At 38.1% G+C, this 57,671-nt stretch carries 51 protein-coding genes (1 of these 51 running past the window's edge); 39 read left to right on the top strand and 12 right to left on the bottom strand.

Going from position 1 to position 57,671, the window contains the following annotated elements; all coding sequences use genetic code 11:
• Positions 1-305: 305 nt before the first annotated feature.
• Both E4F24_RS01990 and E4F24_RS01995 read left to right on the top strand, forming a co-directional pair.
• Positions 306-1,547, top strand: a complete 1,242-nt coding sequence (locus tag E4F24_RS01990; protein WP_140936925.1) for a site-specific integrase — start codon at positions 306-308, stop codon at positions 1,545-1,547.
• A gap of 57 nt (positions 1,548-1,604) precedes the next feature.
• Complete coding sequence (locus E4F24_RS01995; RefSeq protein ID WP_140936926.1) at positions 1,605-2,648, top strand: Fic family protein; 1,044 nt, start codon at positions 1,605-1,607, stop codon at positions 2,646-2,648.
• A gap of 249 nt (positions 2,649-2,897) precedes the next feature.
• Here the strand turns inward: E4F24_RS01995 and E4F24_RS02000 are convergent, their stop codons facing one another.
• Both E4F24_RS02000 and E4F24_RS02005 read right to left on the bottom strand, forming a co-directional pair.
• Positions 2,898-3,464, bottom strand: coding sequence for a DUF5712 family protein (locus tag E4F24_RS02000; RefSeq protein WP_140936927.1), 567 nt, complete (start codon positions 3,462-3,464; stop codon positions 2,898-2,900).
• A gap of 9 nt (positions 3,465-3,473) precedes the next feature.
• Positions 3,474-4,028, bottom strand: a complete 555-nt coding sequence (locus tag E4F24_RS02005; protein WP_140936928.1) for a BfmA/BtgA family mobilization protein — start codon at positions 4,026-4,028, stop codon at positions 3,474-3,476.
• Positions 4,029-4,080: 52 nt separating this feature from the next.
• On the opposite strand from E4F24_RS02005, the gene E4F24_RS13900 reads away from it, so the two are divergent.
• Positions 4,081-4,272: a hypothetical protein gene (locus E4F24_RS13900; protein WP_216629119.1), complete on the top strand. Its 192-nt coding sequence runs from the start codon at positions 4,081-4,083 to the stop codon at positions 4,270-4,272.
• Positions 4,273-4,336: 64 nt separating this feature from the next.
• On the opposite strand, the gene E4F24_RS02015 is transcribed toward E4F24_RS13900, so the two are convergent.
• Positions 4,337-4,612, bottom strand: coding sequence for a helix-turn-helix domain-containing protein (locus E4F24_RS02015; protein ID WP_140936930.1), 276 nt, complete (start codon positions 4,610-4,612; stop codon positions 4,337-4,339).
• On the opposite strand from E4F24_RS02015, the gene E4F24_RS02020 reads away from it, so the two are divergent.
• Positions 4,599-4,850 carry a hypothetical protein gene (locus E4F24_RS02020; RefSeq protein WP_140936931.1) on the top strand — a complete coding sequence of 84 codons (252 nt, stop codon included), beginning with the start codon at positions 4,599-4,601 and terminating at the stop codon, positions 4,848-4,850. The two genes, E4F24_RS02015 and E4F24_RS02020, sit on opposite strands and share 14 nt — an antisense overlap.
• Before the next feature lie 167 nt (positions 4,851-5,017).
• On the opposite strand, the gene E4F24_RS02025 is transcribed toward E4F24_RS02020, so the two are convergent.
• Both E4F24_RS02025 and E4F24_RS02030 read right to left on the bottom strand, forming a co-directional pair.
• Positions 5,018-5,770, bottom strand: coding sequence for a hypothetical protein (locus E4F24_RS02025; protein ID WP_140936932.1), 753 nt, complete (start codon positions 5,768-5,770; stop codon positions 5,018-5,020).
• A 23-nt stretch (positions 5,771-5,793) separates the two neighbouring features.
• Positions 5,794-6,867 (bottom strand): tyrosine-type recombinase/integrase, encoded by a 1,074-nt coding sequence (locus tag E4F24_RS02030; RefSeq protein WP_140936933.1) that lies wholly within the window; start codon positions 6,865-6,867, stop codon positions 5,794-5,796.
• 260 nt (positions 6,868-7,127) lie between these two features.
• On the opposite strand from E4F24_RS02030, the gene E4F24_RS02035 reads away from it, so the two are divergent.
• The 23 genes from E4F24_RS02035 (at position 7,128) to E4F24_RS02145 (ending at position 36,612) form a co-directional block, all read left to right on the top strand.
• Complete coding sequence (locus tag E4F24_RS02035) at positions 7,128-8,330, top strand: hypothetical protein (protein WP_140936934.1); 1,203 nt, start codon at positions 7,128-7,130, stop codon at positions 8,328-8,330.
• Positions 8,331-8,338: 8 nt separating this feature from the next.
• Positions 8,339-9,454 (top strand): hypothetical protein, encoded by a 1,116-nt coding sequence (locus E4F24_RS02040; RefSeq protein WP_140936935.1) that lies wholly within the window; start codon positions 8,339-8,341, stop codon positions 9,452-9,454.
• A gap of 349 nt (positions 9,455-9,803) precedes the next feature.
• On the top strand, positions 9,804-10,586 hold the full coding sequence (gene lnu(H) / locus E4F24_RS02045) for a lincosamide nucleotidyltransferase Lnu(H) (RefSeq protein ID WP_026726551.1): 783 nt from the start codon (positions 9,804-9,806) through the stop codon (positions 10,584-10,586).
• Positions 10,587-11,137: 551 nt separating this feature from the next.
• On the top strand, positions 11,138-11,425 hold the full coding sequence (locus E4F24_RS02050; RefSeq protein WP_140936936.1) for a helix-turn-helix domain-containing protein: 288 nt from the start codon (positions 11,138-11,140) through the stop codon (positions 11,423-11,425).
• A complete protein-coding gene (locus tag E4F24_RS02055; protein WP_140936937.1) occupies positions 11,422-14,925 on the top strand; it encodes an SNF2-related protein in 3,504 nt (1,167 codons plus the stop codon). Before E4F24_RS02050 ends, E4F24_RS02055 begins: the two co-directional genes overlap by 4 nt.
• Complete coding sequence (locus E4F24_RS02060) at positions 14,922-18,149, top strand: Eco57I restriction-modification methylase domain-containing protein (RefSeq protein ID WP_140936938.1); 3,228 nt, start codon at positions 14,922-14,924, stop codon at positions 18,147-18,149. Before E4F24_RS02055 ends, E4F24_RS02060 begins: the two co-directional genes overlap by 4 nt.
• A complete protein-coding gene (locus E4F24_RS02065; protein ID WP_140936939.1) occupies positions 18,146-19,795 on the top strand; it encodes a hypothetical protein in 1,650 nt (549 codons plus the stop codon). Before E4F24_RS02060 ends, E4F24_RS02065 begins: the two co-directional genes overlap by 4 nt.
• A 10-nt stretch (positions 19,796-19,805) precedes the next feature.
• On the top strand, positions 19,806-20,588 hold the full coding sequence (locus E4F24_RS02070) for a hypothetical protein (RefSeq protein WP_140936940.1): 783 nt from the start codon (positions 19,806-19,808) through the stop codon (positions 20,586-20,588).
• A gap of 735 nt (positions 20,589-21,323) precedes the next feature.
• Entirely contained in the window at positions 21,324-22,037 is a 714-nt protein-coding gene (locus E4F24_RS02075; protein ID WP_140936941.1) for a DUF6577 family protein, read from the top strand.
• A 22-nt stretch (positions 22,038-22,059) separates the two neighbouring features.
• On the top strand, positions 22,060-23,127 hold the full coding sequence (locus E4F24_RS02080; RefSeq protein ID WP_140936942.1) for a nucleotidyl transferase AbiEii/AbiGii toxin family protein: 1,068 nt from the start codon (positions 22,060-22,062) through the stop codon (positions 23,125-23,127).
• Between the two features lie 23 nt (positions 23,128-23,150).
• Complete coding sequence (locus E4F24_RS02085; RefSeq protein ID WP_140936943.1) at positions 23,151-27,959, top strand: RecQ family ATP-dependent DNA helicase; 4,809 nt, start codon at positions 23,151-23,153, stop codon at positions 27,957-27,959.
• Positions 27,960-28,389: 430 nt separating this feature from the next.
• Positions 28,390-28,965 (top strand): Crp/Fnr family transcriptional regulator, encoded by a 576-nt coding sequence (locus tag E4F24_RS02090; protein WP_140936944.1) that lies wholly within the window; start codon positions 28,390-28,392, stop codon positions 28,963-28,965.
• Between the two features lie 50 nt (positions 28,966-29,015).
• Positions 29,016-29,597, top strand: a complete 582-nt coding sequence (locus E4F24_RS02095) for an NAD(P)H-dependent oxidoreductase (RefSeq protein ID WP_140936945.1) — start codon at positions 29,016-29,018, stop codon at positions 29,595-29,597.
• Between the two features lie 48 nt (positions 29,598-29,645).
• The gene (locus tag E4F24_RS02100; protein WP_140936946.1) at positions 29,646-30,464 is read left to right on the top strand and encodes a KilA-N domain-containing protein; all 819 of its coding nucleotides are present in this window, start codon (positions 29,646-29,648) and stop codon (positions 30,462-30,464) included.
• A gap of 81 nt (positions 30,465-30,545) precedes the next feature.
• Positions 30,546-31,244, top strand: coding sequence for a DUF6994 family protein (locus tag E4F24_RS02105; RefSeq protein WP_140936947.1), 699 nt, complete (start codon positions 30,546-30,548; stop codon positions 31,242-31,244).
• A gap of 219 nt (positions 31,245-31,463) precedes the next feature.
• Positions 31,464-32,045 carry a Crp/Fnr family transcriptional regulator gene (locus tag E4F24_RS02110; RefSeq protein WP_140936948.1) on the top strand — a complete coding sequence of 194 codons (582 nt, stop codon included), beginning with the start codon at positions 31,464-31,466 and terminating at the stop codon, positions 32,043-32,045.
• A gap of 87 nt (positions 32,046-32,132) precedes the next feature.
• Positions 32,133-32,765: a hypothetical protein gene (locus tag E4F24_RS02115; RefSeq protein ID WP_140936949.1), complete on the top strand. Its 633-nt coding sequence runs from the start codon at positions 32,133-32,135 to the stop codon at positions 32,763-32,765.
• A gap of 5 nt (positions 32,766-32,770) precedes the next feature.
• Positions 32,771-33,196: a hypothetical protein gene (locus E4F24_RS02120; RefSeq protein WP_116876870.1), complete on the top strand. Its 426-nt coding sequence runs from the start codon at positions 32,771-32,773 to the stop codon at positions 33,194-33,196.
• 168 nt (positions 33,197-33,364) lie between these two features.
• A complete protein-coding gene (locus E4F24_RS02125) occupies positions 33,365-33,814 on the top strand; it encodes a PH domain-containing protein (RefSeq protein WP_140936950.1) in 450 nt (149 codons plus the stop codon).
• A gap of 188 nt (positions 33,815-34,002) precedes the next feature.
• The gene (locus E4F24_RS02130; protein WP_140936951.1) at positions 34,003-34,434 is read left to right on the top strand and encodes a DoxX family protein; all 432 of its coding nucleotides are present in this window, start codon (positions 34,003-34,005) and stop codon (positions 34,432-34,434) included.
• Positions 34,424-35,554, top strand: a complete 1,131-nt coding sequence (gene chrA, locus E4F24_RS02135) for a chromate efflux transporter (RefSeq protein WP_140936952.1) — start codon at positions 34,424-34,426, stop codon at positions 35,552-35,554. The genes E4F24_RS02130 and chrA overlap by 11 nt, the downstream gene beginning before the upstream one ends.
• A gap of 183 nt (positions 35,555-35,737) precedes the next feature.
• Positions 35,738-36,130 (top strand): DUF1801 domain-containing protein, encoded by a 393-nt coding sequence (locus E4F24_RS02140; protein WP_140936953.1) that lies wholly within the window; start codon positions 35,738-35,740, stop codon positions 36,128-36,130.
• A gap of 23 nt (positions 36,131-36,153) precedes the next feature.
• On the top strand, positions 36,154-36,612 hold the full coding sequence (locus E4F24_RS02145; RefSeq protein WP_140936954.1) for an SRPBCC family protein: 459 nt from the start codon (positions 36,154-36,156) through the stop codon (positions 36,610-36,612).
• 469 nt (positions 36,613-37,081) lie between these two features.
• On the opposite strand, the gene E4F24_RS02150 is transcribed toward E4F24_RS02145, so the two are convergent.
• The 3 genes from E4F24_RS02150 to E4F24_RS14175 are packed head-to-tail and all read right to left on the bottom strand — an operon-like array spanning position 37,082 to position 38,240.
• Positions 37,082-37,894, bottom strand: a complete 813-nt coding sequence (locus E4F24_RS02150) for an ISAon1 family transposase (protein WP_317130736.1) — start codon at positions 37,892-37,894, stop codon at positions 37,082-37,084.
• A gap of 6 nt (positions 37,895-37,900) precedes the next feature.
• Positions 37,901-38,065 (bottom strand): hypothetical protein, encoded by a 165-nt coding sequence (locus tag E4F24_RS14000; protein WP_235891136.1) that lies wholly within the window; start codon positions 38,063-38,065, stop codon positions 37,901-37,903.
• A complete protein-coding gene (locus E4F24_RS14175) occupies positions 38,058-38,240 on the bottom strand; it encodes an ISAon1 family transposase N-terminal region protein (protein ID WP_449448567.1) in 183 nt (60 codons plus the stop codon). Before E4F24_RS14175 ends, E4F24_RS14000 begins: the two co-directional genes overlap by 8 nt.
• A gap of 267 nt (positions 38,241-38,507) precedes the next feature.
• Between E4F24_RS14175 and mobA the strand changes: the two genes are divergently transcribed.
• From mobA to E4F24_RS13905, 12 genes are all read left to right on the top strand, one after another.
• Positions 38,508-38,954, top strand: a complete 447-nt coding sequence (gene mobA / locus E4F24_RS02160; protein WP_140936955.1) for a conjugal transfer protein MobA — start codon at positions 38,508-38,510, stop codon at positions 38,952-38,954.
• Between the two features lie 98 nt (positions 38,955-39,052).
• Entirely contained in the window at positions 39,053-40,036 is a 984-nt protein-coding gene (locus E4F24_RS02165; protein WP_140936956.1) for a type IV toxin-antitoxin system AbiEi family antitoxin, read from the top strand.
• Positions 40,026-40,868, top strand: coding sequence for a nucleotidyl transferase AbiEii/AbiGii toxin family protein (locus E4F24_RS02170; RefSeq protein WP_140936957.1), 843 nt, complete (start codon positions 40,026-40,028; stop codon positions 40,866-40,868). The genes E4F24_RS02165 and E4F24_RS02170 overlap by 11 nt, the downstream gene beginning before the upstream one ends.
• An 80-nt stretch (positions 40,869-40,948) precedes the next feature.
• Complete coding sequence (locus E4F24_RS02175) at positions 40,949-42,499, top strand: type I restriction-modification system subunit M (RefSeq protein ID WP_140936958.1); 1,551 nt, start codon at positions 40,949-40,951, stop codon at positions 42,497-42,499.
• A 111-nt stretch (positions 42,500-42,610) separates the two neighbouring features.
• Positions 42,611-43,624 carry a virulence RhuM family protein gene (locus E4F24_RS02180; RefSeq protein ID WP_140936959.1) on the top strand — a complete coding sequence of 338 codons (1,014 nt, stop codon included), beginning with the start codon at positions 42,611-42,613 and terminating at the stop codon, positions 43,622-43,624.
• A complete protein-coding gene (locus tag E4F24_RS02185) occupies positions 43,621-44,808 on the top strand; it encodes a restriction endonuclease subunit S (protein ID WP_140936960.1) in 1,188 nt (395 codons plus the stop codon). The genes E4F24_RS02180 and E4F24_RS02185 overlap by 4 nt, the downstream gene beginning before the upstream one ends.
• Position 44,809: 1 nt before the next feature.
• Positions 44,810-46,024: an AAA family ATPase gene (locus E4F24_RS02190; protein WP_140936961.1), complete on the top strand. Its 1,215-nt coding sequence runs from the start codon at positions 44,810-44,812 to the stop codon at positions 46,022-46,024.
• On the top strand, positions 46,011-49,151 hold the full coding sequence (locus tag E4F24_RS02195; RefSeq protein ID WP_140936962.1) for a type I restriction endonuclease subunit R: 3,141 nt from the start codon (positions 46,011-46,013) through the stop codon (positions 49,149-49,151). Before E4F24_RS02190 ends, E4F24_RS02195 begins: the two co-directional genes overlap by 14 nt.
• A gap of 37 nt (positions 49,152-49,188) precedes the next feature.
• On the top strand, positions 49,189-49,878 hold the full coding sequence (locus tag E4F24_RS02200) for a PP2C family protein-serine/threonine phosphatase (protein ID WP_140936963.1): 690 nt from the start codon (positions 49,189-49,191) through the stop codon (positions 49,876-49,878).
• Between the two features lie 40 nt (positions 49,879-49,918).
• Complete coding sequence (locus tag E4F24_RS02205; protein ID WP_140936964.1) at positions 49,919-51,013, top strand: hypothetical protein; 1,095 nt, start codon at positions 49,919-49,921, stop codon at positions 51,011-51,013.
• 365 nt (positions 51,014-51,378) lie between these two features.
• Positions 51,379-52,485: a Fic family protein gene (locus tag E4F24_RS02210; RefSeq protein ID WP_140936965.1), complete on the top strand. Its 1,107-nt coding sequence runs from the start codon at positions 51,379-51,381 to the stop codon at positions 52,483-52,485.
• Positions 52,486-52,551: 66 nt separating this feature from the next.
• Entirely contained in the window at positions 52,552-53,160 is a 609-nt protein-coding gene (locus tag E4F24_RS13905) for a DUF6508 domain-containing protein (protein ID WP_216629120.1), read from the top strand.
• A 212-nt stretch (positions 53,161-53,372) separates the two neighbouring features.
• Here the strand turns inward: E4F24_RS13905 and E4F24_RS02220 are convergent, their stop codons facing one another.
• From E4F24_RS02220 to miaA, 4 genes are all read right to left on the bottom strand, one after another.
• Positions 53,373-54,329, bottom strand: a complete 957-nt coding sequence (locus E4F24_RS02220) for an AraC family transcriptional regulator (protein ID WP_140936966.1) — start codon at positions 54,327-54,329, stop codon at positions 53,373-53,375.
• A gap of 2 nt (positions 54,330-54,331) precedes the next feature.
• On the bottom strand, positions 54,332-55,312 hold the full coding sequence (locus tag E4F24_RS02225) for a helix-turn-helix domain-containing protein (protein WP_140936967.1): 981 nt from the start codon (positions 55,310-55,312) through the stop codon (positions 54,332-54,334).
• A 167-nt stretch (positions 55,313-55,479) separates the two neighbouring features.
• Complete coding sequence (locus E4F24_RS02230) at positions 55,480-56,814, bottom strand: GH1 family beta-glucosidase (RefSeq protein ID WP_140936968.1); 1,335 nt, start codon at positions 56,812-56,814, stop codon at positions 55,480-55,482.
• Positions 56,815-56,935: 121 nt separating this feature from the next.
• Positions 56,936-57,671: the 3' portion of a tRNA (adenosine(37)-N6)-dimethylallyltransferase MiaA gene (miaA, locus tag E4F24_RS02235; RefSeq protein WP_140936969.1), read on the bottom strand. It continues 209 nt past the right edge of the window; the window shows 736 of its 945 coding nt (coding positions 210-945); its start codon lies beyond the right edge, outside the window — the gene reads right to left on this strand; its stop codon occupies positions 56,936-56,938.

The raw sequence follows: 57,671 nt of genomic DNA on the forward strand, positions 1-57,671 counted from the left end.
CCTGGATAACTTCCATGATATCGAAATAATCTAACAGCCCTTCGGGCATCAATAAGGTCAAAAGTCTACGTTCTGCGTCTTGCAAGGTAATATATTTTAAGACTGCTAAACTAAGAATTTATTTATTTCCCCCAAAGATTCCGCTTGATCCAAAAAAAGTGAGTGATTCAGTGAGTCAATCCCCCGCATACCTTTACTCACTGGAAACGTTATAACGAATTGTAAAACAACGTGTTCAATCATTGAACATCTTGACTACCGTAGGCTGCAAGGCTAATTTTGTTTCACTTAAATGATGTGTTATCATGAGTACAAATTATTCCTTGCTCTTCTACTTGAAGAAACCAAAAAATTATGTGTGCGGCTCCAAGCCGATTTACATGCGTATCACCGTGGCCGGTGAACCCAAGGAAATCTCCACCGGCCGTGAGTGTGACCCCTTGCGGTGGAACGCCAAGGCTAACCGTGCCAAGGGAACGAAAGAAGAAATCCGTAACCTGAATGCCTATCTCGACACGCTGGAACGGAAGGTGGCCAATGCCCACCTGCAACTCGTAAAGGACGGTACGGAAATCACCGCCGAAACGCTGAAACTAAAATACCTTGGCAAAGACGTGCAACGGCGGCATTTGATGGAGACGTTTACCGAACACAACCGGAAGATGGAAGCGTTGCTTGGGAAAGGTTTCAAACCCAACACGCTGAAAGGCTACAACACTTCTGTTGCACACCTGACCTCCTATTTGGAAAAATGCCATGGTGAAACGGACATCGACATCCAGCATATCGACCATGCGTTCATCACAGGTTATGAGTTTTTCCTCCGCTCTGACATGGGATGCAGTACGGTGTCGGCGGCCAAGTACATGAAGCACCTACGTAAAATCATAAACCAGTGTCTTGCACACCGATGGATTTCGGAAAACCCCTTTGCGTTCTACAAAACGAAAGCCAAGCCAAGGGAAAAGGAATTCCTCACGCCCGATGAACTGGATAGGATAGCCCAAAAGGAATTTTCCATAACAAGGCTGGCACATGTGCGCGACATCTTCGTGTTCTGCTGCTATACGGGGCTGTCATACGCCGATGTGCGGAAACTACAAAAGACGGACATCGCCAAGGGTATTGACGGTAGATTGTGGGTGTTGACCAGCCGGGAGAAAACGGAAACTTCCTCCAACATCCCGCTGCTTCCGCAAGCCTTGGAAATCATCGGACGCTATGCGGACTATCCCCCATGCGTAGCAAATGGGCTGGTGCTTCCGGTATTGAGCAACCAAAAGATGAACAGCTACTTGAAAGAGATTGCCGACCTGTGCGGCATCACCAAAAAGCCGACATTCCACATGGCGCGGCACACATTCGCCACCACGGTGACACTGGCCAACAACGTGCCTATCGAAACGGTTTCCAAAATGCTGGGGCATACCAGCATCAAGACCACCCAGCACTATGCCAAATTGCTAGATACTCGGATAGGTAGCGATATGGAGAAACTAAAAGAAAAGTTAGGATTCCGTACAAACATTTCGTTATCGGCTCATTAACGGTTCTTATTAGCTCATATCGGCTCATTATTAAGTTCTTTTTTATAAATTTGTGTCATGAGCAAAGTAAGTGTATATACTGAATTTCTTGATATCAATTGGAAACTGATAGGCCTTATCAGTGAAATTGATAGGTTCGATGCCTCTTGGAAAGCCATTGAACGGAGGGAGGGGCAAAGCCTGAAAGAGCTTAAATCAATCGCTACGGTTAGAAGTGTTGGGGCTTCAACCCGCATTGAGGGCTCCAAACTAACGGATGAAGAAGTCGATATTCTTCTTAAGAACATGGACATCTCAAAACTTCAAGAGCGGGATGAACAAGAAGTCGTCGGATATTATGAGGCCTTGGACGTCATTGATGAAAATTTTGAAGAAATTCCTGTGACTGAAAACGGTTTAAAAAACCTGCATAATGTTCTTTTGAAATATAGTGAAAAAGATAGATGGCATAGGGGAAACTATAAGCAGCACTCCAATGCTGTTGAAGCGAATATGCCTGACGGAACAACACAGATAATATTTCAAACCACCGCGCCGGGATTTCCCACAGAAGACGCGATGCGTGAATTAATAACATGGCATGATGCCGACAAGGATACACATCCTTTGGTTAAGTGTGCGCTTTTTTGCTATGATTTCGTATCCATCCATCCCTTTCAGGATGGAAACGGGAGGTTAAGCCGCTTGCTTGCTACGCTGCTTTTACGCAAATATGGGTATAAATGGATACGATATGTAAGTTTTGAACACGAAATCGAGAGTCAAAAAAATGAGTATTACAGGGTTTTAAGGACTTGCCAATCCCAAAGGCCGGGAGAGGATATCACGCCGTGGGTCATGTTTTTTCTGACGAGTTTGAAGAATGTTCAGGAGTCGTTGATGCTGAAGCTCGAAACCCATGGAGTACAACAGGCCATCTCACAAAGGGAAAGACATTTGTTGACAATAATTGAGGCAAATCCGGGTATAAAAACCAGCGACATGGCGAAAAAACTTGGTGTTTCAAGTGCAACAGTGAAAAGGATGTTGGACAGTCTTTTGTCGGCAAAACTTATAGAAAGGCACGGAATCGGCCCCGGGTCTTATTATACACTGTTATAGTCATCGGCTCATTATCGGTTCTTACTGGCTCATATCGGCTCATTTCAGACACCGTGTTTCTAAATCTGCACGCACCAAGGCATTTTCACCGCTTAGGCCACCGAACGCAAGGCGGGGGAATCGGGTCAAGGGCGCCGGAGGGCAAAGGCCTGCGGGCGGGGGCGTTTATATACCCTTGACCTTTCCCACGCCGTGGGTAATTTTGGCCGGGCGGTGCAAAGGCCGGATGCCCTGAACCACCCATAAAACTCACCGCCTGATACCCCGTGACTGTGCTTTCTTTTTCCGTTTACGCCGCTTCTCCTCTTCCTCGATGGGGTTTTGCTGCTCACCCGCTCCCTCCACCGGGGCCATCAGCAATCCCAATAGGTCGGCAGCCATACGGCCCGTGGTGGTCAGCATTTCGCCCACGCTTTCGAACATGCCTTGGGCAACATCATGCGCCAGTTCCATTGCCAACGGCTGACCCTGCGGATGCCGCTTCGTTAATTCCGTGAGCGTGTGCATCTGCGCTTTCTGCTGTGCGGTGCCGTTCTTCATCGTATTGGCATATTGCAGGCTGTCTTTCAGGTTGCGCTCGAAATCGAACAGTTCATCGAACAGGGTTTCGCCCGACTGCTTGAACGCGGTGCGGTCGATGCCCGTCCGCACCTCGTGGGGTTTGATGTCGTTGGCCGTTCCATTGAACCAACGCTCCGGTTTGTTTTCCATCCCGTTTTCCGGCTGCATCCGGTTTTCCTTTTCGAGGTAATGTACCAGCGCACCGCTGCTGCCCTTGTTGTCGCCCGTTTCCGATTTGGTGATGTTGATATACATAATCCTACGTTACAGATTATCCAGTGATTGCCTTGCATGCTTGGCCAGTTCCTCCTTTTTTGCCGCCGATACAGGCCAGCCGAGGGTTTCCCGCTGGGTGATGTAGTAATCCAGTACCTGCCGGAACCTGGACTTCAATGTTTCCTTTTCCCGCATGCTGCCGAGCATCTTTTTCAACGTGCCGTCCACCAGTTTCAGGTAAATGATGGTTTCCCTGCCCATGATGGTTGCCTCCGACTGCCCTTTGCCGATGCTTTTCAAAAGCGGGCTTTGCATCTTGGCGATGGCCATCAGTTCCTCCATAACCGAATACATCGGTACCAGCATATCACCCTCCTGTTTGCGGATGAACGAGAGGATGCGGCTGATACCGCTTGACAGTTCCTTTTTCAGCACCTCGTCGTTCAGGTCGGCGGGATCTTTCTTGCTTTTGTAGAAATAATCCACCATCTGCATGACCACTTCCCGCTTGGTGCGGCCAAGTTTCCGCGCAAGCAGGGTGAGCCGTTCGTCCACCGCTTCGGGGAAACGGACGGATTTCCTGTTCTCATCAATCCTGACCATTTACCCCTCCCTCCGTGCGGATGATGAACCTGAACCTGCTGCCCTTGGCCGGATGCCACGAGGGGCGGTACTCCACATAACCGTAGGCCACCAATTCCGACAGGCATTTGTGGTACGTGGCGATGGAGCGTATCCGCGAGAAGCGCATCAGCTTCCTGCGGCTGGCGTGGAAATGGTTTTCCGGGTTGCCGCAATCGTGGTGGTAGAACAATGCCGCCACCAATCCGATGTGTGTGGGCAGTAACCTCCCGTCATCGCTTATCCGCTCAAAGAACGCGCTGAACGCATGCTTGGGCAATTCCATCCGTTCACCCATTGCCTTTGCCTCCCTCCATCATTTTCCTGATATCCTCCCTGCGGTAGTACATGCTGCCGCCCACTTTGCGGTAGGGCAGCGTGCCGCCCACACGGAGGTTCTGCAACGTTCCGGGCGATATGCCCAGCAGCCTGCGTACCTCTGCGCTTTTCAGCCATTCCCTGCCAAGATTGTCTTTTTCCCTGTTCCCGATGATTTGTTTGAACTCCTCCAGCATTTCCCGCTTGAACTGCCGGAGGTCTTCCCGTGTGACGATGTCTATTTCCATATCCCTATCATTATGTTTCCATATCCGTATATCCCTCTATCGGGATAATGATTTACGCCGTTTACGCGGCGTACGGTATACCGCCCAGTATACCGGAACCTTATGCTGGGGCTGTGCCAGCGTATTGGGGTATCCCCGGAGGATACCCGAAACCCCCATGGCGATAGCGTGGGGCAAGCAAAGTAGGGCTATGCCCAACTTCCGCTTGCTCCATTCCTTTGGGGGAATGGCGAATTAGCGGTAGGTACAGGCGGCAATGTCTGCGGCTGCCGCCTAACGGAGTTGCACCCGGTGTTTCCATCGGGCGGCACCCGTTCCGCTGGGACAAAGTTGGGGGATAGAAGAGGGATATGGATGACCAACCGGGGCGGCTTGGTCATGTTCGGGGATTGAACGGGTAGACGGTTAGGCTTGGTCTACGGGGACGATGCGGAACAACTTCATCCCTTCCCGCACCTTGGAACCCTTGGTGGCTTCCTCTTCCTTTTTCTTGACGAAATAATTCCTTACGGTATCGGAGGAAACGTCCTTGCCTTCGTAGCTGAAATACCTCGCAACCAATTTATAGTACGGGCTGTCATGGTCACACATCAGCAGCTTCCTTCCGTTGGGCAATTTCAAATCCCGCAACTGCCGGACAAGGTCGATGAGCGTGGGCAGGTGGTCATCTTGGATAAGTATTTTCTGCGACACCTCATGTTTGGATAATTCAACTATTCGTTTTTGCAAACCTTCGATATGGGTTTCGAGTTCGCCTATCTTTCCGTCTTTTTCTTTCAACAGCACATCGTTAGGCCGGATGTTCCATTTATCGCGTGTGCCGAGGTATTGCTGGAATTCGGTGAGCTTTTCAATGTTTGACAAATGCTGGGGATGCCCGGATGAGAACGGGTCTTTTCGTTCGAAATGTTCAATCCGTTTCTGCACGATATACCACACATGGGCAAGGAAATCTTTTTCGGAACCCTGCCCTGTCGAAAGGAAATAATTCAGGTGGTAGGTGTAATATTCCTCGAACCCGGCTTTGTCCAACCCATATATTTTGAGCAAAAAATGGTTGTTGCCATACCTTCTTTTCAAACCAAGTATGTTGCCAACATCAAACGGATGTGGGGAAAAATCGAGGCGCTTTCTGCTTTTGAAGTAATTTAATCCCATTGTGATAATTCTTAAATCTGTAGTCACAAAATCCTGTCCAACGGACTTTTGATTGCATTCAGTTGCGCGTTGCCGACTTTTGCATAAAGCATCGTGGTCTTAATGTCATTGTGACCAAGTAGCTGCTGTATGAATGACATATCCGTGCCGTATTCCAGTAAATGTGTGGCGTAACTATGCCGCAAACCGTGTATCCCTATCGGCCTGTTTACCTTTGCGGCCTTCATCGCATTCTTGAACACAGCTTGGACACTGCGGACGGAATACCGCCCTCCGTACTGGCCTTCAAAAAGATAAGTCTTAGGGCGATACGCTTTATAATACTCCCGCAGCAAATCCAGCACTGCGGTCGGTAGCGGTACATACCGGTCTTTCTTTCCTTTGCCCGCTTCGATGAGTACCTGCATCCGTCCACTGTCGATGTCGCTCAATTTCAGATTGACAACCTCACTTACTCGCAGTCCCATTCCATAGCACAGTTGCAACATCAGCAAATGCTTCTGGTTTCGTACCGCGTCGAATATCCGTTTTACTTCCTTTTGGCTCAACACCTTTGGCAAAGTGGATGGCTTCTTTGGACGTGGGATTTCGGCAAAGAAATCCGGTTTATGGAGCACCTGTTCAAAATAGAATTTAACGGCGTTGAGCCTGCTGTGCAGTTGACTTTCCGAAATCTTCAATGTATTGATGCAATAAAGGATGTAAGCACGGAGACGGTCGTAGCCCAACGAATCAATGGGCACGTCTTTCACCACATACAGTAACTGTGCAAATTCGACCATGTAGGTCTTTATGGTGGACGGGCTATAGGCTTTCATCTGCAACACCTCTTTCATGCGTTGCAACTCCCGTGCATTCACGGGTGACAATTTGGACAATACCCCTTTGCCAACCGGTGGGATCTCCATCCTAAATAGTGTCCGGAAATGGGTATTGTCCGGTATGTACCAGCACTTTTCAGTTCTGCTCCACCTACCTTTCAGCGATTTGACCAAATCAATCTTTGCCGGGTCGTATTTGAAATCCATCCAAATGACTGCGGCATCCTTGTGTCTACCTTCCCGAAAATCAAAACCAGAAAAATCAACAACTTCCATACTGCGTATTTTGTATTATTTACCAAAGCAAATCTAAGAAAGTTATACAAAATGCGCAATATACAAAATCTGATAATACCAAAGCAAAACACTTAAAAACAACTATTTATAGGGGTTAATAGAATGACACTTGACACCCTTGCATACAGAAGATTATTGCGTATATTTGGGAGTTGGCGGTCATTGTAATAGACGACCGTGCAAACAACGGGAAAAGCTGAAAACCGAACAGAGTAAGCGGCAACAAACAAATTTAAAAAATGAAAACAGTAACACATTTGATTTTGACTTTTATGCTTGCAGCTTCGTCAAACATTTATGCACAATACAATAGTGTTGAGTACGAAAAAAAGCCAGCACCTTTACAGATAGTACAGATTGACTATACTGGAATTAGCACACTTATTTTTATAAAATACACTAACAAAGGAAGTGGATGGATTAACATTGGAGACAAAACCCACTTAAAAGACACAAAAACTGATAAGGTTTACTATATGTTAAACAGTATTAATATCCCTTTGAGTGATGAAGGAGAACCTAAAGTACATATTTTAGACAAAGAAGACCAAGTTCACTATTTCTGTTTAGAATTTGAGAAACTTCCCGAAACAGTTGAAAAATTTAATTTGATAGAAGAAGAGACAAATCCTAACGCATTTAATTTTTTTGGCGTAACTATTCATAAGGATAAAAAAACGGAATTTGTCAATATTGATGACTTTATCAAATCAACACCTGTAAAAGAGTATGGTTACAGTTTGAAAGACGGAAATTTAATTTACTATTATAAGCATAAAGGAATGTCAATATCTATGACACTTTTTAGGGATAATAGCTACGGAGATTATTATCAAGCGTGGATTAACATTCAAAATTTTACTGGCAAAAACTTACTGTTAGCACCAAATAGAATAACTGCGAAATCTTTTATGAAAAAAGCAGAAGAAATGAAAGACCTAAACATTCTTTCATATGAAGAATATATGAAAAAAGTAAAAAGAAAGCAAAATTGGCAGAATTTTGCTGTTGCATTTAGTAATGGTTTAGCTGCAAGTAATGCTGGATACTCGTATTCCACAACCAATACAAGTGTAACAGGTGTTACAAATTCATACGGTTCTGCATCAGGATATGTTGGAGATACGTATGGTTATGCAAGTGGTTGGTCATCTTCCTACTCTACTGCATATGGTCGTAGCACTACACAATCTTACAATGGAGCAGCAGCTTATGCCGCTCAACAAAATGCAAATGCACAAACAAATGCCTATATATCTAATCAATATCAAATAAAAAGTCGCTTATCAGAGGGCTATATAAAAGCTAATACACTGGCTAATCAAACAGAATTTATGGGCTATTTCAATATTCAGTTCATAAAAACTGACAATCTTAGAATAGAAATTCCAATCAACGGAGAAACGTATGTTTTTACCCGAAGTTGGTCTAATAAAAAATAAGTAAAAAAATGAACTATACTATTGAAGAAATATATTGCTTAGTAGGCAAGGAAGATAAAACAGCGGGGCTGACATTCAAATACAAAAGCGAAGCTTTTGAAAAGTATGGTTCATTTATTACGGTTGTATTCATTTACACACAGCACGAAAGAGAAGAAATGGACAATCTAATACAGATTGAACCATTCAGTAAAGACGGTAGAGTTAAAGCAAAATATTTGGGTACAGATTTAACACCCGAAAAAGTTGAGCTTTTGCTTACGGAAGGAATTTATTCGGGCGACATTGCTGAAATTCTTTACTTCAATGCACCTTCAAAAAACACTTTTCATTCAAAGGAAAAAAGAGAGCTAAACAAAATTGAAATTCCAATGAGAACCCAACCCAAAGGACGGGATTTAGATTGGATGTATGGCTTCAGTAAAAAACTTATAAGCGAGGACGTTGGGCTATGTCCAAAAGAAAGGAGTTTTTATCTTGCAGGGAAACTCTATTATGAGCCTGAAATTTTGACCAAAGAAGAACGAGAAGAAATTTTCAACGATGAAATAATTGACGAGCAAGTAGAATGGGAACTGTTACAAATGAAGTATATCCGTGAAGAAATATCTGATGAAGACAAGAAACGGCTTGCCGAACTATATGGTAAAAAGAAAAGGGAAAGCATCGCAATTTTGGACAACTATTTGAAACAAGCAGGTAGTAGCTTAAAAAAGCTCTCAACTGACAATATTGACCAAGCTGCGGAGCTATTTATGAAAGTAATGCAATTCAAAGAGAGAAGGCTTAATGTGATGGGAAAAAACCCTATTTACATAGATTTAGACAGCTATCTTCATATTTATATGCGACACGTTGAGGAGTTCCAAGTTAACAAGCACTTTGAACATAAAGACAATTTTCAATGGAACGAAAATGACGTTTTCAATGTAATAGGACACGTTGTAGAATACATAGACAAGGAATACCAACAGTTCAAAGATGAGAAACCAAGCCAAAGATTTAGTAAGTATGGGAAACAGAGCATTTACTTTGAAGGCGATTATTATACTTTTCACATTGAACCAAATGGAAGAATAAGCACTTTTCACAAAAACAGAAAAGAACACGAAAAACCATTATAATCTACCTTTAGATTAGTTGATTAGAAACAAAGGAAGGAAACTGAAATAAACAGACGAAAAACAACGAACCGCCAACAAGGGTTTGGCGTAATGGCGGGTGACGGATTTCTATTGAACACTTGTGCTAAATTGAACAATAGTAATTCTAATCAACGGCAGTGCTAAAATACCGCCACTACGCCAAGCCCCAAAACGTTAGCGGTAATTTTACCAAACAGAATGTTGAACATAAAAAAATATAATCCGATGAAGCTATAAGTAACTGTCCAAAATATATAAACTTAAACCTTTTCATTGCTTTCAAAAAGTAATGGAATTTTCTATTATTAACTTTTAAAAATTAGAAAAAATGACACAGTTACAAATGATTAACAAAACAAAATCTATAGCTCAACAAGACGAAAATATTTCCGCTGTTTTTATGTATGGTTCATTTACCAAAAACGAAGGAGACAAATATTCTGACATCGAATTTTACATCTTTGTAAAAAATAAAGAAAATTTCTCAGCAGAAAAATGGGTAAATCAAATTCATCCTGTGGCTTTATATTTTATAAATGAATATGGAACCGAAGTTGCTATTTTTGAGAATTTGGTCAGAGGAGAATTTCATTTTTTAAAAACAGAGGAAATTGAAATTATCAAATCTTGGGACGGAATAGTTACATTTAGCGATTTTGACCAAATGAACCTAATCGACAAAGACGGACATTTAACGAAAACGCTTAATCAAATCAAAACGAAATCGCCCGAAAGAATAACAAATGAAAACATCTTGTGGTTAAGTCAATCATTACTGAATGTTGTACTGACAACAAGTAACTTAATTAAGAGAGAGGAATTTGCTCACGCTCATCATAGTTTATCAAACGTTCAGAAATATTTGCTCTGGCTTATTAGAGCAAGAATAAACAAAACCCAACATTGGGAAAGTCCGACTAAAAGTCTTGAAAAGGATATTGATATGACTTGGTATTCTGCGTATAAAACAATAACATCGGATTTAAATCCTAAAAACATAATTTTAGCTTTTGAAAACTCATTAAATTTATCGGAGAAACTATTTGACGAACTAAATATTGAAACAAAACTGAACGAAATCCTACACGAAATAAGAAAAAACTACCGCTAACAAGGTATTGCCAAAAGCGGGGCTAAAGAGCTAAATTCAAGGTTCTGCCCTACTATTCCGCCAAAAACGAATTTTATTCGTTTTTTTTCTTAAATTTATCTCATAAAAATTCGTTTTGGCTCGCCTCGGTGCAAAATCGAAACTTATCGCTTCGATTTCCCCGCCTTCGGCAATACCCAAAACGTTGTAAGCAAGCCTATTAGGACGACACAACAACCATCAACAAGACATCAAAACTCGACCTTTGACATCCTGACCAGACTTTCAGACGACCTTTACTCAGCAGACAATTTCACTGTAGCTTGACATAGACCACCAGACCAACTTGGCGACACAGAAGCCAGCGCAATAGGTTTTAAAATTTTTGCCCACCCGCATTTAAAAAAGTAATTCTACTCCTTCCCGCATTTTGCACATTTGGTTTTGCCCGACACACAAGCCGACCCTTCGCAATACCAAAAGAGCAAAATTTTTTCCACCGCTCAAAAAACGGACAGGAAATAATTACTACATTTGACAAATTCTGACAAGCCAACAATAATACAAGTAACGTGAAGCATTTAGGACAAAAAATTAGAGAACTTAGAGAGAAGCAAAACCTGCTTTTAAGACAGGTTGCTGCTCATCTTGAAGTTGACACTGCTTTAATGAGTAAGATTGAGAGAGGCGACAGAAACGCTTCCAAACAACAGGTGATTGAGATTGCCAAATTCCTAAAAGCCAACGAAGATGAACTGCTTACACTTTGGCTGGCTGACAAATTGGAGAATGTGGTCGGTGACGAAAAAGATTTGGCACCTGATGCATTAAACATCCTAAAAAAGAAATTGAAGAAATGAAGAAAGGTATTAAACTCATAGACAATTCATCAAACGAGTATCAGCTTGGAACTGTATTGAAAGAACTCATACAAGACAAAGCGTTTTCTCAAATTTCTATTGCGACAGGCTATTGGGATTTGCCCGGAATGGTTACAATCCTTGAAGAATTGAATCAATTTTTAGAAAGGGACAATATTACTTTCAGACTGTTATTAGGCGAAGAACCATCTGTTAGGGCTTATCAGGTTAAGAACCCTAAACAACAAGACCCCGACTTCCCTGAAAAATATTTGAAGAAAGATTTAGAGGATTTGCAACTGAAAGAAGAGTTTCAACAGGTAGCTGACTTGTTAGGTAAATACATGAACGAAACGAATAGCGGTAAAATACAAATCAAAGTTTACCGAAGAAACTTTCTTCATGCTAAGTGCTACATTTTTGGAACTGATGAAGAAAATGCCGTTGGCATTATCGGCAGTTCCAATTTCACTAAGCAAGGTTTATTTGGCAATCTTGAGTTAAACCAGTTTGAAGACAACAATGCAACCGTAAACTTTATCCGTAAAAATCTTTCACAACATCCTTCTCATCGCACATGGTTTGAAGAACTTTGGAACGAAAGTGAAGATTGGAGCAAAACTTTCAAAGAAGAAATTCTTGCTTTGAGCAAACATGGTGGAACGTGTTTCAGTGCTTATGAAATGTATATCCATGCTTTGTATCGTATTTACGGACAGGATTTGTTGGACGAGAAAGAAAACAAAGTTGACATAGACGACCCAAGTTCAGGCAAACCGCAGTTATTGAAGTTTCAAATCCAAAACGCCAATTCGCTTATCAAAAAATTGGAGCGACAAGGTGTTGCCATGCTTTCTGACTCTGTTGGTTTAGGTAAGACCTACACAGCCATAAAGGTGATTGAATACTACAAACAGAATTTGAATCAGAGAGTTGTGGTTATTGCACCTGCTGGACTAATTCAGCAATGGAGAAAATCATTTGATGATTTCAAAGTGGTTCATATCCCTGAAATATACAGTTTGCAGGACACCGAGAAAATCAAAGATGTTCGTGAAAATTTACAATCTATTCCGGTTGGCTTATTTGTGTTTGATGAAAGCCACAACCTGAGAGCATCAGGCGGACAACGCTTTGATGTTTTTATTAAGTGGCGACAGGAAAATGAAAATGCTAAAACCTTGTTGCTTACTGCAACACCTATCAACAACCAGTTAGCCGACCTTACCAATCAAATCATGTTGGGTTCAGGTGGCGAAATTTTTAAGTTGGGGAAATTTTACGACCGCAGCAGACAAAAATATTTTACGTTGAAAGAACGCCTTGAACTCCTGCAAACTGACATGAGAAGGCAAATCAGAGAGAGCGGATTCATCAATTATCAGCAAATAAAAGAGCAGCTTACTCCGTTGCTGAATCGCTTTATCGTTAGGCGAACAAGGCAGGGAATTGAAAAAGAATATCCTGATGGATTAGAGATAAATGGTAAACTGCAAAAATTTCCAAAATCATATCCTGACAATTTGGAGTATGAAGTTCCCAATCAGTTCAAATCGCAATTGCTGAAATATGCAGAACCATATCCTGAATTGACAAGAGCATTCAATTACGAAATCAGCAGTTTGGCTGAGTTGGAGTATTTGGCTCATCCGCTTGACTTGTTCGACCATTACACTGAAAGAGACAAGCCCATTCATTCTTCGCTTGAAATTATTTACACCGCATTGCTGAGTTTGGGTTTTCCATGCTATCGCTACAATATTTATCGTCATGCTTATTATGGCAGGAAACGTGGGGAATTAGAATTGAATGCTGACGAAAACCGAGAACTGAGCAGACAAATTGGTATTTACGGAATTTTCAGAACCGTATTTTTAAAGCGTCTGGAATCTTCGCTTTTCTCTATCAATAAATCTATTGGAAGCTATGAGAAAAAGCTGATTGATTTTCAAACCAAGTTAGAGCAATTCAATAAAATCATTTCAGTAAAAAATCTATCCGCATTAAACAAAGCTATTGATGCCTACAATGAACAAAATGCCGAAGAAGATGAATTGGACTTTGACATTGAAGATTTTGAAAACACGGAGCAGGATTTTACAACCATCGTTGCAGACGAAGGAATTTTCAATGTTACACAACTGAAAGCAGACATCAGCAAAGACCTTGCAGTGCTGAAAATTTTGAAAGAACAAATCAAGTATCTGTTAGACAAGGACGATAAGATTCAGGAATTAGCCAAACATTTAAATCAAAATGAAGACCGAAAAGTATTGGTGTTCACCTACTTTGCCGACACCTTACAATATCTATCTGATAACCTGCCACAGTATTTGGTAAAAGGCAAAAACATTGAATTTGCCTTGGGTTCAAAAAGTGAAATTGAGGACTATGCCAAACGCTTTGCTCCTGTTTCCAAAAAATACCAACTGAAAAATGGAGAAAAGGAAATTGATTTCCTGATTGCAACTGACAAACTTTCAGAAGGTCAAAACCTGCAAGATTGCGGCATGATTATCAACTACGATTTGCATTGGAACCCTGTCCGAATGATTCAACGAAATGGTCGCATCAATCGCTTGGGAAGTAAGCACGAAGAAATTTTTATTTACAATTTCCGACCCGAAGAACAGTTGGAAAGTTACCTGCAATTAGTCCGCAAACTGGAAGATAAAATCAATCTGATTCGCTACACCATTGGAACCGACCAATCTATTTTGGACGAAGACCCCGAACCACAAGACTACACCGAAGACCTATACAGCCGTGACGAAAAGAAACGTTTGGCTGCATTTCAGAAAATATTTGAAACATCGGAATTGCTTGCAGCCGAAGATTTATTTATGGACGACCTGAGAGCATTTGACCGAAATGAGGAATTTGCATTAACCTACAAGGAGCAAATTAAAAATATGCCCAAAGGCAAATGGGGCAAGGTGCAAATGCGAAAAGAAGAAGATGATTTTATCCACTTGGCTCATTTGGCAGCAGGTGATGAAGAAGCATTGGAAGCAGGATATTTTGTGGCATTTACCAAAGATAAAATTGGGGAGTTACTCACCACTACCGAAGGTTTGTTGCACATCAAAGCAACCAGTGAGCAAAATGAACGCTTTGCCGATAAATTCAAACATAAACCTGAAACGGAAGCATACATATTGGATTTTATTCAACGCTATCAGTTTTCGGAAGAAGAACATCAGGTGCGTTACAATCAACCACAACAAGCTGCTATAGCTTTTGTGATAAACAAAATGATGGAATACGGTTATCCTGTTTCGGAAATTGATAAAGTGAGCAATTCTATTTTGCATTCGCAAAACGCCTACATCAATAAAGAGAATTTAAAATTGGTGCGATTGGTAAACCGTTTGAACCGCAGAGGCGAACACGTTTCTGATGAAATCATTAAACAGTTCATTTCGTTGGCTAACCAATACAAACCCGAAGAAAAAACGGAGAAAGCTCCACTAAGTGAAATCATTCAAATTTTCGCATGACAATTAACGAAATCAATAAAATATTAGCTCAACTGACAGAAAACCCATCACGGGAAAACGTGTTGGATTTTGCTTTTGCCTTGCTGCAATGGATGAACATTGAACCTAATGCACAGCAGAAACCGCAACTGCTTTCGCCACAAACACAAAAGCTGAAAGATTTTTTAGCTCCTGCACCGCAAACCGTGCAACCTCAGTTGTATCGCCTGAGTGCCGACAATCAAAATGTTCGTGTAAGGTTTGCAGTGCTTAAAAAACTGAAAAAAGATTACATCAGTCAGTTGGTGGATAATGACCCTGGACTAAGCAGCTATCAGTCATTCATAAAAGGCATTACCGCCAATGGTAGCGGATTTGTTCCTACTCAACCCTACTTTATACACTTTGTAACCATCCCTGATTACGACAAATTAGTGCTCATTTTCAATCAGGGTGAACAGAAAAGAATTGTTTCGTTCCGCAGAAGATTAACCACCACACAATACAATAAAATTATTCAGCAATGGCAGGGCGTTGGCTCTAAACCGAAACCTGAAATTGCCGACCTGCTTTGGAAATCGCTTGACATAAAAGAGGTAAACAAAGAGTTCTACAAACAAGTGAAAGAACGCTTTGATGCCTTGATAGGGATTGTAAAAACGCAACATACCGCAGCTACCGAAAATCAGGTAAAACAATTTACGGTTCGATTAATTGGCAGGTATATTTTCTGTTGGTTTTTGAAAGAGAAAGGCATTATTGCCCATTCACTCATTGGCAAAAAAACCATTGAAGAATCCGACAACTACTACCAAAATGTATTGCTAAAACTGTTTTTTGAAACACTCAACACAAAAGTTCAAGATAGGAACCCAATAACACACAACAAGCTTTTTGAGAAAATACCATACCTGAACGGTGGCTTGTTTGATGAAAGCGAAGAAGACAAACTGTTTACCGATTTGCAATTAGATGCATGGCTATTGCCTTTTGTTGAAATTTTGGAAAGCTATGATTTTACGGTGGACGAAAGCAGCAGCCAATACCAGCAAGTAGCGGTTGACCCCGAAATGTTGGGACGCATTTTTGAAAACCTGCTGGCAAGCCAAAACGAAGAAACCGAAAAGTTAGCCAACCAACGCAAGGCATTTGGTGCTTTTTATACCCCACGGGAGATTGTGGACTACATGGTAAACGAAAGCATTAAAGCCTATTTGCAAACACAATGGGAACAGCACATAATAGAGAAGAAAACCAAAACGCTGAACAACCCCGAACCTGTTGGCGATATTTTTGGCAACAAAAAACCACAGCAATTAGCCATAGAAACCAAACGCTATGAACTGAAAGCAGAAGAAAAAACGAAAATAGAAAAAACGATTGAGCCGCTATTTGCTGCCAACCCCGATGCAGGACAACTGAAGAAAGAAGAAAAAACCTTACTGCTGCAATTTTTGGAGCAGATAAAAATTTTAGACCCTGCCTGTGGTTCGGGTGCTTTCCCGATGGGTATTTTGCATAAGCTAGTAGAACTGCACGAAACCCTGGGAACAGTAAAAAGCCCGTATGAACTGAAAAAAGACATACTGAGCCAAAACATTTACGGGGTGGACATTATGCCGATGGCTATTGAAATTGCAAGATTAAGAGCGTGGCTGAGTTTGGTATTGGAAGAAAACTACAACCCCAAAGACCCGTTGCACAATTTTGGCGTAAAGCCCCTGCCCAATTTGGATTTTAAATTTGTGTGTGCCAACAGTTTGATTGACTTGGGATTGGATGCATTTATACAAGACAGCAAAGGCACATTGCATGAGGGCTTTACCAAAAAATTGGTAAACCAACTGAAAGAGTTAGAAAACCTGCGAAAGCAGTTTTTTACACCTGCCTTGGGCAGCAGCGAAAAAGAACAACTGAAAGCCGATTACTTTGCTGAAAGAGATAAAGTAGTTGCAGCCATAGAAGCAGACAGCGACCCTGTGCTAAAAGCCATAGCCCAAAAAATAAAACACTGGAACCCTTTTGACGACAGCCAAGCCAGCCCCTTCTTTTCTCCCACTTGGATGTTTGGCATTGATAAGGGTTTTGATATAGTGATTGGAAATCCGCCTTATGTAAATATCTCAAACCTGAAACCTGATAATTACAGAGAGCATTTAAAATCCATCTTCTACTCTGCAAAAAACAAAACTGACTTATATGCTTTTTTCATTGAAGCGTTCACCCAGCATTTGAAAGAAAAAGGAAATTTAATTTTCATTGTCCCACATACTTGGAAAGCAACAGATAGTTTTTCAAAATTCCGTGAGCTACTATTTACAAAAGCAAAAGTCAATACAATTGTGAATCTTGAAATGGGAGTGTTTGAAGCAATCGTAAAACCATTAATAATTCACCTTACTAAGACTATTGACAATAATTATTCAATCAATATTCTCAATGAAAGATTTAGCAAGACAAGTAGCATCCACATTGATGAAGTTTTAAAAAACGGAAGCTTGTCTGTTGATACAACTTCAAATGAAAGTCAGAAGAATGTTTTTGAGGCGATTGAAAAAAATTCTATTCAGCTTGAAAATTTTATCCAGTTTTCAAGAGGCATAAAAACAAGTGATGATAAACGTTTTGTAAAGCAGCAAAAAGAAAATGCTGACTGTAAGCCAGTATTCAGAGGAAAAAATATCAAAGCATACAAACTCAACTGGAACAATGAATATGTATGGTATCGTCCAGATTTGATGAAAGAAAAAGTCGGTTCAGTATCTTACACAAAGGAATTCTTTGAAGTAAAAGAAAAAATAGTAACCCAGCGTGTGAATAGTTCATCGCAGCTTTTGGTTGCTTATGACAATGAGCAAAATTATTTTTTAGATACAGTGAATGTTTCAAGATATGAATCATGGGATAAAGAAACTTCGCTAAAATACTTGTGTGGAATTTTAAATTCAAAACTCATAAATTTTTGGTATTGCAATAAATATAAAATGCCAACTATTGGAATTTATGAATTGCATACAATTCCAATTAGACAAACTACGAAAGGAACTCAAAAACAGATTGAAAACATAGTTGATGAAATCCTAAAACGCAAAAAAGCAAATCAAGACACTACCGCCTTAGAGCGTGAAATAGATGTGTTGGTTTACAAGCTCTATGAACTCACGTATGAAGAAGTGAAAATAATTGATAAAGATTTTTGGTTGAGTGAGGAGGAGTATGGGAAAGTAAATGTTGGAGAGAAATGAAAGTTGCTTTAAAATATTTGACTGGAGTTAGTATTTGGCTGATTGCTTACATCATTATAAGGGATGTTCATTCATCTTACTTTGCGGACTATTTCAGCTTATCAAATTTCACAGCAGAATCCACTCAAGAATATTTCAAACTTATTTGTGAAATAACTGCTTCTGTTTTTGCAATTCTACTTGCTGTAATCACTTTCGGTTTTGAGTTGCTTGGAAATAATTCAAGGCGAAGAAAGCGATTTAATTTTTTAACCCAATGGTGGGTTTCATTCGCAATCTCAATTCCAGTAGTGATAATTCTGTTTTCACTTCATTCAGCATTTTCATTACAAAACTTAAAACAGACAAACGATTTAACAACAGCTTACTTCATAGGAATCATGTTTGTTGTGTTCGTGCTTTCATTATTTCCTTTTACTGTTTTTCTTATTCGCCAAACCGATACGGTAGATGAAGTAAAAAATTCAATAAGACAATTTACAGGTAATGGAGATTTTGATTCAGTAATTACAGATGAACTGATTTATTACATTCAGGATTTTGACAGGGATGCTTACAACTCTCATCTGTTACCAACCTTGAATCAGCAATGCTTAGCTCTCATTGGTGATGCCAGAGACAGAAAAAAAACAAATGAAATTTTTCAATCGCTTACAAAAGTTTGGATTACAGGTAATGTTGATGCAGCAAGAGTAAGTGAGGAGCAGTATTTTGTTTCAGTTTGGTTAGCCGTGAAAGGAATTTATTTCCATGCAGCAGAGAACAAATCGTTTCTACTGCATTATCAAGAAATTGAAGATTTCATAAGAACACAGATTGAATATTTAACGGTTAAAAATAGCGTGGAAGGTTTATCAAGTGCGGCTGAAATATTTTCTGAAATTTATTTGCATCAATTGCAATTCAACTGTCCGAAGCAGGAAACAATCAGAGATTTGTATTGGGCAAATGAAGATAGGGATGCACCAAACCCACACCCTGATGCTGACTTGCAATGGAACCATATCAATGAAATTTTATGGCAGTTGCACCAACTTCAAAAGAATGCAGTTGAGTTGAAATCAAAACATCTTTTTGAAACAGTAAAAGGAAAGTTAGGTTCAATACTTTTCAATCTTCGTTACAATTATGATTTAAAACTTGGCAACTATCAGGAGAGGTTTATTGTCTTTCAAATTTTTTCATTCCAAACATGGTATGCTCAACTTGCACTTGAAAGCGGAATGTTTAAATATGCGTATGAGGCATTTCACTTTAGTTCCTTTGAAATTTCGGACTATGTGAAAGAGCAAAAAATATTTGCAGGTGACATCGTAAAGCAAATTGAAGATTACTTACTCTATTGTCAGAAGAATAATTATATGGACGATTCAATAAGCGTAAGAGATTTGGGAGGATTGGGAAGATTAATCACAATGAACTATACAGCCAATCCGATTGCCCAAACTGAATTACTTTCAGTAATAGAAATTTTGAGTAAACTCAAAATTGAAATACAAAAGCAAGCGAACTATTTGGAAGACAAAAATTATTCTGAAATAAAAAAGGAATTGGAATCATTCAAAGTTCAGTTAGAAAAAGTAAAGGATAATTCCAGTGCTGCAAATACAATTTCAAGAATAGACGAAATAGTGAACACTTACTAAATACAATCGAATGTTTTTAGACGAGTTTGAAAAATATAATTTACAATACGAAAAGGGGGTAAAGAAAATTTCCTATCGCAGTAGCTATCCAAAAATTGTGAAAGAGCCGTTTGATTTAAAGTTGGAAAAATCACACGGCAACTATGATTTGTTTTTCAACCGTAAAGGCTTGTTACTTCACAGTGTTCATACAGAGAAAAACAAAAATTACAAAGTAATTTATGGCTATAACCGCAAAGGCATTTTGCTTACCGCTATGAGTTTGCTTTCAGAAAAGAATGAACTGATTTCACTCAGTGAATTTGAATATGACGAGAAAGGAAGGATTGAAAGGGAAACAGTTCGTTCATTTTACCACAGTTTGGACTGCAATGTGATTTCTGAATGCATCCACACCTATAAGGAAAACATTCATGAAATGCTTATGACAAGTGACGATGAAGAAGAAGATTGCACCTTTTATTATACATGCGACAATAAGAAAAGAGTTATTGAAGAAAAGGCAATTCGTGGCGAAAACGAATTAGTTTACTGGAACAAAAACGAATATGACAAAAACGATAACCTGATAAAAGAAATTTCGCTTGGCGAAGATGGAGAACCTGATGGAGTGTATGAATTTCTTCCAGTCAATAACGGATTGGCAACAGGTTACCATTACAAATCAAAAGATACAAACTACCTGCGAGAATATTCATTTACTTTTAATGACAAAGGACATTGGGTAAATCAGGTAATGTTGAATGACGGAGAGCCAAGATACTTTTATGACAGAATAATTGAGTATTACTAATGTGAAAAATCTGCTCACAGTTTCAAGCACATTTGCAAACCGCTACAAGCCCTACCACAGTCCAAAGTTTGCAAAAGAGCTTGAAACAATCCATCCAAAAAAGAATTACTTTTTTAAATTTCTCCCCTTCTAAAAATTTTAAAACCTGCCACCGCACAACCGACATAGACAGCGAAACCCTTACAGACAGCAGCTTGACAATGACGGAAGACAGAAGGCCAGCTTACAACAGCGGTTTTGCAAAAGCGGGGGTGCAGTGCTTCGGTTGACAGTTTTTTCGTATAATTGAAGTGCGGTTTTTCAAATGAACGGTAGTGCTAAAAAGCCCCGCCTTCGCAAAGCCGCCAAACGTTATGCACAAGCGTAGGACGACCGAACTACACAGACAAAAGCTGACGGACAACTTTGACAGGTGGACAACATACAGACCATATTACAACAGGACAACGAGTAAGCCGACACTCAATGCCTGACCTTCTGTATTTTTTATTTTCCCCACCGCACATTTTTATTCAATTTCCCCAACACACAGCAAGCACATTTGCAAACCGCACAATCCAACGCACCAACCAAAGTTTGCAAAAGAGCTTGCTTGCCACCCGCACCCAAGCCCACCCACCACCCGATAAACCTAATTTTCGGCATTTTATTAATATTGCTGCCGTTTCATAGATTTTTGTATCTTTGCTAAAACTTTAAGAAATCATCGCAACAGATAAGCTACATACCGACAAAATGAAACGCCATTTCAAAAGCAAGGCTGTTTTTGAAACGCAGGATATTGTTGCCTTTTACGAACAAACCGAAAAGGACATCAAGCAGACAACGGTAAATTGGCGTGTTCATACGTTGGTGCAATCGGGCGTTTTGCAACGCATCGGCAGAGGGAAATTTACATTGGGCGAAGGCAAAAATTACATTCCAGAAATTTCATCAACAACGAAAAACATCTTCAAAAAACTAAAAGTTGAATTTCCTTATGCGAATTTATGTGTTTGGAACACTTCTATTCTCAACGAATTTATGCAACATCAGCCCAACCGTTTTTTTGTGTTGGTGGAAACAGACAAAGAAACAACCAATTCGGCTTTCTATTTTTTAAGAGAAATCAAAAAATCAGTTTTCGTTGAGCCGACAAGCGATATTTTGGAAAAATACATCGTCAATGAAAAAGATGTTTTCATTGTGAAACCGCTTATCTCAGAAGCACCAACGCAAAATATAAACGGAGTAGAAACCGCAACCATTGAAAAAATGTTAGTGGACATTTTTTGCGATGATGTGATTTTTTCGGCTCAACAAGGTGCTGAAATGCGGACAATTTTCAAAGAAGCGTTTGCTAAATACACCATAAATCAAAGCAAAATGCTTCGCTATGCCGACAGACGAAGAAAGAAAGAAGAACTAACCAAATTTGTAAAAACAATTTCAAATTTATGGCAGCAATAGAAAATAACTGCCGTTTTATAGAATGATAAACCAAAAAGAAATATCAAACGAGTGGCTTAGCCAAGTGTCGAAACGACATCGAAATGCGGATAAAATCCTTGTAGAGAAAGTTATCCGTGCATTGTTGTTGTTAGAAGGTCTGGCAAAGCAAAATCTAAATTTTGTTTTCAAAGGCGGAACGGCTTTGATGCTTCATTTCAATTCTACGAAACGTTTATCCATAGACATTGATATTATTCTGCCGAATGAAAGTGAAAACTTAGAAAGCGTTTTAAATGCAATCGCACAAGAACAAGGATTTTTGAGAAAAGAATTGCAACACCGAAGCACAAACTCAAAAATCAAAAAAGAGCATTACAAGTTTTTCTACACGCCTTTGCACAAAACCAACAAAGACGAAGAATATGTTTTGTTAGACATTCTTTTTGAAAAAGTGAATTACGCCAACTTAATTTCCTTGCCAATCCATTCTGATTTTGTTCCGCAATCGGGCAAAGCACTCAACGTAAACATACCAAGTTTAGAAGATATTTTAGGAGACAAACTTACCGCATTTGCACCCAACACAACAGGCATTCCATATTTTAAAAAAGAAGACAGTATGAGTATGGAAATCATCAAACAACTTTACGACATCGGAAATTTGTTTGATGCAGTCAACGACATTGAAACCCTTAAAACTACGTTTTATCGTTTCGCAAAAACGGAAATTGCTTATCGTAATTCCAAAGAAATTACTGAAACCGATGTATTGGAAGATATTTACCAAACCGCTCTTTGTATTGTAACAAGAGGTGCAGATGGCAAAGGAAATTTTGAAGAATTACAAAACGGTATTCAACGTGTCGGCAGTTTTATTTTTTCTGAAAACTACCACATTGAAAAAACAATAGCCCACGCTTCAAAAGCCGCATACATTTCTGCGTTGATACAACACAATGCAAAAACAATAGACAAATTTGAAAACCCGCTTCAACTAAAAGATTGGAAAATTAGCGAACCGTTGAATAACAAGTTGAACAAACTGAAAAAATCCAATCCAGAAGCGTTTTTCTATTGGTATAAGATTTATGAACTGAAAAGCAAATAAAAACAAAGAAGTTGAAGCTATAAATGAACTCAATAACATTCATTGATACAGAAATTGAGCCTAAGAGCGGAAAGATTCTTGACATCGGAAGTGTCAAGGATAATGGAAGTTCTTTCCATAAAACTTCGATAGCAGAATTTATACAATTTCTTAATGGTACACAATTCATTTGTGGACACAACATTTTCAATCACGACATAAAATATATTGGCAAAGCTCTTAATGACGCAGGAATAAATTCAGCAAACATCATTGACTCTTTGTTTTTATCGCCTTTGCTTTTTCCTACAAAGCCGTATCATTCGTTACTCAAAGACGACAAACTTCAATCGGAAGACACAAACAATCCGCTGAACGATTCAATCAAAGCGAAAGATTTGTTGAATGACGAAATCGCTACTTTCAAACAGACAGACGACACGCTCAAACAAATTTTCTATTTGCTGTTAAATGACAAAAAAGAGTTTTCCGCTTTTTTCCGTTACATCGCATATAACAGCACAAGCACAGACATTGAAAGACTTATTCGTAAAAAATTCAAAAACGAACTTTGCGAACAAGTTGATTTAGCAAAAATCATTTCAGAAAAACCGATTGAACTTGCTTACTGTTTATCGTTAATCAATTCTTTTGTTCAATACAAAAAAATACATTCCATAACGCCACCTTGGGTTTTAAAAAATTATCCCGAAGTGGAACGGATAATGTTTCGTTTGAGAAACAAACCGTGTGTAAGCGGTTGTGAATATTGCAACAGCGTTTTAGATGCACACAAAGGACTAAAAAGATTTTTCGGTTTTGATTCTTACAGAAGTTACGGAGGCGAACCGCTACAAGAAAAAGCGGTTAAAGCCGCGATTGACAACAAATCTATTCTTGCCGTTTTTCCGACAGGTGGCGGAAAGTCAATCACGTTTCAAGTTCCCGCTTTGATGAGTGGAGAAACGTCAAAAGGTTTGACAATTGTGATTTCACCTTTGCAATCACTAATGAAAGACCAAGTTGACAACCTTGAAAAAGTTGGAATTACAGACGCAGTTACAATAAACGGTTTGCTTGACCCGATTGAAAGAGCAAAATCTTTTGAGCGAGTTGAAGACGGTTCGGCTTCTATTCTTTACATATCACCTGAATTGCTACGCTCAAAAACGATTGAAAAATTAGTTTTAGGAAGAAAAATTGCACGTTTTGTTATTGATGAGGCGCACTGTTTTTCTTCGTGGGGACAAGATTTCAGAGTTGATTATTTATACATCGGAGATTTTATCAAATCCATTCAGGAAAAGAAAAATCTTGAAGACGGCATTCCTGTTTCGTGTTTCACAGCAACGGCAAAACAAAAAGTAATTGAAGACATACGAGATTATTTCAGAGAAAAACTTTCGCTTAATCTTGAATTGTTTACTTCAATAGCATCACGAACAAATCTACAATACAAAGTATTTGAAAAAGCAGACGAAGAAGAAAAATACCAAGCAGCGAGAGATTTGATTGAAGAAAAAAATTGCCCGACTATCATTTACGTTTCACGAACACGAAAAGCCTACACACTTGCAGAACGCTTAAAAGAAGACGGTTTTAGCGCAAAACCTTATCACGGTAAAATGGATAAGCAGGAAAAATCTGAAAACCAAGATTCGTTTATCAATGGAGAAACTCAAATAATGGTGGCTACTTCTGCTTTCGGAATGGGCGTTGACAAAAAGGATGTCGGAATGGTCATTCACTATGAAATTTCCGATTCACTTGAAAATTATATTCAAGAAGCAGGACGAGCAGGGCGAGATGAAAATATTACGGCAGATTGTTTTGTGTTGTTTAACGAAGAAGATTTAAGCAAACACTTTATTCTTTTAAATCAAACAAAACTTTCAATTAAAGAAATTCAGCAAGTTTGGAAAGCAATAAAAGAGATAACAAGATTTCGTTCAATGGTTTCTAATTCCGCTTTGGAAATTGCACGAAAAGCAGGTTGGGACGACAATGTTGTTGAAATTGAAACACGGGTAACAACTGCCATTGCAGCGTTGGAAGATGCAGGATATTTGAAACGTGGACAAAATATGCCACGAGTTTTTGCAAACAGTATTCTTGCAAAAAACGCACAGGAAGCCATTGACAAAATTAATGCTTCGGAAAGATTTGTTGGAAATCAAAAAGAAAAAGGTGTAAGAATTATCAAGAAACTTTTCTCAAGCAAAAGCAGAAAACAAGTAAGCGATGAGGCAGCAGAATCAAGAATAGATTACATCAGCGACCATTTAGGAATTGTAAAAGAAGAAGTGATAAACATTGTTAATCTTTTGCGAGAAGAAAAGATTTTAGCCGATGCAAAAGATTTGACCGCTTTTATCAAAAAAGGAGAAAACAAAAATCGTTCGTTCAACATCGTTGACACATTCAGTAAAATTGAAAACTTTTTACTTCCAATTATTGAAGAACAAGAAAAAGTGTTTCACATCAAAGAACTGAACGAACAAGCCGAAGAAAAAGGACTTGACGATATAAGCACCAATAAGATGAAAGCCATTTTCAATTTTTGGGCAATTAAAAATTGGATTAAGCGAAAAGGTTTAGAATCAAAAAATCACGTTGCTGTTCTTTCATTACACCCGAAAGAATTGTTGAAAGAGAAATTAGAGAAACGACACGCTTTGGCAAAATTCATTGTTGAGTTTCTCTATGAAAAAAGTAATGTAAACGCTTCGGAAAAAGAATCTACAAAAGAAGAAGTATTAGTTGAATTTTCCGTTCAAGAATTAAAAATCGCTTACGAGGAAAGTTCAAGTTTGTTTAAAGTAAACATCAATATTGACGATATTGAAGACACGCTTTTTTACTTGTCAAGAATTGAAGCGATAAAAATTGAAGGCGGATTTTTGGTTGTGTATAATCGTTTGACCATTGAACGAACAGAACAAGACAACAAAAAACGCTACACAAAAGACGATTATCAAAAACTCAATCAGTTTTACGAAAACAAAGTTCAGCAAATTCACATCGTTGGCGAATACGCAAAGAAAATGATTGAGGACTACAAAAGTGCTTTGCAGTTTGTAGAAGATTATTTTCACTTAAACTATTCTTCGTTTCTACACAGATATTTTCCGGGCAGTCGTCAAAATGAAATCAAACGAAACATTACACCTGCCAAATTCAGACAACTTTTTGGAGAACTTTCGCCAACGCAATTAAAAATCATAAACGATAACGAAACAAAGCACATTGTTGTTGCTGCGGGTCCGGGAAGCGGAAAAACAAGGGTTTTGGTTCACAAATTGGCTTCATTGCTTTTAATGGAAGATGTGAAACACGAACAGTTACTTATGATTACGTTTTCAAGAGCAGCAGCAACCGAATTTAAAAAACGTTTGCTTAAACTAATTGGAAACGCAGCAAACTATATTGAAATAAAAACTTTCCATTCTTACTGTTTTGATTTGTTAGGCAAAGTCGGAAGTTTGGAAAAATCAGACGAAATTCTAAAAAAGACTGTTCAGAAAATAAAGAATAACGAAGTTGAAGCAAGCCGAATAACAAAAACCGTTTTGGTAATTGATGAAGCACAAGATATGGACAAAGACGAGTTTGGTTTGATTAGTGCTTTGATGGAACAAAACGAAGAAATGCGCGTAATTGCCGTTGGCGATGACGACCAAAACATTTATGAATTTAGAGGTGCAAGTTCAAAACATCTTGAACAATTCATTCGTGAAAACAAAGCAGTCAAACACGAATTGGTAGAGAATTACCGAAGCAAAAGCAACCTTGTTGATTTTACAAATCAATTTGTAAGACGTATTTCTTCCCGACTAAAACAAACGCCAATCATTGCAAAGCAAAATGACAATGGACAAATTAAAATCGTGCGTTATCAAAGTGGAAACCTCATCAACCCACTTGTGCAAGACATTCTCACAACAGGACTTTCGGGAACAACTTGCGTTTTGACAAAGACAAATGAAGAAGCATTACAAATTACAGGATTGCTTTTAAAAAATGATGTGCAAGCAAAATTGATTCAATCAAATGACGGTTTCAGTTTATACAATCTGAATGAAGTCAGATATTTTTTAAATCAGTTGAGTTTGACCGATGATGTTTATACAATAAGTGATGAAATTTGGTTAAACGCAAAACGTGAAGTTGTAAACAAATATCGCTACAGCACCAAATTGGAAATTTTAGGAAACATCATCAAAGAATTTGAAGCATCAAATCCCAAAAGGAAATATAAATCGGATTTAGAAGTTTTCATTCGTGAATCCAAGTTAGAGGATTTCTTCAACGAAAATGGCGAGACAATTTTCGTTTCAACAATTCACAAAGCAAAAGGAAAAGAATTTGACAATGTTTTTCTAATGCTTGAAAACTTCAATCCCGCAACAGACGAAGCTAAACGATTATTGTATGTTGCTATGACAAGGGCAAAAAGAAATTTTACCATTCATTTAAACTCAAACTTTCTTGACAACATTGCAGCAGAGAACTTGGAACGAATTGAAAACAGAGAAAATCATTTACCCCCAAACGAATTGGCAATGCATCTAAGTTTAAAAGACGTTTGGTTGGATTATTTCATAACCCGACAAAATTTGATTTGTCAACTAACAAGTGGAGATATGTTGACTTTAAGCGGAGATGAATGTTTGAATAAAAACGGAAAATCCGTTTTAAAATTCTCAAAGCAATTTGTTGGACAAATTGAAAATATGAAAAACTATGAATTAAAAAGTGCTAAAGTGAATTTTATTGTTTATTGGAAAAAAGAAGAAACAGAACAAGAAGTGAAAATTATTTTACCCGAACTTTATTTTGAAAGAAAAAAATAACGAATGAGAAACTCCAACAGCCACACACAGGTGTAAGCACATTTGCAAACCGCACCAGCCGACACGCAAGACCAAAGTTTGCAAAAGAGCTTCCACCTTGCCACCCCGACAAAAATTGAATAAAAATTTCCTTCCCTTCTGAAAATAAAAAATACGCAGACACTCAAACCAACACGACAGACAGAACGCCAGTGCATAACAGCGGTTTGGCGTAATGGGGGCGGACATTCTTCGTATGAAAATTTGTGCTAAATTTGAACTGTGTGCTTCGTATCAAGTGTTGTGCTGAAAAGCCCCCACTACGCCAAGCCGCGAACCGTTGGCGGTCATTGTAACGAGCAACCGTGCTAGAACAACAAACACGAAGGAACAAGTGAAAAACCACTCATCATAATCCTGACAATTTTGAAACATTTAAAGCAAACAAAAGATGATAAAGGAATACTTTGAAAGTTTCAAGGTTTTGACAAAGGAAGAAATTGAAACGGTCATTCAGCTTTTTACCCCAAAGAAACTTAACAAGTTTGATTTTTTCGTTCAGGAAGGGCAACGTTGCACAGAAATCGCATTTATTAAATCGGGGGTTTTCCGTTCCTATTATTTGTCTAACGAAGGAGAAGACATAACCTATTGTTTTAGATTTCAGAATGAATTAATGGCTGCCTATTCGTCATTTATAACAGGCGAAGGACGTTTGGAAAATATGCAGGCACTTTCTTCCGCTGAATTATTGGTCATCAAAAAAAGTGAAATGGAAAAACTAACAAAAAGCCCCAATTGGATAAAGTTTTTGAAAATTATTGCAGAGCAAAATTATCTCGAACTTGAAAAAAGAGTATTTCAATTACAAAGAGATAACGCAGTACAACGATATACTTTATTATTGGAAAATCAACCTGAATATATACAACAAATTCCCTTACAATACCTGTCCTCTTACTTAGGAATTACCCAAAGACATTTAAGTAGAATAAGAAAGGAAATAGTTTTTGGACAAATGTCTTGATGTAGGGAAAATCCAGCATTTACCTTTGTCCGATAAATAAAATTAGACAAATGCGAAAAAAAATATTGCTGATAAACGGACATCCTAATGCAGACAGTTTCAACTTTGGATTAGCCAAAGCATATAAAGACGGAGCAGAAAAATCAGGGGCAGAAATTAAAGAAATCGTTATTGCTGAACTGAGTTTCAATCCAAATTTAAAATTTGGCTACCAGAAAAGAACAGATTTAGAACCAGACTTACTTGAAGCGTGGGAAAAAATAAAATGGGCAGAACATTTGGTTTGGGTTCACCCTGTTTGGTGGGGCGGTTTTCCTGCAATTATGAAAGGATTTATTGACAGGCTTTTTCTTCCCGGATTTACTTTTCAATACAGAGAAAACTCCATTTGGTGGGACAAACTTTTAACAGGAAAAACAGCACACATTATTACGACACTTGACCAACCAAGTTGGTATTATCGTTTTGTAAATGGACGGCCAAGTGTAAACCAACTAAAGAAAACAATCTTACAGTTTTGCGGTGTTAAGCCCGTAAAAGTAACATACATTGAGTTTATCAGAAAATCAGACGAACATAAAAGAAGAAAATGGTTGTCCGAAATTGAAAAACTTGGCGAAAGATTGAAATAGATTTACGCTGAATTTCTTTTTGTAAATTTGCCATTTACAGGAAACAATATGGCAAAAGGAAGGATTTTACAAGTCAAGGAAGCAACGATAACGGTTATTACACAAAACGAAACTGACTTTATCAGTCTGACAGATATGACCGCAGGTTTCAGTGAAGGTAGTGGCTTAATCGGCAAGTGGATAACCAATAAGAACACTTTGGAATATTTGGGCGTATGGGAAAACATCAAAAACCCGAATTTTAATTACCCCGAATTCGGGGTAATTAACCAAGAAGCAGGTGTAAACAGGTTTATTATGTCCGTAGGACAATGGATTGACCGAACAAAAGCAATCGGACTGATAGTAAAAGCAGGTCGTTATGGCGGAACTTATGCCCATAAGGATATTGCATTTCACTTTGCAATGTGGTTAAGTCCTGAATTTCAGATTTACCTTATCAACGAGTTTCAACGTTTGAAAGACGATGAAAACAACCGATTGAAATTAGAGTGGAACTTACAACGGACTTTGGCAAAAGTAAACTACCACATACACACAGACGCAATCAAAGAAAATCTGATACCGCAGGAAATTACTAAACAACAAACAAGTTTTGTTTACGCCAACGAAGCCGACTTATTGAACGTTGCCCTTTTTGGAATTACAGCCAAAGAGTGGCGGGACAGCAATTCCGACAAGGACGGAAATATTAGAGATTATGCAACATTGGAGCAGTTGGTAGTGTTAAGCAATATGGAAAGCATAAACGCATTGCTTATCCGACAAGGCTTGACACAAAGCGAACGACTGACACAACTCAACAAAGTTGCCATAACACAAATGAAATCTCTACTTGAAAGCAACGCAATGAAGAAACTGAAATAAGACGGACGAAAAACAACGAACCGCCAACAGGCAAGCGTAGGACGACACGACCCGACAATAATAATGAAATTTAAAGCATAAATGACAGAACAAATTGATATAGATTTTGACTTTCGAAAAGACAGTAAATGTGGCGACCCTGATACGGACAGTCCAAAATTATATGAAACTCACAAGTTGTTATGGAGTAAAGAATTACCAAACGGAAAAGAATTCATCTTGGAAATTAAAGGAGACAGTTATGGAAGATTTCTTTTGAAAAACAACTTTACAATGAATTTGTCAAGCGACAGAATGTGTCCTCATTTTGACGGAAAATATAATAACAAGTTTGACGGTTGGCTTTCAGATATTGAAAGAGAAGAACTAAAACATAAGGTGCGGACAATTGGCGGACACATTGTTTTTCCAGCACATAAAAAGAATGGATTTACAATTAATCAAGCCAGAGGAGTAAGTAGAATAATTTGTGACAGGTTTGATTTGACATTGGAGTGTATAAGACGTTTTTACAGAGACGAAGAAAGCCCTCTTTCAAAGACAATTTCAAATTACAAGGACTTTTTTGACTTGTTTGTTGACTTCAAAGGCTATGTTGACTTTTTTCATTTACAAGACTTTGTTGACCAAAACGGACAAATTGAATTTTCTCTACCGTTTGACAATTTCAACAGACCACCATTGCCACAGACAATTGACGAGTATAAAAAATATATGGAACATACGTTAGACTTAATGAATAACAGAAACCAACGAATATTAAAAGGTATAACAAGTTGACAATATGAAACTTGACAACTTAATGAAAACAAAAACGCCAGCCTGTAACAGCCGTTTTGCAAAAGCAGGGGTTTCGTGCTTCGTAGGACAGGAAAGTGCTAAATTTGAAGTTCAGTTCTTCGTAGGAAGTTCAGTGGTGAAAATCCCTGCCTGCGTATAGCTGAGAAACGTTATGGGCAACCTTAGACGACACCCCCACAGACCAACGAACACAGGACAATGAGCGACTTTAAAATATTTAAAAATTGGCTGACACAAGTTTCCTTTCTGACAGAAAAGGACTGTTCGCTTTTTGAACCCTTTTTAAAGACAAAACAACTTAAAGCGAAAGACTACTTTTTGACCGAAGGAAAAATTTGTCACGAAATCGGCTTTATCAATCAAGGCTGTTTCAGAACTTATTACCTTGCAGACGGAAAGGAAATCAACACGCACTTTGCATTTGAAAATGAATTTGTAACGGACTATGACAGTTTTTTGCAAGAGAAACCAAGCAAATATTTCATTCAGGCTTTGGAAAACGCTGAAATCGTAACATTCAATTTACCCGCTCTGCAAAATGCCTACAATCAATCCCAAAATTGGGAACGCTTTGGCAGAATGATAGCTGAACAATCTTACAAGCTGACAACCCAACGTGTTGAGAGCTTTTTGTTTTTAGACGGAGAGCAACGTTACCTTGACTTGCTTAAAAACCAACCTCACATTCTTGACAGAATACCACTTTATCACATTGCCTCTTACTTGGGACTTGAACGGGAAAGTCTAAGCCGACTACGAAAAAAAATTGCTGGTAAATAACGATTGTAACATTTGTCAATTTCTTCTTCATTCACCTTTGAGACTTTTGCAGTGTAAAATTTAATGTTTCACTAAAAAAAATTCAGAATGAAAAAGGTGATTTTTTCCGCTACTGCAATAGCTTTTATGATTTTGGCGAGTTGCAGCACTTCAAAACAAGTAACAGTTCCGCTTAACCGTTCCGTTGAGTTGGACGACACCTACACAATTATTTGGAACGGTGTCAGCAAAGCATACCGATACGAAAACGGACAATGGTTGCGAGCAGAAAGTTATGATTACCAATTTGACGTTGTTCAAAAACGTTATGACAATCATTGGAAATCCGTTAAATCATTGCACCGTATTCACCCCGACTATGACGGCAAAGCGGGTAACAGAGACCAGACAATGTATTTTGAAGTTGCTTACCAAAATCTGATTGACGGAAAAGTGCAAGCAACTATCAATTCATCGCTTGGCAACGGAACGGGAACAACAGACGCAGAATTTCGTAAATCCGTTTTGATAATGTATGTTCCAAATGCAAGTAAGTTTATGCCGTATAACAAGTTTAGAATTACGCAAAACTACAACTACGAAGAAGGTGTGCTGACCGAAACTGTTGAACTCATCAAAGAAAAAGACGGCAAAGAAATTCCGTTTATGAAGAACGAAGAAACCGCTTTGATTTTTATTAAAAGTAAATTGGACAAAGCACCAACAACCTTTAAACACTAACAGCTATGACAAACGAAGCAAGAAAAATAAGCGGTTACATTTTGCTTTCCGTTCCGACAATCATTTACGGTGGGTATTTTTTGCTCACCGTTTTAAGCGGACAACAGGAACATTTGCAATTAACGGACTTCCAAAAATCAATGTTCCGTGCAGGACACGCCCACGCAGGTGTTTTGGTCATTCTTGCGTTAGTTGCTCAACTCTTCGCAGACCACGCTTCTTTGTCCAATCGTTGGAAATGGTTTGCCCGACTTTCATTCCCGATTTCAGCCATTACAATTAGCTTAGGCTTCTTTGCGGCAGCTATCGGCAGACAAATTACCGAACCGACAGGACTAATTTTCATTTTGTATGTTGGTATTGCAATACTGACTTTTGGACTTTTGACATTGGGAATTGGACTAATCCGACAGAAGAAAGGCAGCCCATAACAGCGGTTTGGCACAAGCGGGGGTTTAGTGCTTCGTATGACAGTTTTTCGTAAATTTGAGCTTTCGGCTTCGTAGCAAGTTTTGTGGTAAAAATTCCCGCCTGCGCCAAGCCGCAAACCGTTGGTGGCAAGTGTAAAACGACACACCGTTAAAAAAGACAGTTTTAAAATGAAGAAATTATATAAATCAAAAATAGGACTTGAATTAGTAATTCCTATTGTTCTTATATTAGGGACAGTTTTAATTCTGACCATAAGTGAAAAACCAAGTTGGATAGGAATTGCAATTCTTTTACCGGTAATCCTATTTATTGTTCATATGTTTATGACAACAACCTATACAATAGACAGTGACGAGCTGACAATAAAATGCGGTTTTATAATTAATAAAACTATTGACATTAAGACAATAAAAAAGGTTACTGAAACAAACAATCCAATTAGTTCGCCTGCAACTTCACTTGACAGACTTGAAATAAATTACGGAAAATTTGACTCTATAATAATTTCACCGAAACATAAGACTGAATTTATCAATGACATTAAAAGATTAAATCCGAATATTGAAGTAAAGCTCAAAAAGAAGCATAATGAAACACTTGACACTACAAGGCAATAAAACACCAGCCACCAACAGCAGTTTGGCAAAATGGCGAGTTCAGTGCTAAAATGAACATTAGGTTTTCAAATGAACATTAGTGCTAAATTGAAAGTAAGTGCTTTAAAATCCCCGCCTTCGCCAAGCGCCAAACCGTTGGGCGTCACCCTATGACCAACCGTGTGCAACAATGAACCGACAAACAAAAAATGAAAAACCGAATATTAAATACTGACAATTCTAAAACGACAATCCTCATTCGACTAATGGTTGGTGCGGTATTTCTTTCCGAAGGAATTCAGAAATTTTTATTTGCTGACACACTTGGAGCAGGACGATTTGAAAAAATTGGCTTGCCTTCGCCTGAATTTCTAGGCAGTTTTGTTGGCGGTTTTGAAATTGTTTGTGGACTACTTATTCTTGTCGGACTTTTTACAAGACTGGCAAGTATTCCATTGATTATAATAATGTTGGTAGCCATTGCAACAACCAAATCTGAAGTTTTAGCCGAAAAAGGTTTTTGGGAAATGATGCACGGAAGCAGAACCGATTGGGCAATGCTTTTGGGAAGTTTATTTTTGTTAATCAAAGGCGGTGGCTTTTGGTCGGCTGACAAAATTTTAACAAAAAATGGAGCATAAAGCGAGCTTAAAAGATATTGCCAAACTTTTTCTAAAACTGGGCATTATTGGTTTTGGTGGACCAGCTGCACACATTGCTATGATGCAAGACGAAGTGGTTACAAAAAGAAAGTGGTTAACAGAACAACATTTTTTGGACTTGATTGGTGCAACCAATTTAATTCCTGGACCCAACAGCACCGAAATGGCAATTCATATAGGACACGAAAAAGGCGGTTGGAAAGGCTTAATAATTGCAGGTCTTTGTTTCATTTTACCAGCCGTTTTTATTACAGGAATTTTTGCTTATCTCTACAAACAATACGGACAAGTTCCAGAATTTCAACCCTTTATTTATGGCATAAAACCAGCCATAATCGCCATTATTTTGGGAGCAATTTTTCCATTAGCAAAAAAATCATTAAAATCAACGGAACTTATCATTATCGGATTATTGGTTTTGCTTGGTTCATTATTCAACATCAACGAAATTTATTTGATGCTTGGAGCAGGTTTCGTTGCGTTATTTTTGACATATTTAAGAGACAGAAAAAATAGTAATCTCAACAGTTTTCTGCCTTTAACTTTATTACAAATAACAAACACCACAATCCTTTCTGCGACAAACGCCAACTTGTTTTGGATTTTCCTAAAAATCGGTGCAATACTTTACGGAAGTGGTTATGTTTTGTTTGCATTTCTCGACACAGAATTAGTTTTGACAGGACTTTTGACAAGACAACAATTGATTGATGCTATTGCAGTTGGTCAATTTACACCCGGACCCGTTTTTTCTTCGGTAACTTTTATTGGTTATCAAATCAATGGTTTCACAGGTGCAATTGTATCGACAATCGCCATATTTTTACCCTCATTTGTGTTTGTCGCATTGCTCAACCCAATTGTAAAGAAAATGCGAAACTCAAAACTATTTTCAGCATTTTTAGACGCTGTAAATGTGGCATCTGTCGCTATAATTGTAGCCGTTTGTTTTGAAATGAGCAAAGACACAATCACTGACTGGCGGACAATATTGATTGCAGTTTTAAGTATTGTAATCGCATTCGGATACAAAAAATTAAATAGTGCTTTTATAGTTTTGGGTGGTTCACTAATCGGTTATTTATTAACACTTATATGACAAAAAACACGACAGAAAATAAGGGCGAACGCACAACAGCAGCTTGGCAAAATGGCAGGTTTAGTGCTAAATTCAAAGGTAGTTCTTCGATTGAACTTTTGTGCAAAACTGAACATTTGTGCTTCGATTTCCGCCACTACGCCAAGCCGCGGCCCGTTGGACGACCACAAAATAACGACAGAAATGAACAAAGAAATTAGAACATACAATGACAAACAAACTTTGGACGACAAAGAAATTTGTGACCAACTCATGACAGTTATTGACAATGAACTGACCGAAGCAGAAAATAAAATTTGGCATTCTCACCCTGTTTGGTTTTTAGACGGCAACCCAATTGTGGGATATAGCAAACAAAAAGCTGGCATCAGACTTATGTTTTGGAGCGGTGCGGATTTTGACGAAGAAAAATTGAATATAAAAGGAGAAAAATTTAAAGACGCTTCAATTTTTTACAACAATATAACCGACATAAACACAACCGACTTATTAAGTTGGCTCAAAAAATCAAGAGAAATTCAATGGGACTATAAAAACATTGTAAAACGAAAAGGGAAATTGGAGAAACTTAAATAACGATAACTTAATTAAATTTGACAATGGAAAAATTGCAATTCAAAAAAAAAATTAATGCACCAGCAAGCAAGGTGTTTGACGTAATGTTGGGCATTACCAGCAAAACAACATACGAGCAATGGACAGCATTATTTAATCCAACATCTACCTATGAAGGAAGTTGGACAAAGGGTAGCAAAATACAATTCGTAGGAACAGATGATAAGGGAGAAACAGGCGGTATGGTTTCGGAAATTTTTGACAACATTCCCAACAAATTTATTTCAATTCGTCATTACGGGCTTGTAAAAGCGGATTTAGAAATAACCGAAGGACCTGAAGTTGAAAAATGGGCAAATGGTTTTGAAAATTATACGTTTGAAGAAAATAGCGGAACTACTATTGTTACTGTTGACTTAGATACAACAAAAGATTTTTTAAGCTATATGAATGAAACATACCCAAAAGCTCTCGACAAATTGAAAGATATATGTGAAAAATAAACTGTGACGAAAACCTAAAATAACGACAAATAGAAACACTGCTGGTAACAGCACCTATAAGAAATTGGCGGTTCAGTGGTTAAATGAAGTTCAGTTTTTCAATCAAACTTTCATACAAGTTGAGAGTTTTGTACTTCGAAATCGCCAACTTCTTATAGCTGCAAAACGCTAATATTTCATTCTTACATCACAGAAATTTTGTATCTTAGCATAATAGCAATTGCAGCTAAAACGTATGTCAAACCAGTGAGCGATTCGGTGAGTAGGGAAAAGGGAAGTTTGTAAAATATTGATAAAGAGACTACTGCTCGATAGGTTCGATTCCCCTACGGGCTACAGGAAAGCAATAAAGTTGGTTTAAAGCGATACCGCTGGACACCAACTTTTTTTCGTTTTGGAGTATCACTAGGTATCATCCATATTAGAGGTTTTACTGGGATCATACCGAATTCTTGGGGGGAAATCCTTTTTAAGCATATAATTTCATTACCCTATAAAGAAAGAATTGGGTGTCTCTAACTCCCCGGAAGACACTTCTGAATGCTTTTAATTTCGCATTGAAGGACTCTGCGGACGCATTGGTGCTTTTGTTGTCGAAGTAATGTAGGATATAGGGATGATGGGCAGCGATAGATCTGGCCACGCTTTCAAAAGGTGCTATTCCTGAGGCTTCTACCTGATTATGCCATAGGCCAAGTTTGGTAAAAGCGACTTTCTTGTCTCTGCATTTATTGAAGATATCTCCCAATGCTATGCCCAGATCATACGCTTTTTTTAGAAGAGGAAATCGCTGGAATAAAAGTTCTGCACGGTGCTTTTGGCTTTCTGTCCATCTACTGGGATGCTTGAACAGCAGATGTCTTGACCTTGCCAGTAGCTGTTTGAGGGTATCACCATTGGACAACACTTCAGGATCGTAAGAAACACCATTTTTACGTGCTCCGGCGATCTTTTTGCTCTCTTCATCCAACACTTCCCAGCGGTATCTGATACGAAGTTCCTGAACAGCATCATAAGCAAGCTTTTGTACATGAAACCGATCGATAACCCGTCTGGCATTCCTGAAACACCTACGGATAGCCTTTGCCATATTGAGAGCCATATCCATCGTTACTTCCCTGACTTTATTCCTCAGTCTGAGTGGAATACGCTCTAATACAGCGATCATATCTTCTGCCTTTGTTCCTTTAACGGTAGCTACAATAGTCCCCTTTTTGCCCTTGGAGGCTTTGCTGCTTACGATAGTATAAAGTTCACCATTACTGAAACTGGTTTCATCGATACTAAGCTATTCGGATATATTTTCAGGAAATAACGTCCAGTACTCCGCATGGTGCTTTTGACCCCAATCATGAAAGTCGCTCAGATGGTTCTTATACTGTTCCTGAAGCTGTTTGCCATCCAGCTGGAACAGAAGCCCCAAAAGATGGACACTGATGGGATAGTTATCCAAATATCCCCTTTAAAAAAAGCCCGAATTCCGTAGTCATTCGAGCACCTTCACGAACAAGGTTCCAGTCTCTGGTAATGATTTTCCCGGTATCTAACACCGTCCAGCGTCTGCGTCTAATATGAAGAGTAACTTTCTGACCCCGAATGGGAAAGTCTTTAATTTCTGAAACAGGCATGAAGTGTTGCTCAAAGAAAAAGAGAGAAAATTAGAGTGGCACTATTTGGCGTTCAAAGGCTTATGCTACTTTTATTATTCTTCCCGAAATTTGATATAAGAAATAGGAGTTTCCCTTGCTAACTACAATCCGTCTCAAAGAGCGGATTTTTGTGTTCACCGGAACACGGCAAGTTGTGTTTTGAGCAGCTCAAAACCACTTGCCCCTACGCAGGGAGCTAAACCATTTCTCCGAAGTCGAATGGTTGAAATATTAAAATGGATTTTTATGGAAAACGAATTAAATAAAAACAAGAAGAAAGTTGGACGAAAGCCAAAAGCAGTTAAGGCAAAACACAAGTATATGTTTCGCTTAACGGCAGAAGAAAATGCGAAATTTTTAGCACTTTATGACCAATCAGGCATATCGAATAGAGCTGAATTTGTAAGGAAAACCATTTTTGAGAAAGATATAAAGATTATATATTATAACAAAAGTGTGTACGATTTCTATATGAAACTCACTCATTTCTATTCCCAATTCAGGGCAATCGGAACTAATTACAATCAGGTGGTAAAGATTTTATATCGTCATTTTTCAGAAAGAAAAGCGGCAGCTTATCTCTATAAATTGGAAAATCAGACCATTCAGTTGGCTAAATTGACTAAAGAGATTACAGATAAAATTCAAAGTTTGGAAGGTAAACCTATCAGTAAAGGAATATTAAAACATTAAACACCATATTTTTTGTCTAAAAGTTTGTTCAATCTATTTCCGTTCACTACTTTTGAATGTTCATTCCTGCTGAACGCTTAATTTTATTGAACAAAGAAATGTATAGAGACAATGATTTTGTTTATGAGGCTATTGCTTCCCTAGAAGACACAACAGGGATTCCTATCGCTATTGAAAGTGTCAGGGAAACCTATGATGTGGTGCTTCAAATTAACAATGAGACCTTTTATTGCATTGCTAAAAAGAATGCAAAGAATGCAAACTACGGTATCATTATGTCTGCTTTGAAGGACATTAGTAGTTCAAAGAATAATATTGTCATTGCTGATTATTTAACTAAAAAAACAGCAGAAGAACTTAAACAAAATAACATCAATTATCTTGATGCATCCGGAAATGCCTTTATTAAGACCAAGGATTTTTTTGTATATGTAGAAGGCAGAAAATCAAAAATCAATAAAAAAACGAACCAAACTCGGGCATTTCAGGAAGCAGGATTGAAATTACTCTTATTGCTTGTCTCTAATCCTGAAACGTTGCAATTTTCTTATAGAGAATTGGCAGAAAAAACAGGAATTGCTTTGGGTTCAGTAAGTAACATCCTTAAAGAACTAGAAGAAAGCCATTATTTATTAAAAACAAGAAACAAAAGGGTTCTAAAAAATCAGGACGACATCATTGAACGTTGGGTAATTGCTTACAATGAACTATTAAAACCCCGCTCTTTCAGAAAGAAGATGAGGGCTATAGGAAATGAATTTAATGCCAATAGCATCATAAATAATACTAACATAAAACTCTATTTAGGAGGGGAACCCGGAGGAGAGCTCTTAACCGGACATCTAAAACCTAAAGATTATATCATATATACGGATGAAGAAACAAGCAAAGTTGCAAAAGAACTGAAGCTTGTTCCGGACGAAACAGGAAATATTGAATTGTATAGTAAATTCTGGACAGATAGTCTTCATTTGAAAAATGAATATACTGCCCCTCCTTTGGTTGTATATGCAGATTTATTAGAAACCGGGAACAATAGAAATATAGAGACCGCTAAACTAATTTTAGAGAATGGATTATAACATATCAAGTGAAAAACTGGAACATCCATTATTAAAAAAACTGTTAGACGAATTGATTCCCGTATTTCAAAAATTGGAAATCAAGTTTTTCGTCATTGGAGCAACAGCCCGGGATATCATTATGGAACTTCACGGAGAAAAGTCCGGTAGAAGAACTCAGGACATAGATATTGCCATAGCTGTGGATAAATGGGAAGAATTTTCAATTATTGAAAACGAAATAATACAACTGCCTGATTTTAAAAAAGATCCAAAACAACAGCAACGCTTTTTGTATTTAGATGATTTTCAATTAGATATCGTTCCGTATGGCGGGATTACAACTGCTGAAGATAAAATCTTCTGGCCGCCTGACCAATCTTTTGCAATGACCGTATTGGGGTTTGAAGAAGCAGAAAGGGATTTAGTCAGAGTTAAGATAGATGATACACTGGAAATAGATATTGTCTCATTGGCAGGAATTTTCATTTTGAAATTGGTTGCCTGGAAAGACAGACATCATAAAGGCAATAAAGATGCGGATGATATGGGATTTATTCTATCGAACTATCTCAATATCCACGAAGAAAGAGCCGCTACGGAGCATTACGACGAAGTGTATGATATAGAAAATTTTACAATCACAAAAGCTGGTGCAGCTCTGCTCGGTATTGATATCAATATCCTCTTGTCTGATAATGAAGTCAACAAAACAAAGCTAAAAGCGATTATCGAGACAGAAATAAATGCAGAAGAAAACAGTGTTTTATTCAATCAAATACTGGAAACAAATCACATCAAATTTGATGATATACAGGATTGCTTTCAAATCCTCAACCAAAAAATAAAGTAGTGGAAGCAAATACTAAAAGATAATCAGGTGTATGTTTTCACATACAAGTTAAACCAAAAGACTTATTAAAAAGATAAAAAATGACAAGCACAGTTCAAAGAGATATATTACAAAATAAAATATGGAAAATAGCCAACGAGGTGCGTGGCTCAGTAGATGGATGGGATTTTAAACATTTTGTATTAGGAACACTTTTTTATCGATACATTAGTGAACACTTTGCCAACTATATGGAAGGTGGTGATGATAGTGTTGATTACGCAAAGTTACCGGATGATTTCATAACGCCTGAAATTAAAGCCGATGCGGTAAGAACAAAAGGCTATTTTATCTTACCTAGTCAGCTTTTTGTAAATGTTGCCAAAACAGCAAACAAAAACAAAAACCTCAATACCGACTTAAAAGCTATTTTTGATGCTATCGAGAGTTCTGCGAACGGCTATCCTTCTGAAAGTGACATCAAAGGACTGTTTGCTGATTTCGATACGACCAGTACACGTTTAGGAAACACGGTAGAAAACAAAAACAGCCGTTTAGCTGCTATTTTGAAAGGTGTGGAAGAGTTGAATTTTGGGAGTTTTGAGGACAACCAAATCGACCTTTTTGGTGATGCTTACGAATTTTTGATTAACAACTATGCCGCTAATGCAGGAAAATCCGGTGGAGAATTCTTTACACCTCAAAACGTATCCAAGCTTATAGCACAGTTGGCGATGCATAAGCAAACTACTGTAAATAAAATCTACGATCCGGCAGCAGGTTCGGGTTCTTTGTTGCTTCAAGCCAAAAAGCACTTTGACAACCATATTATCGAAGATGGCTTCTTTGGGCAAGAGATTAACCATACGACCTACAACCTCGCTCGTATGAATATGTTTTTGCATAACATCAATTATGATAAGTTTGATATTGCATTGGGCAATACGTTGATTGATCCCCAGTTTGGCGATGACAAGCCTTTTGATGCCATTGTATCCAATCCACCATATTCGGTCAATTGGATAGGTTCGGACGATCCTACCTTGATTAATGACGATCGTTTTGCACCTGCTGGTGTATTAGCTCCTAAGTCTAAAGCCGATTTTGCCTTTGTATTGCATGCACTCAGTTATCTTTCCGGTAAAGGAAGGGCTGCTATCGTATGCTTTCCGGGGATTTTTTACCGTGGTGGTGCCGAGCAAAAGATTAGAAAATATTTGGTCGATAACAATTTTGTAGAGACCATTATCGCTTTACCGTCCAATTTGTTTTACGGCACGTCTATTTCGGTAAATATCTTGGTACTTTCCAAACATAAGACCGATACCAAGACCCAGTTTATAGATGCTACAGGAGAAGGTTTCTTTAGAAAAGTAACCAATAACAATGTGTTGGAAGACAAGCACATTGAAAAGATAATGGATATCTTCGACAGAAAAACCGATGAAGTGCATATAGCCGTATCTGTCGATAATGCTAAAATTGTGGAGAACGACTATAACCTGTCCGTAAGCTCGTATGTAGAAGCGAAAGATAATCGTGAGCAGATTGATATTACGGAGTTGAATACTGAAATAGCAAAAACGGTGGAAAAAATCAATGCTTTGCGTGCCGATATTGATAAAATTGTTAAAGAGATTGAAGCAAGTTAAACAAAGTCCGGAAAATCCGAATAGTTCAAAGAGCAGGCTTTCATATCAATTATCTTACATGTCACAAGGCTCATGTTTTAGCTGGTTTTGAAAATAGAAATAAAATAAAAGATGAATAAGGAATTGCAGTTTTTAATTTATAATACGCCACAATTCAACAGTAAAATAACTGTGGTAATAAAAGATGAAACCATTTGGCTTACTCAAAAAGCCATGGCGGAGCTTTTTGCTGTGCAAGTACCTGCCATCAGCAAACATCTCAAAAATATTTTTGAAGAAGGTGAATTGTCCGAAAATACGACTGTTTCCAAAATGGAAACAGTCGTCAATCGAGGTTTTCGAGGCGAGGTCACCGAGCCTGTTGATTTTTATAATTTAGATGCCATTATTTCAGTAGGCTATAGAGTAAATTCTGCAAAAGCTACACAGTTTCGCATTTGGGCAACTAATACACTCAAAGAGTTTATTACCAAAGGTTTTGTATTAGACGATGAACGATTGAAACAAGGAAAAACAGCATTTGGGAAAGATTATTTCCGTGAATTGCTGGAAAAAGTACGTTCTATCCGTGCCAGTGAACGCAGAATTTACCAACAGATTACAGATATTTTTGCAGAATGTAGCATAGATTATAATCCCAAAGATGAAATAACCAAAAACTTCTATGCCATGGTACAAAACAAGTTTCATTATGCCATAACCGGACAGACAGCAGCAGAAATTATCTATAAAAAAGCGGATGCACAAAAGGAGAATATGGGACTGACGACTTGGAAAAACGCTCCTGATGGACGCATCTTAAAAATGGATGCCGGCATCGCCAAAAACTATCTGCAAGAAAAAGAGATTAAACAATTGGAACGAACCGTAACGGCATACTTCGATTATATCGAAAACCTGATAGAACGTGAAAATACTTTTACCATGGAAGGCTTGGCAAACAGTGTAGATAAATTTTTAAATTTTAATGAATACAAGATTTTAGACGGGAAAGGAACAAAATCGCACAAACAAGCAATTGCTAAAGCAGAAAAAGAATACGACCTGTTTAACAAAACACAAAAAATAGTTTCGGACTTTGACAAAGAAATAAGGAAACTAAAGGAAAAAGGAGGACAGGCATGAGTTTTTTAGAGAAATTATCACAAGGCCTGGAAGTAGAGTGGAAAACGTTAGAAGATGTTTCTATAAAAATATCTTCTGGTGGTACTCCAAAAACGGGTGTTGCATCTTACTATGATGGCGATATCCCTTGGTTGCGAACTCAAGAGGTTGGCAGTGGAGATATTTGGGATACAGGTGTAAAAATTACAGAGGCTGGTCTTAAAAACTCAAGTGCTAAAATGATTCCTAAAAACTGTGTGATTGTTGCAATGTATGGTGCCACCGTGGGAAAAGTCGGCATTAACAAAATTCCATTATCTACAAACCAAGCGTGTGCCAATATTCAGCTTAATGATAAAGTTGCACATTATCGTTATGTGTACCATTTTTTGCTAAGTCAGTATGAGTATATCAAATCACTTGGAGCAGGTTCTCAAACAAACATAAATGCACAGATTGTAAAAAAACTCCAAATCCCCATTCCACCTATCGAAGTTCAAAAAGAAATAGTTCGTATCTTAGATACCTTTTCAGAGCTTACAGCAGAGCTTACAGCAGAGCTTACAGCACGTAAACAGCAGTATGACTATTATCGGGAAGAATTGTTGAGCTTTGAGGATGGGAAAGTCGAGTGGAAAAGTTTGGGAGAAATTGGAGGATATTCTAAAAACCGAATCAGTTTTGAGAAACTCGATGAAACTAATTATGTTGGAGTAGACAATCTATTACAAAATAGAGTTGGTAAAACAGATTCAAACTATGTGCCAACAGAAGGCAATTTAACCGCGTATTTTCCAAATGACATTTTAATTGGAAATATTCGTCCTTATTTGAAAAAAATTTGGCATGCAGATCGAATTGGAGGAACAAACGGTGACGTGTTAGTAATTCAGCTAAAAGACAAAAACATAAGCCCAAGGTATTTGTATCAAGTATTGGCTGACGACAGTTTCTTTGACTACAATATGCAACACGCTAAAGGAGCAAAAATGCCTCGTGGTAACAAGGAAAAAATAATGGAGTACAAAATCCCGGTTCCACACCTCAAAGAACAAGAACGCATAGTTTCCATACTCGATAAATTCGACATTCTGACTACCTCCATTAGTGAAGGTCTACCTAAGGAGATAGCCCTAAGGAAAAAGCAGTATGAGTATTACAGAGATTTGTTATTGACATTTCCAAAGGATAATTTAGAAGTATAATATGGCACAATCATTAACTGAAATAGCTCAATCTTTAAAGGATGCCAATAAAAAAGTGCAATTGATTTATGCGTTTAATGGTACTGGTAAAACACGTTTGTCACGTGAGTTCAAAGAATTGATAGCTCCCAAAAATCCAGAAAACGAAGAAGAGGAAACAAAAATCAAGATGATGTACTACAATGCATTTACCGAAGATTTGTTCTATTGGGATAATGATTTGGATAATGATGTAGATAGAAAATTGAAAATCCAACCTAATACATACACCAATTGGGTACTTATAGAACAAGGACAAGAGCCAAATATAACGACTCATTTCCAGCGCTACACGAGCGATAAATTAACGCCTTATTTTAATGAGGAATACACTGTTAAGGATCAAAACAATAGGGACGTAACGATTCCTGCTTATTCCGAAGTGCGTTTTTCATTTGAACGTGGAAATGATGAGCCTTCAGAATTTGTGAAAATTTCTAAAGGTGAAGAGAGCTGTTTTGTCTGGAGTGTTTTTTACAGTTTATTAGCGCAAACAATTAATGTATTAAATGTAGCAGAGGAAGCTGACCGGGAAACAGACCAATTTAATGATTTGCAATATGTATTTATTGACGACCCGGTAAGTTCATTAGACGATACACACTTGATTGAATTGGCTGTGAATATCGCTGAATTAATAAAATCGAATCAATCCGACCTTAAATTTATTATTACAACGCACAATCCACTATTTTATAATGTATTGTTTAATGAATTCAATAACGCGGATTCAAGTTCCGGTTATAAAGTAAAGCATTGCGCAAAAAGACGTTTTGAAAAATTAGCAGATGGTACTTTTTTACTGAGCGATCAATCAAGTGATTCACCCTTTTCCTATCATTTATTTCTTCTATCTGAATTAGATAAAGCTATACTGCCATCAGGTAATATTCAAAAGTATCATTTTAATTTTCTTCGTAATATTTTAGAAAAAATGTCCACTTTTTTAGGGTACAATAAGTGGAGAGATCTTTTACCAGAAGAGTCACGTGAAGCGTATTACAATCGCATAATAAATTTGTCAAGTCATGGCAAATTTTCGGGCGAAGAAACCTCTATAATCCATGATAACGATAAAAGAGTTTTAGAATATTTAGTGAACCAAATTAAAACAAACTACCGTTTTAAATCTAATAATAACCCAATTGTAGAAGAAGAACAAGATGCCACAGTATAACACCATAGCAGAATCAAACAATTTTATTGTTTTAGATAAGTACACCAAGCATTCTATACTTAACGAAGCTCCTGTAAGCTATCAAACGGAGCATGCACTGGAGAAAGAATTTGTCCAAGACTTAATTAGTCAGGGATATGAAAATCCGAAAGACCTTACTACACAGCAAGCCATGTTGGCTAATGTAAGGGTGCAATTGGAGGTACTTAATGATATGGTGTTTACAGATACGGAATGGGTTCGTTTTGTAGCCGAGTATTTGGATAAACCCGGGGATGGTATCATTGATAAAACAAGAAAGTTGCACGACAACTATATTTACGATTTTGTATTTGATGATGGTCACATCCAAAACATTTACTTAGTAGATAAAAAGAACATTGTTCGCAATAAAGTGCAAGTAATTTCACAATTCGAACAAAAAGGAGCACATGCCAATCGATACGATGTAACGATCTTAGTGAATGGTTTGCCACTGGTACAGGTCGAAATTAAAAAACGTGGCGTGGCTATCCGTGAGGCATTTAACCAAGTACATCGTTACAGCAAAGAAAGCTTCAATAGCGAAAACTCTCTTTTTAAATATTTACAGGTATTTGTTATATCAAACGGTACCGATAGCCGTTATTTTGCTAACACTGTAAAACGAGATAAAAACAGTTTCGATTTTACCATGAATTGGGCAAAAGCGGATAATTCGTTGATTAAAGATCTGAAAGATTTTACAGTAACTTTTTTTCAGAAACACACATTGTTAAATGTAATCCTTACCTATTCAGTTTTTGATACAAGCGATACATTGCTCATTATGCGTCCCTATCAAATAGCGGCAACAGAAAGGATTTTATGGAAAATAGCAAGTTCATATCAATCCAGAAAATGGTCTTCTACAGAAGGTGGTGGATTTATATGGCATACCACCGGTTCGGGAAAAACCTTGACCAGTTTTAAAGCAGCCAGACTAGCCACACGGCTTGATTTTATTGATAAGGTATTCTTCGTAGTGGATCGTAAAGATTTGGACTTTCAAACCATGAAAGAATACCAAAGATTTTCTCCTGATAGTGTAAACGGATCAGATAGCACGGCAGGTTTAAAACGCAATATCGAAAAAGAGGACAACAAGATTATTGTTACCACTATTCAGAAACTGAATAACCTGATGAAAAGTGAGGGAGATTTAGCCATTTATCAAAAGCAGGTGGTTTTTATCTTTGATGAAGCCCACCGCTCTCAATTTGGCGAAGCACAAAAAAATCTGAAGAAGAAATTTAAAAAGTTCTATCAATTTGGTTTTACCGGAACGCCTATTTTTGGTGATGATATCGTGAATGGAAAGTTAATCCGTAAAGGAAATGCTTTAGGTGCTGAAACTACACAAAGTGTATTCGGTCGTGAGTTGCATTCATATGTCATTACCGATGCCATTCGGGATGAGAAAGTATTAAAGTTTAAGGTAGATTATAACAATGTAAGGCCTCAATTTAAGCGTATAGAGAAAGAGCAGGATGAGAAAAAACTAAGTGCCGCAGAAAATACAAAAGCATTACTTCATCCAGGTCGGATTAAAGAAATCTCGCAATACATTCTGCAAAATTTCAGAATTAAAACCCATAGAAACCAAGGTAGCAACAAAGGGTTTAATGCCATGTTTGCTATAAGTAGTGTGGATGCGGCCAAATGTTATTATGAAGAACTCAATCGCTTACAAAAGGAAAGTGAAAAACCGTTGAAAATTGCGACTATCTTCTCTTTTGCTGCCAACGAAGAGCAAAATGCTATTGGCGAAATCGTAGATGAGACCTTTGAACCATCAGCCATGGATAGCAGTGCTAAGGAGTTTTTAACCAAAGCAATCAATGACTATAACGCAATGTTCAAAACCAGTTATGGGGTTGAAAGTAAAGAATTTCAAAACTACTATCGTGACTTAGCCAAGCGTGTAAAGAGTAAAGAGGTTGACCTCATCATAGTAGTAGGTATGTTTCTTACCGGGTTTGATGCACCTACACTTAATACGCTTTTTGTAGATAAGAACTTGCGTTACCATGGCTTAATGCAAGCCTTTTCGCGTACCAATCGTATTTATGATGCAACGAAAACTTTTGGTAACATCGTTACATTTAGAGATTTAGAAAAAGCGACTATTGATGCCATTACCTTATTTGGTGATAAGAATACCAAAAATGTGGTGCTCGAAAAAAGCTATAAAGAGTATCTGCAGGGCTTTACAGATATTGCGACAGGAGAAGCCCGAAGAGGTTATATTGATGTGGTAAATGAGTTGAATGAAAGGTTTCCCAATCCTGATGAAATTGTTAGAGAAAAAGACAAAAAAGAATTTGCGAAGCTTTTCGGGGAATACTTGCGTGTTGAAAATATATTGCAGAACTACGATGAATTTACGCATCTGAAAGCGTTACAGGAAATTGATTTGAATGATCCTGATGCTGTGAAAGCATTCAAAGAAGCTTATTTCGTAACAGATGAGGAAATTGATACCATGCAATCAATAGCTCTGTTGCCAGAAAGAACAGTTCAAGATTATCGTTCTACCTATAATGATATACGCGATTGGATAAGACGAGAAAAAAATGGAAAAGAAGCAGCAGAATCTACAATCGATTGGGATGATGTTGTTTTTGAAATAGACTTGTTGAAATCACAAGAAATCAATCTGGATTACATTCTTGAATTAATTTTTGAACACAACAAAAAGACCAAAGATAAAGTTGCTTTGGTAGAAGAAATTCGCAGAGTTATTCGAGCCAGTATAGGCAACAGAGCAAAAGAGTCTTTAGTTGTTGATTTTATTAACGAAACCAATCTTGATATGATTCAAGATAAAGCAGGAATAATAGATACCTTTTTTGAATATGCACAGGCAAAACAAAAAATAGAAGCGTCAGAATTAATTACAGATGAAAATCTAAATGAGGAGGCGACCAAGAGATACATATCTGCATCATTAAAACGTGAATTTGCCAGTGAAAATGGTACGGAGCTTAATGCTATTTTACCTAAAATGAGTCCATTAAATCCACAGTATTTGACAAAGAAACAAAGCGTTTTTCAAAAAATCAGTGCCTTTGTAGAGAAGTTTAAGGGAGTGGGAGGACAACTTTAAATCAGAATATAACATCTTGGCATTCTAACAGGAATTAATGAAAGTACAACAGCTAACAGGGATAGGAAAAAGGGAAAGTAATCAAGATTTTATCTGTATTGACAGATTAGATTCTGGTGCTTCCTTTTTTCTTATTGCTGATGGCATGGGTGGTTACGAGAAAGGAGATGAAGCCGCGAGTATTGTTTCTGAAAATATTTTTACGTTTCTTAACTATGTCGAAAGTGTAAATGAACAAAATATACAACAAGCTGTTCAAAAAGCCAATTTGGCTCTCAAACAATTCAATATTAAAAATCACATTAAATCTGGTGCCACGATAGGTGGTATTATTATAGAGAAAAATATCTCCCATATTTTTTGGGTTGGAGACGTAATGGTTTACCTAATAAATAAGGATAAAGTTTTGTTTCAGACGAAGAGCCATACACTAATAAATAGCCTAGTAGAATCCGACAGCATAAAAGAAGAGAAATCTTTAGAGCGATATAAACATATCGTAACCAGATCTATATCAGGAAAACCTTCTGAATCTAGTATCGGATATCAGTCCATTCGGTTTTCAGAAGATGATATTTTTATTATTTGTTCAGATGGGGTGCATAATACTATTTCGGTCGAACAGATTCTTGAATATATTAAGAGAAGGAATGGATTACAAGAATTAGAAAGTCAATTTCTTAAAGAGGCACAAGATAATTATTCTATTGTTACCGTGATATTTTAATGGCTGGGACTTACTTCTTTGGATAAAATATGATTACTATATGAGTAAAATAGACTTTACTAGAAAACAGCTTTACGAACTTGTATGGGAAAAACCTCTTAGCCATATTATAGATACTTATGGAGGTACTTATCAAGAAGTAAAGGAAATGCTTAAAAAATATGATATTCCTTCACCTGAAAATGGATTTTGGTCAAGATTGAGAGCTGGACATAATATCCCGAGGGTAGCACTTCCTAACGGTAATGACTCTGAAAAAGTCATCTATGAACCAAAAGAAAAAAAGAAGAGGATAAAACTAGCCGAACATACTGCAGCAAAAAAAGATATTCAAATAGCTAGATCACAAGATAAATTGGTCATAGAGGCAAAAAAGGTTTTTCAAAATAAAAGAAAGGGTAGCGAAGATGATAGGCTGATCAGTATTGCATACGAGTCATTGAACATTAATGTTAGCCCTAAGATGCTTGATAGAGCCCTTGCGTTTTTCAATTTATTAATTATTGAGGTAAAGCGTATCGGAGGAACAATAGAAGTAAAGCCCCACCATTCTACAGTTATTTATATTGGAGAAAGAATGGAAGTATCACTGAGAGAGAAACAAAATCGGATATTGAAAGAAAATCAAGCTCATTCATGGGATACTTATGACTATCTACCTTCTGGCATCTTACTATTCAAACTCGGGGAGCATTCATGGAATGCAAAGGAATGGAAAGATACAAGCTATACAGTATTAGAAGATAAAATTGAAGATATTCTAGAACATATAAGAAAAATAGCATTTAATATACAAGAGGACAGAAGAGAAAGTGAACAACGCAGAATTGAACAGGAAAAAGAACGTCAACAGCAACTGGAATTAGAAAAGCTACAAGCCGCAGAACTAAATAATTTCGTAGAAATCAAAACAAATGCTGAACTATGGCAGAAAGCTACTCTTATGAGAGAATATCTTACGACCCTTGAAGATGCTGCTAAAAAGAATGGCACTTATGATTTAAATATGCAGCGGTATCTGGAATGGGCTAGAAAAAAAGTTGATTGGTACGATCCTCTTGTTGAAATCGAGGACGAACTACTTAAAAAAGTCGATAAAACAACATTAACTTTACCAAAAAAAGGTTTTTGGTAAAGTTAATCGAAAGAATCCTTTGTTGTTAATCTCTCCAAATCTTCTAAAAAATGTTTCGAGATTTGTTCGGTTTGGGCTACAAAAATCCGCGATTTTATCAAAATTTCGCGGATTTTTTATTTCTCCCATACAGGATTCCATACAACTTTGAATTTATAGCGGCCAAATGGTTTTAATGAACTGGAACTTTAAGGTTCCTTTTCAATCACTTTCTTCAATAGATATAACTCAAACAATGTAGAGAAAAACATATACCAACAAGCGAAGAAGAATAACAGTTATCCCATTGCGGTAAAAAAACACAATAAACACCGCAAATTTGCGGTAATAAGTCCGTATATTTGCCGCATAATTGGTTTAAAGCGATGGCAAAATACATCTATGAACGTAAAAACTGGGCGGATTTTACTTGGAATGACAAAGCCATAAATGCAGTATTTGGGGAAGTTCGCCTGATGCAAGGTAAAATCATCGGACAAATGAACGCACTGGGCTTTTCTGCCAAGGAAGAAGCTACGCTTACCGCACTTACCTTAGACGTAGTAAAATCATCTGAAATAGAAGGCGAATTACTGAACTACGAGCAAGTGCGTTCGTCCATAGCAAGGCGTTTGGGTATCAATGCCGCAGGACTTGTGCCAAGCAGCCGCCACATAGAAGGCATAGTAGAAATGATGCTTGATGCTACCCAACGTCACAATTTACCTTTAACCCAAAAACGTTTGTTTGGCTGGCACGCAGCACTTTTTCCCACAGGATACAGCGGACCTTATGAAATAGAAGTGGGCAGATACCGTACAGGCGAAATGCAGGTTGTTTCGGGAGCAATGGGTAAAGAAAAAGTGCATTACGAAGCTGTAAAACCTCAAATGGTAAAAGCGGAAATGGAAAAGTTTTTGGACTGGTTCAATAATGATGATAAACTTGACCCTGTATTGAAAGCCGCCATAGCACACTTTTGGTTTATCATCATTCATCCTTTTGATGACGGCAACGGTCGAATTGGTCGTGCCATAACTGATATGTTGCTTGCCCATGCCGAAGGTAGTGGCGAACGTTTTTACAGTATGTCGAGCCAAATTTTAGTAGAACGCAAACAGTACTATGAAGTATTGCAAAAAGTTCAGCACAGCACAGGCGACATTACCGAGTGGCTTGAATGGTTTTTACATTGCCTGAAAAACGCAATGCTTTCTACCGAAAACACCACGCAAAGAATATTACGTAAAGCCGAATTTTGGAAACTGCACGAACACACGCATATCAACGAAAGACAACGACTAATGCTCAACAAACTTTTTGACGGTTTTGACGGTAAATTACAAACCTCAAAATGGGCAAAAATTACTAAGACCTCTACCGACACCGCTTTACGAGATATAAAAGGCTTAGTTGAAAAAGGTATATTGCAACAAACAGACGAAGGTGGACGAAACGCAAATTACGAATTATCAGACTTCAAAACAGAATAATCACTGGCTCTCCTGCATCTATGAAACATTTGTGCAGGATTCAACGCTAGTAATTCTATTGAAATTTTGAAGATTGCTGGGAGAGTTGGTCGTTCATTGGAACTTCAAACCGAAGATTGGAAGCGTATCAGGGATGAGATCAATCCACCGCAATGCCATGAAGCAAGGGAGCGTGTCGGTCGTAACCGTGACAGCAGAGGAGTTGAAGAAAACTTTAAACCAACAGAAATGATAAAACTTGAAGAACTACCGCAACATCTTGAAACACTTACGTTGGAGGATTGGGAAAAGCTCTTTGCTTTTATACCGGCAATTGAGAAAATGAAAGATTTTGGGAGGTTTGAGGGAGGAACATTTGAAGGTGTTAAAATTTACTTTGGTTATACCGCATCCGATATTATGATGGAGACTGTTGATGTTATCAGTGAACTGCGGATAACCCCCGTTTTTGACTGGATGTCGTGGTCAGAGGGAGAAGCTATGATCAAGGATGATCGGTACGATTACACTGGGCTTGATACGATAACACTATGCAAACTATTGACAGCCATAATGAGAGCAGACAGGTTTACAGAAGGCTTTTTAGGAGGTTGTTTTAAAAGAGGTGTCATCAGAAAAATCCTATTGGCGTTGCAACAGAACATGTATAGTTTGGATGCTTGTAAGACTGATTAGAATAAATGACTAAAACCCCAATAAAGTGTTAAATAAGCCGTCTCACACTACTTTGTCTATCAAGGTTTAATAAGAGAGAGGTGGAATTTATCAGTAGCGAACAGGATTATGTCTGGCCATCCTCGTCCGGAGTAATCTTGGGACAGGCCATAGAGGAAGATGAAGAGCTATATCGACTGCTTGCTTTACTGGATGTAATCAGGGTGACCAAGCTAGCTTTTTCTCACAAAGACATCGCCCGGAAGGTATCCAAAAGCTTTTTTGTAAACCGATGCAAAATGTCCTGGCTTGCTGTATCCAAGTTCGAGGGCAACATCTTTTATTGAGGTAAAAGTACCCCTTTGCAACAGGCTATGTGCCAGTGCTAGCTTCTCTTTAGTGAAAAATTTTTGAGGGCTGCTCTTCATCATTTTAGAAAAAAGACTTTTATACTTGGATACAGACATACCTGCCATTTCGGCCAAAGCCTCTAACCCCGGGAAATCCATCAGCAGATCACTCGTCAGATACTCCGCAGTCAGCAGAACTCCTGTTGCATCAGTAGTGGAAACCTTATGAACTGAGGTTTCCAATTCCCGCACCCGCTTTAAGGTATTGGTCAATACCCGTAGCGCAACACCCCTTAACAGCAATTCATAAGACGGTGAATTGAACGGGCGATCTTTCAATTCGTTGAGTATTAAACGGCTGGCACTATCTATGTGGGTATTAAAAAAGAGTGTGACCTCACCCACCAAGGAGTTGATCAGCTCTTTACGGGCAAAAATGCGAAGGCTGTAATACCTTTCTCCTGGTTTAGGGATGAAAGTGTGCTGCAAATCAGAATCTATAAACCCCATGTCCAGATTTGAACTGTAGCGCACTTTCTGTCCATCACCTTCCATAATACGTGTACTAAACCCTTCATTCAGATCATAGTACATGAGATAAAGAGCGTCACTACTGGCCACCGGTGTAAAGGCCACATCAATATGAAATACGACATCCATCAACATGACAGACAGACCGGGCATCACCTCAGAAAATAAAGAAAAACCGGTAGCTGCATCACCATCATGAATCAGGTATTTATTGTCGATCAACTTACTTCCCAAACCGTCCACAATGTCTTGCTGCCAGTCGGGCGTTAGTTCAAACCTATGCTTGATATGTAAAGTTCCTTCTTTCATCGTCAGAAATGATTGAGATAATCTTTAGGGGGCATATTATACAAGCTTTTAAATTGTTCCGTAAAATGGGAAGCCGTGGTAAAGCTAAAATGATCGGCCACCTCACTTATGGTATGCAAACCGGTTTCGAGCATCTCGCGGGCATGAAATAATTTGTTTTCCAAAAAAAAGGAATTTGCTGTGTTGCCTGTGATTTTTTTGAATAAGGTCTTATATTTTGTTTCTGACATACAAGCACGGGCCGACAAATCTTTTATTCCCGGAAAAGGATTTCTCAGCTCTGCAATCAAAAAAGACTGAGATTTGATAATTTCAACCAAATCTTCTTTTAATACCTTTTCAATCAAAAATTCCTCATTAAGCATTCCATCCATATACTCACTGAGCAAGGAATAAACAACACCCTTAAGGAGGTTTTCGTATAATGGATCCTGCTGATCGGCTTTGCGCAATTCATCTATAATCCACCACGATTTATTGCTTCCCCTACTGAAGCGGATAAAAGTATTTTGCTCCGGATCAAATAAAGCACTCAGTTTTTTTTGGAGTTGTGGGATAAAAGAGAGCTGCTGTTTGATTTTGTCCTTTAAAATGAAAACCGTGATACTGTAGACCCTGCTTCCTTCTTTAATTTCATAATCAGCATCTATACAACTGTCTACAAAAGCTTCGTTATACCTCCAGCGGCCTACTGGTTTCAGCTCTTCGTTCAGAACCATCAAGGCATCACCTTCCGTAAAATCATAATGCAGGGTTATAAAATCGCTACTTCTATTTCTATAGCGAAAGACGATAGAGGTGTTATAGGTAACGTCTACAACATATACCGACATGTATTCATTTACTTTTACAGCATAACAAGTTCCGGATTGTATTTCTTCGGGAAGGCGGATGAAGTTTCCATCCAGGCAACCATTGAGCTGGTCTGACAGATCCTTTGTCCATGATAGATCTACACCGTGATGCTGCACAATTTCCCTCATAAAACAAATATATGATTACTGAATTATTTATTCATTTTTTTTCGACTGTATCTAAGAATTCTATTACCACATCTATCTAGGCATCATTTAGCAATACTTTTTTATCTTTATCCAGTAGATAAAGTGTTGGAAACGCCCGCAAATCGTATTTTATTGTTTGGATTCGTCTATTTAAGGAAATTGGCATACCAATGCCCCGATGATTTCACAATGCGTTTCTGGGTTTGAAAATCAACATACACCAATCCGAATCTGGGATGATATCCCTCGGCCCATTCAAAGTTATCAAGGAATGTCCATACGAAATACCCGTTAACCTTTACACCTTCTTGTTTTGCACGAATTACTTGCTCAAGGGTGTGTTGCAGATATTTTATCCTTTGAGGATCGTCTACCTGATTGTTTTCTACCTGATCCGGAAAGGCTGCTCCATTTTCAGTGATGATTAAAGGAGGCATATTTGGATAAGCGCTAAACTTTCTCAACACATGGTACATCGATTCCGGATAAACCTCCCAATTCATTGCTGTCATTTCAACCTTACGTTCCTTTGCACTCACGATTTTTGCCTGTAGAAAAGGGACAAAAGTTGCATGACGTATTATCTCTCGTGTATAATTTTGTACACCAATAAAATCCATGTTAAATATCAGGTCCTTTTCATCATTTTGTTTCATGTATTTCTCAATCCTATTCAGAGTCTTGATGTCCGCTGTCGGATACCCCAAGCCTAATAACGGCTCAATAAACAGCCGATTGAGCAATGCATCAACTCTCCTGGCCGCCAGAATATCCTTTTCTTTCATTCGAAAAGGCTCTATATGAGAACAAGAAAAAGTGGTACCTACGTTACTGTCTTTTTGCATTGATTTAATCACTCTCGCCCCCTGCGTCTGCGTAAGTGCTGCGTGATGTGTAGCTGCTAAAAAGTTATCCAAGCCCTTTCTCCCTGGAGCATGTACTCCAAAAAAATAGCCTGCAGCACTAAATACCATTGGTTCATTTAAGACCATCCAATTTTTTACCCGATCTCCAAAATACGCGACACAAAGAGAAACATAATTGCCAAACCACTCCTTGATATCACGATTCACCCATCCGCCTTTTTTTTCGAGTGCATCGGGAAGATCCCAGTGATAGAGGGTAACCCACGGCGTAATTCCTAGTTCTAGGGAAAAGTCGATAAGCCGATTATAGAAATCTATACCATCCTCACTAACCTCACCGATACCATTTGGAAGGATACGGCTCCAAGAAATTGAAAACCGATAATTGGGGATATTTAAGCTATACATCAAATACAGATCCTGGGTATAACGATTGTAAAAATCACAAGCCGTATCACCATGCTGGTTTTGAAATATTTTGTTCTTTTTCTTAACAAAAATATCCCAAATCGAATGGCCTTTCCCTCCTTGATTGTGGGCTCCTTCTATTTGATAAGCAGCAGTAGAAACTCCCCACGTAAAATCTTCGCCAAAGGCATCTTTAGTCAACAACATTGATAACACACTTTTAATAAATAAACGATTGCAAACAGGAAATAGCTTAATATCGTCATCCTATATTGCTAATGACCAATAGCATTTACTGCCTATTTTGCTAACAAGCAAGAACAATAGCTTAATCCGAAACTTCAGGAAATAAACTGCTGGTTAGACCCAGGTCTAACCAGTGTATCTTTGTGCCATCCCTTTCTATTTTTCGAAAGTAGGTCATCTGCCTTTTGGCGTAGCGGTGGATCTCCGTTTCCAGCTTGATAACAAAGTCGGCATAACTCATTTTTCCTTGAAGAAAATAAGCTATATACTTATATTCCAATCCATAATACTCTAACTCTTCGTAAGTAACACCGTTGCATAACAGGGATTTCACCTCTTCGATCATACCGCTTTCCAAACGTACCGCTAAACGCATCGAAATACGCTCCCGTCTTACCTCAACCGTAGGATTAAGCCCGATAATGGTCGCCTTATAAACAGGCGCAACAGGTAGTATGTCACTTGGATTATCTGCTAACCAAAATAGTACTTCTAACGCTCTGATTAAACGCTTTTTGGAATTAAAATCTATTGCGTAGCCCGCCGGAGGACTCTTTGATAGAACCATCTCAATGAGCTCTTCTTTAGACTTGCTCTCAAGAGTTGATCGCAGGTCATCATTAACCGGAATATACATATAGGGCCTGCTTTCCAATAAAGCCTGTATATAGAAACCTGTCCCGCCACATACAATGGCCTTCTTCCCTCTTCTTTTAATTACGTGGAAAGCTTCTTCAAAATCCTGTAAGAAAGCACTTATATTATACCTATCTCCAGGATTTAAAATATCAATTAGGTGATAGGGAATGTCCTGATAC

The sequence above is a fragment of the Sphingobacterium lumbrici genome (genome assembly GCF_006476045.1).
GTDB lineage: Bacteria > Bacteroidota > Bacteroidia > Sphingobacteriales > Sphingobacteriaceae > Sphingobacterium > Sphingobacterium lumbrici.

What these genes read in the sequence shown, in the direction of transcription:
- E4F24_RS02165 (WP_140936956.1), top strand. Translation starts at nt 39,053, where the DNA reads ATGTATAGAGACAATGATTTTGTTTATGAGGCTATTGCTTCCCTAGAA.
- E4F24_RS02200 (WP_140936963.1), top strand. Translation starts at nt 49,189, where the DNA reads ATGAAAGTACAACAGCTAACAGGGATAGGAAAAAGGGAAAGTAATCAA.
- E4F24_RS02145 (WP_140936954.1), top strand. Translation starts at nt 36,154, where the DNA reads ATGGAAAAATTGCAATTCAAAAAAAAAATTAATGCACCAGCAAGCAAG.
- E4F24_RS02055 (WP_140936937.1), top strand. Translation starts at nt 11,422, where the DNA reads ATGAAGAAAGGTATTAAACTCATAGACAATTCATCAAACGAGTATCAG.
- E4F24_RS02085 (WP_140936943.1), top strand. Translation starts at nt 23,151, where the DNA reads ATGAACTCAATAACATTCATTGATACAGAAATTGAGCCTAAGAGCGGA.
- E4F24_RS02120 (WP_116876870.1), top strand. Translation starts at nt 32,771, where the DNA reads ATGACAAACGAAGCAAGAAAAATAAGCGGTTACATTTTGCTTTCCGTT.
- E4F24_RS02225 (WP_140936967.1), bottom strand. Translation starts at nt 55,312, where the DNA reads ATGAGGGAAATTGTGCAGCATCACGGTGTAGATCTATCATGGACAAAG.
- E4F24_RS02220 (WP_140936966.1), bottom strand. Translation starts at nt 54,329, where the DNA reads ATGAAAGAAGGAACTTTACATATCAAGCATAGGTTTGAACTAACGCCC.
- E4F24_RS02185 (WP_140936960.1), top strand. Translation starts at nt 43,621, where the DNA reads ATGAGTTTTTTAGAGAAATTATCACAAGGCCTGGAAGTAGAGTGGAAA.
- E4F24_RS02130 (WP_140936951.1), top strand. Translation starts at nt 34,003, where the DNA reads ATGAAAAACCGAATATTAAATACTGACAATTCTAAAACGACAATCCTC.
- E4F24_RS02190 (WP_140936961.1), top strand. Translation starts at nt 44,810, where the DNA reads ATGGCACAATCATTAACTGAAATAGCTCAATCTTTAAAGGATGCCAAT.
- E4F24_RS02100 (WP_140936946.1), top strand. Translation starts at nt 29,646, where the DNA reads ATGGCAAAAGGAAGGATTTTACAAGTCAAGGAAGCAACGATAACGGTT.
- E4F24_RS02015 (WP_140936930.1), bottom strand. Translation starts at nt 4,612, where the DNA reads ATGGAAATAGACATCGTCACACGGGAAGACCTCCGGCAGTTCAAGCGG.
- E4F24_RS14175 (WP_449448567.1), bottom strand. Translation starts at nt 38,240, where the DNA reads ATGCCTGTTTCAGAAATTAAAGACTTTCCCATTCGGGGTCAGAAAGTT.
- E4F24_RS02230 (WP_140936968.1), bottom strand. Translation starts at nt 56,814, where the DNA reads ATGTTGTTGACTAAAGATGCCTTTGGCGAAGATTTTACGTGGGGAGTT.
- E4F24_RS02095 (WP_140936945.1), top strand. Translation starts at nt 29,016, where the DNA reads ATGCGAAAAAAAATATTGCTGATAAACGGACATCCTAATGCAGACAGT.
- E4F24_RS02000 (WP_140936927.1), bottom strand. Translation starts at nt 3,464, where the DNA reads ATGTATATCAACATCACCAAATCGGAAACGGGCGACAACAAGGGCAGC.
- E4F24_RS02105 (WP_140936947.1), top strand. Translation starts at nt 30,546, where the DNA reads ATGACAGAACAAATTGATATAGATTTTGACTTTCGAAAAGACAGTAAA.
- E4F24_RS02115 (WP_140936949.1), top strand. Translation starts at nt 32,133, where the DNA reads ATGAAAAAGGTGATTTTTTCCGCTACTGCAATAGCTTTTATGATTTTG.
- E4F24_RS02060 (WP_140936938.1), top strand. Translation starts at nt 14,922, where the DNA reads ATGACAATTAACGAAATCAATAAAATATTAGCTCAACTGACAGAAAAC.
- E4F24_RS02125 (WP_140936950.1), top strand. Translation starts at nt 33,365, where the DNA reads ATGAAGAAATTATATAAATCAAAAATAGGACTTGAATTAGTAATTCCT.
- E4F24_RS02110 (WP_140936948.1), top strand. Translation starts at nt 31,464, where the DNA reads ATGAGCGACTTTAAAATATTTAAAAATTGGCTGACACAAGTTTCCTTT.
- E4F24_RS02175 (WP_140936958.1), top strand. Translation starts at nt 40,949, where the DNA reads ATGACAAGCACAGTTCAAAGAGATATATTACAAAATAAAATATGGAAA.
- E4F24_RS02080 (WP_140936942.1), top strand. Translation starts at nt 22,060, where the DNA reads ATGATAAACCAAAAAGAAATATCAAACGAGTGGCTTAGCCAAGTGTCG.
- E4F24_RS02210 (WP_140936965.1), top strand. Translation starts at nt 51,379, where the DNA reads ATGGCAAAATACATCTATGAACGTAAAAACTGGGCGGATTTTACTTGG.
- E4F24_RS02040 (WP_140936935.1), top strand. Translation starts at nt 8,339, where the DNA reads ATGAACTATACTATTGAAGAAATATATTGCTTAGTAGGCAAGGAAGAT.
- E4F24_RS02065 (WP_140936939.1), top strand. Translation starts at nt 18,146, where the DNA reads ATGAAAGTTGCTTTAAAATATTTGACTGGAGTTAGTATTTGGCTGATT.
- E4F24_RS02020 (WP_140936931.1), top strand. Translation starts at nt 4,599, where the DNA reads ATGTCTATTTCCATATCCCTATCATTATGTTTCCATATCCGTATATCC.
- mobA (WP_140936955.1), top strand. Translation starts at nt 38,508, where the DNA reads ATGGAAAACGAATTAAATAAAAACAAGAAGAAAGTTGGACGAAAGCCA.
- E4F24_RS02170 (WP_140936957.1), top strand. Translation starts at nt 40,026, where the DNA reads ATGGATTATAACATATCAAGTGAAAAACTGGAACATCCATTATTAAAA.
- E4F24_RS13900 (WP_216629119.1), top strand. Translation starts at nt 4,081, where the DNA reads ATGCCACGAGGGGCGGTACTCCACATAACCGTAGGCCACCAATTCCGA.
- E4F24_RS02035 (WP_140936934.1), top strand. Translation starts at nt 7,128, where the DNA reads ATGAAAACAGTAACACATTTGATTTTGACTTTTATGCTTGCAGCTTCG.
- E4F24_RS02140 (WP_140936953.1), top strand. Translation starts at nt 35,738, where the DNA reads ATGAACAAAGAAATTAGAACATACAATGACAAACAAACTTTGGACGAC.
- E4F24_RS01995 (WP_140936926.1), top strand. Translation starts at nt 1,605, where the DNA reads ATGAGCAAAGTAAGTGTATATACTGAATTTCTTGATATCAATTGGAAA.
- E4F24_RS02075 (WP_140936941.1), top strand. Translation starts at nt 21,324, where the DNA reads ATGAAACGCCATTTCAAAAGCAAGGCTGTTTTTGAAACGCAGGATATT.
- E4F24_RS02180 (WP_140936959.1), top strand. Translation starts at nt 42,611, where the DNA reads ATGAATAAGGAATTGCAGTTTTTAATTTATAATACGCCACAATTCAAC.
- E4F24_RS02205 (WP_140936964.1), top strand. Translation starts at nt 49,919, where the DNA reads ATGAGTAAAATAGACTTTACTAGAAAACAGCTTTACGAACTTGTATGG.
- E4F24_RS02025 (WP_140936932.1), bottom strand. Translation starts at nt 5,770, where the DNA reads ATGGGATTAAATTACTTCAAAAGCAGAAAGCGCCTCGATTTTTCCCCA.
- chrA (WP_140936952.1), top strand. Translation starts at nt 34,424, where the DNA reads ATGGAGCATAAAGCGAGCTTAAAAGATATTGCCAAACTTTTTCTAAAA.
- E4F24_RS02195 (WP_140936962.1), top strand. Translation starts at nt 46,011, where the DNA reads ATGCCACAGTATAACACCATAGCAGAATCAAACAATTTTATTGTTTTA.
- E4F24_RS02070 (WP_140936940.1), top strand. Translation starts at nt 19,806, where the DNA reads ATGTTTTTAGACGAGTTTGAAAAATATAATTTACAATACGAAAAGGGG.
- E4F24_RS02030 (WP_140936933.1), bottom strand. Translation starts at nt 6,867, where the DNA reads ATGGAAGTTGTTGATTTTTCTGGTTTTGATTTTCGGGAAGGTAGACAC.
- E4F24_RS02005 (WP_140936928.1), bottom strand. Translation starts at nt 4,028, where the DNA reads ATGGTCAGGATTGATGAGAACAGGAAATCCGTCCGTTTCCCCGAAGCG.
- E4F24_RS01990 (WP_140936925.1), top strand. Translation starts at nt 306, where the DNA reads ATGAGTACAAATTATTCCTTGCTCTTCTACTTGAAGAAACCAAAAAAT.
- E4F24_RS02090 (WP_140936944.1), top strand. Translation starts at nt 28,390, where the DNA reads ATGATAAAGGAATACTTTGAAAGTTTCAAGGTTTTGACAAAGGAAGAA.